Source organism: Lysinibacillus parviboronicapiens (assembly GCF_003049575.1).
GTDB lineage: Bacteria > Bacillota > Bacilli > Bacillales_A > Planococcaceae > Lysinibacillus > Lysinibacillus parviboronicapiens.
In genome coordinates this window covers 1-57671 of sequence record NZ_PYWI01000009.1, presented here as the reverse complement: position 1 = coordinate 57671, position 57671 = coordinate 1, and the positions used below count along the sequence as shown (strand labels likewise).

General features: G+C 37.2%; 55 protein-coding genes, 3 pseudogenes, 1 riboswitch and 1 other annotated feature (1 of these 60 running past the window's edge). Of the genes and pseudogenes, 40 read left to right on the top strand and 18 right to left on the bottom strand.

What is annotated here, in order from left to right; translation table 11 throughout:
- Positions 1-478, top strand: partial view of a dihydrofolate reductase family protein gene (locus C9J35_RS09805; RefSeq protein WP_107924366.1) — the 3' portion only. 50 nt of this gene lie to the left of the window's left edge; 478 of the gene's 528 nt are visible here — the last part of the coding sequence; its start codon lies off the left edge, out of view; the stop codon is at positions 476-478.
- Positions 479-521: 43 nt separating this feature from the next.
- Here C9J35_RS09805 and C9J35_RS09800 read toward each other — a convergent pair whose 3' ends face one another.
- Both C9J35_RS09800 and ku read right to left on the bottom strand, forming a co-directional pair.
- Positions 522-1550 (bottom strand): serine hydrolase domain-containing protein, encoded by a 1029-nt coding sequence (locus tag C9J35_RS09800; protein WP_235616258.1) that lies wholly within the window; start codon positions 1548-1550, stop codon positions 522-524.
- Positions 1551-2025: 475 nt separating this feature from the next.
- A complete protein-coding gene (ku, locus tag C9J35_RS09795; RefSeq protein ID WP_107924365.1) occupies positions 2026-2844 on the bottom strand; it encodes a non-homologous end joining protein Ku in 819 nt (272 codons plus the stop codon).
- 105 nt (positions 2845-2949) lie between these two features.
- Here ku and C9J35_RS09790 point away from each other — a divergent pair, with 105 nt between their 5' ends.
- Complete coding sequence (locus tag C9J35_RS09790) at positions 2950-4776, top strand: DNA ligase D (protein ID WP_107924364.1); 1827 nt, start codon at positions 2950-2952, stop codon at positions 4774-4776.
- Between the two features lie 238 nt (positions 4777-5014).
- Here C9J35_RS09790 and C9J35_RS09785 read toward each other — a convergent pair whose 3' ends face one another.
- Complete coding sequence (locus C9J35_RS09785) at positions 5015-5977, bottom strand: MBL fold metallo-hydrolase (protein ID WP_107924363.1); 963 nt, start codon at positions 5975-5977, stop codon at positions 5015-5017.
- Between the two features lie 235 nt (positions 5978-6212).
- Between C9J35_RS09785 and C9J35_RS09780 the strand changes: the two genes are divergently transcribed.
- On the top strand, positions 6213-7613 hold the full coding sequence (locus C9J35_RS09780; RefSeq protein WP_235616257.1) for a methyl-accepting chemotaxis protein: 1401 nt from the start codon (positions 6213-6215) through the stop codon (positions 7611-7613).
- 237 nt (positions 7614-7850) lie between these two features.
- Here the strand turns inward: C9J35_RS09780 and C9J35_RS09775 are convergent, their stop codons facing one another.
- On the bottom strand, positions 7851-8222 hold the full coding sequence (locus C9J35_RS09775; protein WP_153062954.1) for an LmrA/YxaF family transcription factor: 372 nt from the start codon (positions 8220-8222) through the stop codon (positions 7851-7853).
- Between the two features lie 578 nt (positions 8223-8800).
- Between C9J35_RS09775 and acnA the strand changes: the two genes are divergently transcribed.
- Together acnA and C9J35_RS23555 are read left to right on the top strand one after the other, a co-directional pair.
- A complete protein-coding gene (acnA, locus tag C9J35_RS09770) occupies positions 8801-11506 on the top strand; it encodes an aconitate hydratase AcnA (RefSeq protein ID WP_107924361.1) in 2706 nt (901 codons plus the stop codon).
- A 245-nt stretch (positions 11507-11751) separates the two neighbouring features.
- Complete coding sequence (locus C9J35_RS23555; protein ID WP_054768120.1) at positions 11752-11985, top strand: hypothetical protein; 234 nt, start codon at positions 11752-11754, stop codon at positions 11983-11985.
- 147 nt (positions 11986-12132) lie between these two features.
- On the opposite strand, the gene C9J35_RS09760 is transcribed toward C9J35_RS23555, so the two are convergent.
- Complete coding sequence (locus tag C9J35_RS09760) at positions 12133-13308, bottom strand: MFS transporter (protein WP_107924360.1); 1176 nt, start codon at positions 13306-13308, stop codon at positions 12133-12135.
- A gap of 207 nt (positions 13309-13515) precedes the next feature.
- On the opposite strand from C9J35_RS09760, the gene C9J35_RS09755 reads away from it, so the two are divergent.
- Positions 13516-14364, top strand: a complete 849-nt coding sequence (locus tag C9J35_RS09755; RefSeq protein WP_107924359.1) for a LysR family transcriptional regulator — start codon at positions 13516-13518, stop codon at positions 14362-14364.
- A gap of 52 nt (positions 14365-14416) precedes the next feature.
- On the opposite strand, the gene C9J35_RS09750 is transcribed toward C9J35_RS09755, so the two are convergent.
- Positions 14417-15001: a DJ-1/PfpI family protein gene (locus C9J35_RS09750; RefSeq protein ID WP_107924358.1), complete on the bottom strand. Its 585-nt coding sequence runs from the start codon at positions 14999-15001 to the stop codon at positions 14417-14419.
- 140 nt (positions 15002-15141) lie between these two features.
- On the opposite strand from C9J35_RS09750, the gene C9J35_RS09745 reads away from it, so the two are divergent.
- The 3 genes from C9J35_RS09745 (at position 15142) to ileS (ending at position 19605) form a co-directional block, all read left to right on the top strand.
- Positions 15142-15585 carry an Lrp/AsnC family transcriptional regulator gene (locus C9J35_RS09745; protein ID WP_054768119.1) on the top strand — a complete coding sequence of 148 codons (444 nt, stop codon included), beginning with the start codon at positions 15142-15144 and terminating at the stop codon, positions 15583-15585.
- A 73-nt stretch (positions 15586-15658) separates the two neighbouring features.
- A complete protein-coding gene (locus C9J35_RS09740) occupies positions 15659-16096 on the top strand; it encodes a sigma factor (RefSeq protein WP_107924432.1) in 438 nt (145 codons plus the stop codon).
- Positions 16097-16216: 120 nt separating this feature from the next.
- Positions 16217-16456: a binding site (T-box leader), on the top strand.
- Positions 16457-16509: 53 nt separating this feature from the next.
- Positions 16510-19605: an isoleucine--tRNA ligase gene (ileS, locus tag C9J35_RS09730; RefSeq protein ID WP_107924356.1), complete on the top strand. Its 3096-nt coding sequence runs from the start codon at positions 16510-16512 to the stop codon at positions 19603-19605.
- A gap of 185 nt (positions 19606-19790) precedes the next feature.
- On the opposite strand, the pseudogene C9J35_RS09725 reads toward ileS, so the two are convergent.
- Positions 19791-20105 (bottom strand): annotated as a pseudogene (locus C9J35_RS09725) (LysE/ArgO family amino acid transporter); the annotation flags it as partial.
- Positions 20106-20122: 17 nt separating this feature from the next.
- On the opposite strand from C9J35_RS09725, the pseudogene C9J35_RS24850 reads away from it, so the two are divergent.
- From C9J35_RS24850 to C9J35_RS09690, 8 genes and pseudogenes are all read left to right on the top strand, one after another.
- Positions 20123-20416: pseudogene (locus C9J35_RS24850) on the top strand (phage tail protein); the annotation flags it as partial.
- A 78-nt stretch (positions 20417-20494) separates the two neighbouring features.
- Positions 20495-20743, top strand: a complete 249-nt coding sequence (locus C9J35_RS24120; RefSeq protein ID WP_235616255.1) for a hypothetical protein — start codon at positions 20495-20497, stop codon at positions 20741-20743.
- A complete protein-coding gene (locus tag C9J35_RS09715) occupies positions 20743-21489 on the top strand; it encodes a hypothetical protein (protein ID WP_107924354.1) in 747 nt (248 codons plus the stop codon). Before C9J35_RS24120 ends, C9J35_RS09715 begins: the two co-directional genes overlap by 1 nt.
- A gap of 4 nt (positions 21490-21493) precedes the next feature.
- Positions 21494-21766 (top strand): hypothetical protein, encoded by a 273-nt coding sequence (locus C9J35_RS09710; RefSeq protein WP_054768115.1) that lies wholly within the window; start codon positions 21494-21496, stop codon positions 21764-21766.
- Positions 21767-21778: 12 nt separating this feature from the next.
- Positions 21779-21967, top strand: a complete 189-nt coding sequence (locus tag C9J35_RS09705; protein WP_054768114.1) for a hypothetical protein — start codon at positions 21779-21781, stop codon at positions 21965-21967.
- A gap of 59 nt (positions 21968-22026) precedes the next feature.
- Positions 22027-22314, top strand: coding sequence for a hypothetical protein (locus tag C9J35_RS09700; protein ID WP_107924353.1), 288 nt, complete (start codon positions 22027-22029; stop codon positions 22312-22314).
- The gene (locus C9J35_RS09695; protein WP_054768113.1) at positions 22304-22564 is read left to right on the top strand and encodes a phage holin; all 261 of its coding nucleotides are present in this window, start codon (positions 22304-22306) and stop codon (positions 22562-22564) included. The genes C9J35_RS09700 and C9J35_RS09695 overlap by 11 nt, the downstream gene beginning before the upstream one ends.
- Positions 22561-23223, top strand: a complete 663-nt coding sequence (locus C9J35_RS09690; protein ID WP_054768112.1) for a M15 family metallopeptidase — start codon at positions 22561-22563, stop codon at positions 23221-23223. Before C9J35_RS09695 ends, C9J35_RS09690 begins: the two co-directional genes overlap by 4 nt.
- Positions 23224-23355: 132 nt before the next feature.
- Here C9J35_RS09690 and C9J35_RS09685 read toward each other — a convergent pair whose 3' ends face one another.
- Positions 23356-23559, bottom strand: coding sequence for a hypothetical protein (locus C9J35_RS09685; protein WP_107924352.1), 204 nt, complete (start codon positions 23557-23559; stop codon positions 23356-23358).
- A 297-nt stretch (positions 23560-23856) separates the two neighbouring features.
- Between C9J35_RS09685 and C9J35_RS09680 the strand changes: the two genes are divergently transcribed.
- Positions 23857-24426 carry a hypothetical protein gene (locus tag C9J35_RS09680; protein WP_107924351.1) on the top strand — a complete coding sequence of 190 codons (570 nt, stop codon included), beginning with the start codon at positions 23857-23859 and terminating at the stop codon, positions 24424-24426.
- 307 nt (positions 24427-24733) lie between these two features.
- Here C9J35_RS09680 and C9J35_RS09675 read toward each other — a convergent pair whose 3' ends face one another.
- From C9J35_RS09675 to C9J35_RS09665, 4 genes are all read right to left on the bottom strand, one after another.
- Positions 24734-25930, bottom strand: a complete 1197-nt coding sequence (locus tag C9J35_RS09675) for a Ger(x)C family spore germination protein (protein ID WP_235616254.1) — start codon at positions 25928-25930, stop codon at positions 24734-24736.
- Between the two features lie 116 nt (positions 25931-26046).
- Positions 26047-26604 (bottom strand): DUF5067 domain-containing protein, encoded by a 558-nt coding sequence (locus C9J35_RS09670; RefSeq protein WP_107924350.1) that lies wholly within the window; start codon positions 26602-26604, stop codon positions 26047-26049.
- 76 nt (positions 26605-26680) lie between these two features.
- Positions 26681-26812, bottom strand: a complete 132-nt coding sequence (locus tag C9J35_RS24525) for a hypothetical protein (RefSeq protein WP_268807921.1) — start codon at positions 26810-26812, stop codon at positions 26681-26683.
- A gap of 19 nt (positions 26813-26831) precedes the next feature.
- Complete coding sequence (locus C9J35_RS09665; protein WP_054768110.1) at positions 26832-27041, bottom strand: helix-turn-helix domain-containing protein; 210 nt, start codon at positions 27039-27041, stop codon at positions 26832-26834.
- Between the two features lie 147 nt (positions 27042-27188).
- Here C9J35_RS09665 and C9J35_RS09660 point away from each other — a divergent pair, with 147 nt between their 5' ends.
- Positions 27189-27503 carry a hypothetical protein gene (locus C9J35_RS09660; protein WP_054768109.1) on the top strand — a complete coding sequence of 105 codons (315 nt, stop codon included), beginning with the start codon at positions 27189-27191 and terminating at the stop codon, positions 27501-27503.
- 87 nt (positions 27504-27590) lie between these two features.
- Positions 27591-28379, top strand: a complete 789-nt coding sequence (locus tag C9J35_RS09655; RefSeq protein ID WP_235616253.1) for a helix-turn-helix domain-containing protein — start codon at positions 27591-27593, stop codon at positions 28377-28379.
- 339 nt (positions 28380-28718) lie between these two features.
- On the opposite strand, the gene C9J35_RS09650 is transcribed toward C9J35_RS09655, so the two are convergent.
- Positions 28719-29894: a hypothetical protein gene (locus C9J35_RS09650; RefSeq protein ID WP_107924349.1), complete on the bottom strand. Its 1176-nt coding sequence runs from the start codon at positions 29892-29894 to the stop codon at positions 28719-28721.
- Positions 29895-30335: 441 nt separating this feature from the next.
- Here C9J35_RS09650 and C9J35_RS09645 point away from each other — a divergent pair, with 441 nt between their 5' ends.
- Both C9J35_RS09645 and C9J35_RS24845 read left to right on the top strand, forming a co-directional pair.
- The gene (locus tag C9J35_RS09645) at positions 30336-31784 is read left to right on the top strand and encodes an aminotransferase-like domain-containing protein (RefSeq protein ID WP_107924348.1); all 1449 of its coding nucleotides are present in this window, start codon (positions 30336-30338) and stop codon (positions 31782-31784) included.
- Positions 31785-32257: 473 nt separating this feature from the next.
- Positions 32258-33428 (top strand): annotated as a pseudogene (locus tag C9J35_RS24845) (oxalate decarboxylase family bicupin).
- A 48-nt stretch (positions 33429-33476) separates the two neighbouring features.
- Here C9J35_RS24845 and C9J35_RS09635 read toward each other — a convergent pair.
- Positions 33477-34628, bottom strand: coding sequence for an MFS transporter (locus C9J35_RS09635; RefSeq protein WP_107924347.1), 1152 nt, complete (start codon positions 34626-34628; stop codon positions 33477-33479).
- A 96-nt stretch (positions 34629-34724) separates the two neighbouring features.
- Between C9J35_RS09635 and yeiL the strand changes: the two genes are divergently transcribed.
- Together yeiL and C9J35_RS09625 are read left to right on the top strand one after the other, a co-directional pair.
- On the top strand, positions 34725-35390 hold the full coding sequence (gene yeiL / locus C9J35_RS09630) for a transcriptional regulator YeiL (RefSeq protein ID WP_107924346.1): 666 nt from the start codon (positions 34725-34727) through the stop codon (positions 35388-35390).
- A 153-nt stretch (positions 35391-35543) separates the two neighbouring features.
- Complete coding sequence (locus C9J35_RS09625; RefSeq protein ID WP_153062953.1) at positions 35544-35822, top strand: hypothetical protein; 279 nt, start codon at positions 35544-35546, stop codon at positions 35820-35822.
- A gap of 196 nt (positions 35823-36018) precedes the next feature.
- Here C9J35_RS09625 and C9J35_RS09620 read toward each other — a convergent pair whose 3' ends face one another.
- Positions 36019-36339, bottom strand: a complete 321-nt coding sequence (locus C9J35_RS09620; protein WP_107924345.1) for a hypothetical protein — start codon at positions 36337-36339, stop codon at positions 36019-36021.
- A gap of 281 nt (positions 36340-36620) precedes the next feature.
- Between C9J35_RS09620 and C9J35_RS09615 the strand changes: the two genes are divergently transcribed.
- The 3 genes from C9J35_RS09615 to C9J35_RS09605 all read left to right on the top strand — a co-directional run bounded on the left by C9J35_RS09615 (position 36621) and on the right by C9J35_RS09605 (position 41846).
- Positions 36621-37601: a diaminopimelate dehydrogenase gene (locus tag C9J35_RS09615; protein WP_107924344.1), complete on the top strand. Its 981-nt coding sequence runs from the start codon at positions 36621-36623 to the stop codon at positions 37599-37601.
- 233 nt (positions 37602-37834) lie between these two features.
- Positions 37835-38392 carry a methyl-accepting chemotaxis protein gene (locus C9J35_RS09610; RefSeq protein ID WP_107924343.1) on the top strand — a complete coding sequence of 186 codons (558 nt, stop codon included), beginning with the start codon at positions 37835-37837 and terminating at the stop codon, positions 38390-38392.
- A 265-nt stretch (positions 38393-38657) separates the two neighbouring features.
- Positions 38658-41846 (top strand): winged helix-turn-helix domain-containing protein, encoded by a 3189-nt coding sequence (locus C9J35_RS09605; RefSeq protein WP_107924342.1) that lies wholly within the window; start codon positions 38658-38660, stop codon positions 41844-41846.
- Positions 41847-41913: 67 nt separating this feature from the next.
- On the opposite strand, the gene C9J35_RS09600 is transcribed toward C9J35_RS09605, so the two are convergent.
- Entirely contained in the window at positions 41914-42909 is a 996-nt protein-coding gene (locus C9J35_RS09600) for a DUF4179 domain-containing protein (RefSeq protein WP_167395944.1), read from the bottom strand.
- Complete coding sequence (locus C9J35_RS09595) at positions 42906-43457, bottom strand: sigma-70 family RNA polymerase sigma factor (RefSeq protein WP_107924340.1); 552 nt, start codon at positions 43455-43457, stop codon at positions 42906-42908. Before C9J35_RS09595 ends, C9J35_RS09600 begins: the two co-directional genes overlap by 4 nt.
- A 353-nt stretch (positions 43458-43810) precedes the next feature.
- Here C9J35_RS09595 and C9J35_RS09585 point away from each other — a divergent pair, with 353 nt between their 5' ends.
- The 12 genes from C9J35_RS09585 to panF all read left to right on the top strand — a co-directional run bounded on the left by C9J35_RS09585 (position 43811) and on the right by panF (position 55362).
- The gene (locus tag C9J35_RS09585; protein WP_107924338.1) at positions 43811-45049 is read left to right on the top strand and encodes a substrate-binding domain-containing protein; all 1239 of its coding nucleotides are present in this window, start codon (positions 43811-43813) and stop codon (positions 45047-45049) included.
- 101 nt (positions 45050-45150) lie between these two features.
- The gene (locus C9J35_RS09580; protein ID WP_107924337.1) at positions 45151-45927 is read left to right on the top strand and encodes an ABC transporter ATP-binding protein; all 777 of its coding nucleotides are present in this window, start codon (positions 45151-45153) and stop codon (positions 45925-45927) included.
- Positions 45902-46609 (top strand): ABC transporter ATP-binding protein, encoded by a 708-nt coding sequence (locus tag C9J35_RS09575; RefSeq protein ID WP_054768096.1) that lies wholly within the window; start codon positions 45902-45904, stop codon positions 46607-46609. The genes C9J35_RS09580 and C9J35_RS09575 overlap by 26 nt, the downstream gene beginning before the upstream one ends.
- A 13-nt stretch (positions 46610-46622) precedes the next feature.
- Entirely contained in the window at positions 46623-47495 is an 873-nt protein-coding gene (locus C9J35_RS09570) for a branched-chain amino acid ABC transporter permease (RefSeq protein ID WP_107924336.1), read from the top strand.
- Positions 47492-48505, top strand: coding sequence for a branched-chain amino acid ABC transporter permease (locus tag C9J35_RS09565; protein ID WP_167395943.1), 1014 nt, complete (start codon positions 47492-47494; stop codon positions 48503-48505). The genes C9J35_RS09570 and C9J35_RS09565 overlap by 4 nt, the downstream gene beginning before the upstream one ends.
- The gene (locus C9J35_RS09560; protein WP_107924334.1) at positions 48502-49506 is read left to right on the top strand and encodes a 3-oxoacyl-ACP synthase; all 1005 of its coding nucleotides are present in this window, start codon (positions 48502-48504) and stop codon (positions 49504-49506) included. The genes C9J35_RS09565 and C9J35_RS09560 overlap by 4 nt, the downstream gene beginning before the upstream one ends.
- Before the next feature lie 12 nt (positions 49507-49518).
- Positions 49519-50430 carry an intracellular short-chain-length polyhydroxyalkanoate depolymerase gene (gene phaZ / locus C9J35_RS09555; RefSeq protein ID WP_107924333.1) on the top strand — a complete coding sequence of 304 codons (912 nt, stop codon included), beginning with the start codon at positions 49519-49521 and terminating at the stop codon, positions 50428-50430.
- The gene (fabG, locus tag C9J35_RS09550; protein ID WP_107924332.1) at positions 50414-51145 is read left to right on the top strand and encodes a 3-oxoacyl-ACP reductase FabG; all 732 of its coding nucleotides are present in this window, start codon (positions 50414-50416) and stop codon (positions 51143-51145) included. Before phaZ ends, fabG begins: the two co-directional genes overlap by 17 nt.
- Positions 51146-51163: 18 nt before the next feature.
- A complete protein-coding gene (locus C9J35_RS09545; protein WP_107924331.1) occupies positions 51164-52630 on the top strand; it encodes a class I adenylate-forming enzyme family protein in 1467 nt (488 codons plus the stop codon).
- Between the two features lie 169 nt (positions 52631-52799).
- Positions 52800-53315 (top strand): DinB family protein, encoded by a 516-nt coding sequence (locus C9J35_RS09540; RefSeq protein WP_107924330.1) that lies wholly within the window; start codon positions 52800-52802, stop codon positions 53313-53315.
- A 338-nt stretch (positions 53316-53653) separates the two neighbouring features.
- Positions 53654-53917: a YhdT family protein gene (locus C9J35_RS09535; RefSeq protein ID WP_054768095.1), complete on the top strand. Its 264-nt coding sequence runs from the start codon at positions 53654-53656 to the stop codon at positions 53915-53917.
- Positions 53917-55362, top strand: a complete 1446-nt coding sequence (gene panF / locus C9J35_RS09530) for a sodium/pantothenate symporter (protein WP_107924329.1) — start codon at positions 53917-53919, stop codon at positions 55360-55362. The genes C9J35_RS09535 and panF overlap by 1 nt, the downstream gene beginning before the upstream one ends.
- Before the next feature lie 138 nt (positions 55363-55500).
- Here the strand turns inward: panF and C9J35_RS09525 are convergent, their stop codons facing one another.
- Positions 55501-55875, bottom strand: a complete 375-nt coding sequence (locus tag C9J35_RS09525; RefSeq protein ID WP_107924328.1) for a nucleotide excision repair endonuclease — start codon at positions 55873-55875, stop codon at positions 55501-55503.
- A gap of 463 nt (positions 55876-56338) precedes the next feature.
- Positions 56339-56448, top strand: a riboswitch (SAM riboswitch).
- A 103-nt stretch (positions 56449-56551) separates the two neighbouring features.
- Here C9J35_RS09525 and metA point away from each other — a divergent pair.
- Positions 56552-57490, top strand: coding sequence for a homoserine O-acetyltransferase MetA (gene metA / locus C9J35_RS09520; RefSeq protein ID WP_107924327.1), 939 nt, complete (start codon positions 56552-56554; stop codon positions 57488-57490).
- Positions 57491-57671: the final 181 nt, after the last annotated feature.

Sequence of the window (57671 nt, the reverse complement as noted above, 5' to 3'; positions counted from 1 at the left end):
CGCAAAAGAAGATGATAACTTACAATGGTTATACGATGTAGAGGGGGAAGGGGACAATGGCTATACAGAGATGTATCAATCCATCGATACAATCATTATGGGCAAAAGAACGTATGATTACGTAATGGAACATACAGAGTCTTTTCCATATCCGGATAAAAAATGCTATGTATTCACTACCTCACAAGATGGGACAGATGACTATGTAGAATTCGTTAAGGAAGATGTTGTAGCGTTTACTAAAAAGTTAAAGAAACAACAAGGTTCTAAAATTTGGATGGTTGGTGGAGCAGGTATTCTCGATGCTTTCATGAAGGAAAACCTAATTGATGAATATATTATCACGGTCACACCCCATATTCTAGGTTCAGGTATTCCGTTATTTAAAGAAAAAAATCCGCAAATAGAGTTAAAATTAATAAATACACAACGATTTGGTCAGATGGTACAGCTGCATTATAAAGTGAAAACAGTTTAATTTTATGAGCGTGTTTTGATGTCAAAACACGCTTTTTAACTTTTTAGAGGAGGAGGGATTTATATATTTCGCCAATTAACCCTTCCATTTGGTGTACGCCTAAATCTGTATTGGTCATGATAACTAAGCCTTTTTCTCTATAAGGATAAGCAACAATCATACATTGAAATCCAACACCCCAACCAAGAGAAGACATCTCGATCTCTTGTTGTGCGCCTTCAATAAATACGCCTAAGCCCGTCCACTCCTTACACCCTTGTGGATGTATCAGTTCTTTTATGTGGCTTACAGAGATGCCCAAGTTACTTGTACCTTTTAAAGCATGCATTAATTCAAGAACTAGCTTCGCTAAATCAGCTGTGGTAGTCCATAAACCACAGGCTGCTAGGTATGGATAGATGGGGTATTTGCCGAGCACTAACTCACCATTTTTATGATGACCACAGGCAACATTTTTTGTCATGTCATGAATGTTTGTGGCAAATAGGCTGTTTTTCATATGTAACGGTGTAAAAATAAATTCATCCACCACGAGGTGAAATGGCTTTCCAGTTACGTCCTCTATCAATTGCTGGATGACGCAGAATCCAGCATCTGAATAGTGAAATTCACTCTCTGGCTCATAGCTCACCTCAATGGGGATAGAACAGTAGGGGGTTTGTCCATTTAAAATTTCGACCATTGTAGGTTGCTCTTGTAGTAATTGCAATGCCGAAAAGCTATCACGAGGATCTTTTATTCCCGCCTGATGGCATAGTAAATTGCGTAATGTCACTTTTTTTATATTTGTGTAATGATTATCAGGTACTTTCCACGATAGTAACTGATTGTTAACATCCTCATCTAAATGTAAATAATTTTGTTCTACTAATCGCATCGCTAACAGGGCTGTTAGAAATTTACTTATGGAACAGGCATTAAAAAGAGTATGGGCATCCACTCTTTTATCAGAGCCGGATTCAAAGTATCCAAAGTGCCTAGATTCACTGATTTGACCATCTTCAATTAACGAAAAGCTTAATCCGGTAACATGATAATGTTGCATGCGTTGCTTGATGTCTATGTTTGTCATCTTTACATCCCCCCAATTTCTGTCTTAATTATAACAAAATATACAAATATACGTTCTGTTTTTTGTAATTTATGTCATCGGGGTGCATAACAATATAACTTGAATTAATTTCAGAAATCGTTTTTCTATAAAGAAACACGAGCATTTTTGGAAGGAGTGTAAGGTGGTGACTTCAGCGGGAAAAGCAAGCGAAACGAGAGCGTAACGAAGGAAGCGACTCGGTGCGTGCTTGTTGGAAAGCGTTCGCCTGTAGCGGAATTAACCTATGAACAATTACTTTATTTTCTTTTCATGATATTCGCCTTTATTGATATGAAAATGAATTAAGAAATTGATTCACATAACATTTTTTTAAAATTAACACAAAAAAATTCGCTTCTTCTACGTGGTCAGTTGGCTAGCCTCACAGAAGTATCGCGAATTTTTTATTTGTTATTATTTATTTGTAGCTTCTATGGTGATGTTGAAAAGACCGTTAAGCATTTTTCTTTGTTTTTGTAGCTCTTTTTCTTGTGCTCGGTTTTTTTGTTTTATCTAACGACGCTTGGAGCGCGGACATTAAGTCGGTAACATTATCGGGTAATGGCCGTTTATCGCTAGCTGATATTGTATTCGTTGCTTTCTTTTCTTCAATTAATTCCATTAGAGCTGTACGATATTCATCCGTATATTTTTCTGGATCAAATATGGTTGTTAATTGTTCTACTAGCATGAGAGCGGTATCCAGCTCTTTTTGAACAACGGTTTGTTCGCTTGGAATATTGGGGACATCACTGACACTTCTTACTTCGTCAGGGAAATGGATGATTTCCATTACGAGAGCGTCTTGATAGACACGTACGATAGCCAACTGCTCTTTTGAACGAATTGTAATTTTAGCAACGCCTATTTTTCCAGATTCCTCTAATGTTTTACGTAAAAGAGTATACGCCTTACCACCAGTTGTATCAGGAGATAAAAAATAAGTACGTTCAAAATAAATAGGGTCTATTTCCTGCAATTTCACGAAATCAATAATCTCAACAGCCTTATCTTCATTTTCCTTGCGTAAGTTTTCTAATTCCTCGTCGTCTAGTACGACAAACTTATTTTTTGCATATTCGTATGCCTTCACAATATCTTCTTCTTTCACTTCCTGACTACAGCCCTCACATACTTTTTTATAGCTTATCGGTGTATGACATTCTTTATGGAGCTGGCGTAATTTTATGTCTTTATTTTCAGTGGCAGCATGGAGTTTAACAGGAATATTGACAAGTCCAAATGATACACTGCCTTTCCAGACTGTATGCATAGCGTCACCTCGTTTTTTATTACTATGTTATATTTTCATTATTTTTATGTATCTAAAAAAGAAATAGTCAAAAACTGAAAGAAAAGAATGAAAGAAGTTGTTAACATGAAACCCATGCTATTGACGGAGACAATAGAGACGCCTATTGGAGAAGAGTGGCTTTACGAAACGAAATATGACGGTTTTCGCTGCGTTTTAGAGTGGGAACATGAAGAGCCCATTCTGAAAAGTAGGAACGATAATGAACTAAATCATTTATTTCCTGAGATTATTGAATTTTGTATGCGTATATATGATCAAATAAAACCTTTATTACCTTTAGTGCTAGATGGAGAATTAGTATATTTAACAAACCATTTTAAAAGTGATTTTTCACTTGTGCAAAAAAGAGGAAGAATGCAAAATAGGGAAGTTATCTCTGATCATGTCAAACGTTTTCCATTTCATTATGTGGTATTTGATTTATTGAAACTGCAAGGGGAGATACAAACAAGTCGCTATTTAAAAACACGTAAACAACAATTAACGAAACTTTTTACTACCTTAAAGCTACCAACCAATATCAACTATCAAGATGAGCGGCTCATCCAAGCCATTGAGAATTTTGAGGATAGTGAAACGCTTTGGCACTCGATCACCGCATACAATGGCGAAGGGATAATAGCCAAAAAAAAGACAAGCAAATGGCTTTCTAACATACGGTCCAAGGATTGGTTAAAAATTAAAAATTGGCGATATGTCACTGTTATTGTCCACAAATATGATAAAGGAAATGGCTATTTTCATGGTAGTATTTATCAACAGGTGAATTTGAAAGAGATTGTTATTTTTAGACACGGTATGACGGATGAAGAGCGGAAAATTTTAGTTACTTTCTTTCAAAAAAACGGTACGAAGGTGCATGAGACATGGGAATTGGAGCCGTCTATCTGTGTTGACATAGCATGTATTGATTTTGATGGTAGTAAATTAAGAGAGCCAAGATTTCATGCGTTTAGATTAGAGATTGATCCACAGGCATGTAACTGGCTGCAAATGCAACGTCAACTTATACCGATTCCAGAAAACGTTCAGATAACCCATTCAGATAAACCTGTTTGGCCAGAAATGGGCATTACTAAAGATGGTTATTTACACTATTTACAAATGATATCTTCCTATTTATTGCCGTTCCTTCATGACCGTCCGCTCACTTTAATCCGTTATCCCCATGGGGCACCAGGGGAGAGTTTTTATCAAAAAAGTAGTCCTGATAAGCTCCCTGATTATGTGACAAACGCAAGAATAGCCGACATTAATTTTATGGTGTGCAATAATATCGAGACGCTCTTGTGGTTAGGCAATCAGCTTGCACTCGAATTTCATATTCCTTTTCAAACAATTCATACAGAGAAACCAACTGAGATCGTTTTCGACTTAGACCCTCCTTCTGTCAATGAATTTTCACTAGCTATCCAGGCTGCACGCCAGTTAAAGGAAATATTTGATTATTTTAAACTCCAATCCTTTGTTAAAACTTCAGGAGGCAAAGGCCTGCAATTGTATATTCCGTTACCAGAGAATGCTTTTTCGTATGAGGAAGTAAGAATTTTCACTGAATTTGTCTGTGTTTTTTTATGCCAGCAACGACCTGAGTTGTATACAATTGAGCGTCTGAAGAAAAATAGGCAAAAAAAATTGTACTTAGATTATGTGCAACATGCTGAGGGCAAGACAATCATATCGCCATATTCCACTCGAGGGAATAACATGGGGTTAGTTGCAACGCCGTTATTTTGGGACGAAGTAAATCAGCAGCTACGCCCAGAAAAATTTACTATTCCTACCGTTTTAGCGCGTATAAAAGATAGCGGAAATCCATTTAGAAATTTTCGTGAGATAGGGGAGAAACAGGATTTTCTCTCTGTGCTTCATCATCTAAGAAATTCATAATATGAACGTCCAAAAAATTTCCCGAAAAGTTCAGTGGTGGACATAGTTTTGCCAAACGGCGTGAAGGTCGCTAAAAGAACAAAAAGCTGCGAGACAAGAAGTTTAACGAAGGAGGCCACTAGTTAGTTCTTCCGCAAAGCCATCCCCAAAAAAACGTCCGCCATAGCGGAAATCATGAGTTTATCTAAAATCTGAGCTGTCTCAAATTTCTATTGAGACAGCTCTTTTAGTGTCGAATTTATCCTTTTAGTGCAGCGTCTTTTTTACCTAGGTAATCGAGAATACCCATGGCAGATACAACTGTATCAAAAGGAATTGTTTGATAAACAGGGTGATTTTCTGTAATATCATGTTCTTGTAAATATTGATGTAACATCGCTTGTAAACGACTATCTAAAAACTTTACTTGTTCTTCAATAAGGTTGAATGCCGCTAAAGCTTCTTCTCCCGCAGCTAAAAACAGTGGTGTCCAGAAGCGTACTTGACGATAAGCTTCAAGTGGATTTTTGTACGCTCCATAATGACCAAAATATAATTCCGTGACGTTTAGTTTCTCATATAATTGGATAGATTTTTCCATTGTTTCAGGATCATATTGATTTGGCGAGGTCGAAGGAATGATTAAATCTATTGCTTCACCCTCCATTTCTGGGTATCTGACACCTGTTGTATCACCAACAAATAAACCATTGGTTGCAGAATAATGCATCGAAACATGATGCTTTGCATGACCCTCTGTATGATAAAACGTTAGTTGATGCTTGCCTAATGACAGAATATCCTCATGTCCAATTTCCATAATACGGTCTGACGCGATAGGTAGAATAGGGTCAAAAAGGCGGTCAAATTCCGAGCCATAAACAGCCTTTGCACTCGCAATCAATCGACTCGGATCCATCATGTGCGATACGCCTCGAGGGTGTACGACTAACGTAGCATTTGGACAGCTTTGTAAAAATAACCCGGCGCCCCCTGCATGATCCAAATGAATATGCGTAACAATGACATAGTGAATATCTTCTAACGCAATATTTAATTCCTTCAATCCATCCATAATGTATGGAACAGATGGACTTGCAGATGTTTCGATTAACGTAATCTTTTCATCGATTAGCAAATAGGAACTCGTGCGTTCCTCTCGATTTAAATCATGTGTATCAATGCAATAAAAATTTGGTGCAATTTTTTGTAGTCCACCCATCTAACTATCTCCCTTCGTTTTTGCGCTTTAGTATAAAAAATTCTCTAAAATACATTTTTTAGCTACAAAAAGTAACTACTATACTATATAATAATAGAAATATAAACTGAATGTCTATTCATTTTTTAGGGGGATAATAAATGGAGAATAAGATACGCTACGATACAATACAAGGAAAGTTCACCGCGTCAATTTGGCTATCATTTCGATATTGGCTATTCTTATTTGTGGGCCAATGATACTTTCAAAAGGTATTACTGACTTATTTATTGGACTTATGGTAATTGCGCTAGCTGTATGCAATTACTATTTACCGATTAAAACCTATGTCAAGGGCTTTATTTTTGGCATGATACCTTCAAGTGTTGTTTTTACACTATTTTTACTTGATAGCTTTTCATTGAACAAGCACTATATTTTACTTTGTACCATAGCAATTATTGCGTTGTATTTTAAAAAAGAATTAATTGTATTTTTTGGTGTCCTTACAAACTTTAGTTTTGTTATTTTGTATATCCTTAATTCTGCATCACTATTAGGGCCATTCGATGATATCATCGTATTTATTACGCTCCTAGCTATTATGAACGGGGTGATTATCGCCTTTTACTTAATTGCCAAGTGGGGCAATGAACTGATCGAACATGCTGCTGTACAACAAAATGAAGTAAGGAGCTCCTTGAATCAGCTACAGACAACTTTTAATGAAATCGAGAAGAGTAGTCATACACTGGATGAGCATGTCACGCAATTTCAACATACGATGCATCGAATTTCGGGTTCAAGTAAGGAGATTCTTTTAGCTACCGAAGATATATCTGCAAGTATTCAGCAGGAGGCATCAAGTTTGCAAATGATCCATGGGACGATGAAAGAATCCGTGCATTTTGTCAATGAAACATTCTCGATTTCTAAGGAAACCGTATCAAAATCGAGTGATTTACAGCAGGAGGTTGTGGAAGGCTGGGAAAAAATGCAGCAAGCCATGGGTCAAATAAGTGTAATGAGTCAGGCTATGAATTCCACTGCGGAAACGGTGAATGAGCTACAAAGCAGCTTGCAAACTGTCGATACGCTATTGAAGGGTATACAGCATATTGCTGAACAAACTAATTTATTGGCTCTAAATGCGGCGATTGAAGCGGCGAGAGCTGGTGAACATGGCAAAGGATTTGCCATTGTTGCGGACGAGGTGCGGAAATTGGCTGAGGAAAGTGCTACAATTACAGTGAATATTACGCATGTAACACGTACATTGTTTGAAAAATCAACAGAAGCACATCAACGTTCTGAAGATGGGGAAAGAGCATTACAACAAGGTGAAACTCTGTTACAAGATATTAGTAGTTTCTTCACTACATTAAAAAACTCCTTTACACTTACGAATATGGATTTAACAAGAGGCATGAATGAACTAAGCAGTGCTATAAAGCAGTTTGAACATATAGAAGAACAGATTGAAAAGTTGAATCAGATAACTGAGCAAAATGCATCCTCAACTGGAGCGATTTTACATTCTGTAGAGGATGAAAATAAGATGCTTGAAAGGATGACTACGACGACTGACCATATTCAAGAATTAAGTGTGATTTTAAAGTCACTTGTAACGAATAACACATTAAACGCTAGTAAATAGTAGCGAAATGCAGGAGGATTATTAAAATTCCTCCTGCATTTTTGTCTTAGAAATATTTCTTTTGCATAAATATTCCATGGTTGATTCCTAAGGTGGCAATAGTCAAAAATACAGCATGCCGATGACCAGCACAACTAAATCTTAGCCAATCTAATTTTTGTTATCAACATTCCGCAAGGAGACAGACGATTTCTTGAAATAATTTTTTGCTTTAAGTTCATTTCGTTGTCACCTTATTTAAACCGTCTTTAATATACTGGGTAATAGTGTGCCGATTGTTTTTAAAGGCTGCGAAGATTTTTGCGTTAAACAAAGCATCATCGCACCTTCAATCGAAGCTGTCATCAACAAGGCGATGGCGGAAGCTGATTCCTGCGAAAAGCCTTCATTTTCAAGTTTCAAACAATAAATTTGTTGAATATTTTCATATAATGCACTACAAGCTTCGCGAACTGGTTCACTCACTGTGGCCATCTCACGGACAATACTGCTAAATGTATAGCCGGTAATGGTTCCTTCTGATTCTAAGTTGTGAATTAGCTTATTAATCACCGCTTGTGTTGCTTCTTTAGTGGATAGATGCCCACTAAAAATAAATGCGATATCCATCGTGATTTTTTCGGTTAAGACATGTAAACAAGTAATTAATAGTTCCTCCTTACATACCAACCAGTCTGTTTTGGGTGTAGCAAATTAATTCTCCATTATGTTAGTGTTTTTATTCACTTTTTAAAAATTTATTAAGAAAAAACTCTAAAAGATGTAAGAAGATTTTTTCCCGCCTTGTGTTCAATACACGTAACTTTCTTAATGAAGTTTTTTAAACTGCCTTCAACCACGATGCTGAATATATGCTACTATTATATAGCATAAACTTTGAGCGGCTTGTTTTTAGCATTTACCTTCAATAATTAAAGGAAGAAGACCACACTTTTATAAAACAACCATCTTACTCACCTTAAAAATAAATACACAGGTGTAGATGGGTTGTTTTTTGCACATCCTTTGTTTTATGGGCTTCTTAAAATTAAAGCATATTGGATTTGAATGTAGGGTGATAAGAATTTCTTATTGAAAAAGATAATATTAATGTAATTTACTTATGAATAAAAATGAGTTATCATGGGTATTGGAGAAAAGATGCTTTACATAGGCCTTTTCAAAAAGATATTTAGGGGGATCCGCAAATGGCACAAGGTAATTTACACAACAGCCGCGCATCATTCGAAGTTAATGGTAAAACTTATAACTATTTTGACTTAGCTGCGATTGAAAAAGCTGGCGTTGCAAAAGTTTCAAACCTTCCTTACTCAATCAAAGTATTATTAGAATCTGTTTTACGTCAATATGATGCATATGTTATCAAAGAAGAACACGTAAACGAATTAGCAAAATGGGGTAATGGCGCTGATCCAGAAGCAGAAGTACCATTCAAACCATCACGCGTTGTATTACAAGACTTTACTGGTGTACCAGTAGTAGTTGACCTTGCTTCACTTCGTTCAGCAATGAAAGAAATGGGCGGAGACGCTAGCAAAATCAACCCTGCTATTCCAGTTGACCTTGTAATTGACCACTCAGTACAAGTTGACAAATATGGTAACGCATCTGCATTACAAGCGAATATGGACCTAGAATTCGAACGTAACGCTGAGCGTTATAACTTCTTAAAATGGGCTCAAACTGCTTATGATAACTTCCGTGCTGTACCACCAGCAACTGGTATCGTTCACCAAGTAAACTTAGAGTACTTAGCTCCAGTTGTACACGTAAACGAAAATGCTGATGGCACATTCGAAACATTCCCAGACTCAGTAGTAGGTACTGACTCACATACAACAATGATCAACGGACTTGGCGTTCTTGGATGGGGCGTTGGTGGTATCGAAGCTGAAGCAGGTATGCTTGGCCAACCATCTTACTTCCCAATTCCTGAAGTTATCGGTGTTAAATTAGTAGGCGATCTTCCAAACGGAACAACTGCTACTGACTTAGCATTAAAAGTAACTCAAGTATTACGTCAACGTGGCGTAGTTGGTAAATTCGTTGAGTTCTTCGGACCTGGCGTATCTAAATTACCACTAGCTGACCGTGCTACAATCTCAAACATGGCGCCTGAATACGGTGCTACATGTGGTTTCTTCGCAATTGATGAAGAGTCACTTAACTACATGCGTTTAACTGGTCGTGAAGAAGAACACATCGCTGTTGTAGAAGCTTACTTAAAAGCTAACCACATGTTCTTTGATCCATCATTAGAGCCAGTTTACACAGACGTTTTAGAAGTAAACTTAGCTGAAATTGAACCAAACCTTTCTGGTCCTAAACGTCCACAAGACTTAATTCCACTTTCTGAAATGCGTTCTCGTTACAAAGAAGCAGTAGTGGCTCCACAAGGTACGCAAGGTTTCGGTTTAACAGAAGACGAGTTCGCAAAAACTTCTGTAGCTAAATTTGCTGAAGGTGATGTAGAAATTCCAACAGGTGCTGTAGCAATCGCTGCTATCACTTCTTGTACAAATACATCTAACCCATACGTGTTAATCGCTGCTGGTTTAGTTGCGAAAAAAGCTGTAGAAAAAGGTCTAACTGTACCTAAATGGGTAAAAACTTCTTTAGCACCAGGTTCAAAAGTAGTAACTGGTTACCTAGAAGATTCAGGTTTACAAACTTACCTTGACCAAATCGGCTTCAACACTGTAGGTTATGGTTGTACAACATGTATCGGTAACTCAGGTCCATTACTTCCTGAAATCGAAGACGCTATTAAAGACAATGACTTATTCGTAACTTCAGTACTTTCTGGTAACCGTAACTTCGAAGGCCGTGTACACCCACTTGTAAAAGCTAACTACTTAGCTTCACCACCACTTGTTGTTGCTTATGCACTTGCTGGTACTGTGGATATCGACCTACAAAAAGATTCATTCGGTAAAGACAAAGATGGCAATGAAGTATTCTTCGCTGATATTTGGCCTTCAACTGAAGAAGTTAACGCTGTATTAGGTACTGTCGTTAACCGTGAATTATTCCAAAAAGAATACGAAACTGTATTCACAGCAAACGAAGCTTGGAATGCAATTGAAACATCAACTGAGTCTCTTTACACATTTGATGACAAATCAACTTACATCCAAAACCCACCATTCTTCCAAGGTCTTGCGAAAGAGCCAGAAGCTATCAAAGGCTTAAATGACCTACGTATCATGGCGAAGTTTGGTGACTCAATTACAACTGACCATATTTCTCCAGCTGGTGCAATCGGTAAAGATACACCTGCAGGTAAATATTTAATCGAAAACGGTGTTGCAATCCGTGACTTCAACTCATATGGTTCTCGTCGTGGTAACCACGAAGTAATGATGCGTGGTACATTTGCAAACATCCGTATCCGTAACCAAGTAGCTCCTGGTACAGAAGGTGGTTTCACTACTTACTGGCCAACAGGTGAAGTAGAGTACATCTATGACGCATGTATGAAATACCAAGAGCAAGGTACTGGCTTAGTAGTACTTGCTGGTAACGACTACGGTATGGGTTCTTCTCGTGACTGGGCTGCGAAAGGTACATTCCTACTTGGCGTGAAAACTGTTATCGCACAATCTTACGAGCGTATCCACCGTTCTAACCTAGTAATGATGGGTGTTCTTCCTTTACAATACTTAAACGGTGAATCTGCTGATTCTCTAGGTTTAACTGGTAAAGAAGAAATTTCTGTAAACATTACTGATAATGTAAAACCTCGTGATATCTTAACAGTTACTGCTAAATCTGAAGACGGCACAGTTAAAACTTTCCAAGCTTTAGCTCGTTTCGACTCAGAAGTAGAAGTAGACTACTACCGTCACGGTGGTATCCTACAAATGGTTCTTCGCGCGAAAGCTGCTGAATAATCAATATTAAAGTAAAAAACCAATCTCTTAGGAGATCGGTTCAGACTGTAGACAAACTCAAAGAAATTTGAGTTTTGCCTACAGTCTTTTTTCTTTTGATATAGAAGTTTCTGTGTGAACCGTCGATTTCCACTTTAGCGATCGCTTTTCGCGGGCATGGCTTCAGTCTCCTCATCGCTTCGCTACTGCGGGGCCTTCCGCTCATACTATTTCCGCAGGAAGCTTTGCTCTGTAGCGAAAGGGGGATGCCAATCAACGAGTGTATATCCTATCCAATTCACTTCAATGCGCAAGTTGTCCGTTATTGGCTTCATGTACGACAAGTAAGAATCATCGGAAAATCATGGAGCGTCCTATTTAGGCACATCATGAGGAAGAAGCCAATCATTTACGACATGAAACAATTCTATGCATCATTGAAACGTGTATTTGCGGATGCTTACTTTTGCAAGCAAGAATTTGAAAAAGAAGCTAGCTAATTGGACATGGCAAAGTCCAAAATTGGCAGAACATAGTTACTCGTAGCGTACTACTGTCGTTAATAGGGCTATTGTTTCTAATAAAATTTCAAAAGGTATTAACATGTTGACCATTCCGAATACCTTTTGTTCGTCAATCTGAACCGATTACTGCGGACATTGATTTTTTTTACTGAACTCTGTTCCATTGAATTTGTTTCTCATGCTATAAAATTGCAAACATAGAGAGAATAGCATAGAAATAACGGCAAAATAAATCAATGTGATTGTGCCCAGCTGTAAAGATAATACAATCCCACCTAAGCTTGCACCTATGGCACTACCTAAATAATTAACAGAACTGTTTAATGCCACCGCTGAACGCCCATTACTTGGCTGATAAGATAGTAAAATATGTTGTTGTGGTGCTTGACATGCCCAGCCCATCGCTCCCCAAACAAAGAATGGCACATACTTTAAAGTGGATAAGTTAATCATGAGTGGTATACAAATAATTGATAGCGTTAACATAAGTAAAATAATCGTAACAAGCGCTTTTGGCTTTTTAATATAGTCGATTAAGTAACCAATCATTAAACTTCCAACCATGCCACCGCAACCCCATGCCCAAAGATAGGGTGTTAAATTATTAGAGATTGCAATTTCCTTTAGTAACGGAGATAGATATGTGTACAAGCCTAAGCTAGCCATACTAGCAAAAAATGTTATACTCACAGTAACGGTTACTCTTTTATCGAGGAACATCTTTAATCGTTCACTGAGTGCTGGAGGAGGAGAAGTTGGGAAATTTGGGAGAAATATATACATACAAATAACAGCCATTAAACCAATGAGAACTAAAAGCCAAATTGTTGATGTCCAATGATAGAACTTAGAAATATAAATACCTAAAGGAACGCCAAGCACTGTTCCCATACTCATTCCCCCTATTGTCAACCCTAGAGCTCTCCCTTTCTTTTCAGAAGAAACGAGCTTTGTAGATGCAGCCACCGCTAATGGTGAAAACAAACCAGCCCCAATGCCAGCAATTGCTCTCGATAACAGAAGAATTGAAAATGTCGGAGCTAAAGCTGTCATACTATTGGCTACGGTAAAGACTAGCATAGACCATATTAAGATTTTTTTAATAGGTTGACCAACAACCAAAGAAGAAAATATAGGTGCAGATATGGCGTAAAAAAACGTAAAAATGCTAACAGCTTGTCCTACTTGTGATAAATTTTTGTGATAGGTTTCACTAATGCCTGGGATGAGACCAGCAATAACATAAGCATCAAAGCCCAAAGTAAACATGCCAAATGATAATAATAAAACATTTTTCATACATAAACCTCCTAAACTTTCAGGTGCTAAATATTTGTCGATTAATACTTTGCTACCAATAATCCTTGCATTAGTAGATTAGCTATAACAATATGTTATAATCGAAACACCTTGCATGTTTAATAGGTTACCAAAAACTATTGAATATGGAACAATCATTATTTTATAAGGATATAACAAAACGTTATAGGGTATGGAGTGAATTTTATGCATGTAGAGTGGTTACGTAGTTTTATTGAAGCCGCTAATCAAAAAAGTTTTTCTAAAGCTGCTCAAGTCAACAATCTTTCACAACCAGCACTGAGCAAACATATACAAAATTTAGAGAATAATCTTGGGATTGAATTATTTCATAGGTCATCGATGGGGATTGAATTAACAGCAGCTGGTGAACGTTTCTATACGCGCATTACGCCAGTTATAGCTGAATTAGTTGCCATTCGTGAGGAATTACAGCAATTTAGTCAAAGCAACCCTATTGCGATAGGCAGCCTACCTAGCTTAGCAACTTACTATTTACCTCAAAAGATAAACCAAATGGATAACCCTATGACACTTATGATCCAAAATACATCCAGTGAGCTGTTGCAATCATTACAAAAGGGAAGGCTGGATGCAGTATTTGTGGATGCGAACTATATTGGAGAAGCTATGTGGAGTTACGATTTGTTTACGGAGGCCTACTATGTGGTGTTTCCTTTAAATCATCGATTCACCTCAAGACAAACCGTTGATTTTTCAGAACTGGCTGAGGAACCACTCATTGTTCACCAAGCCCCTTGTGATACAAGAAAGGATATCGTTGCACAAATACAAGCATTAGGTTATCAGCCGAACATAGTGAGTGAGGTGAATTTTGGCGATTTTATCTATGGCGCAGTTACTGCTGGAATGGGAATTACCATCGTACCAGAGTTAATGGCTAAGAATATCGGCCATCTCCAGCTATGTGCTGTACCAATTGAGAATTTTGGAAAAATGAGAACAATTTCATTGGTCGCGCGCAATAAGGAACTTGGCTCGAACTTACATGAATTACTCATAAAACATCATTAACATAACGAAGCTGTCTCAAACGATTACATTGAGGCAGCTTCATTTCAATCAATTATTTAAAACCCATTAAATCTTTTACTTTCAATGTATTTTCCTCGGATGTCAGCATTGTGAGTAACGTGAAAGCGACGTCAAAAGCTGTGCCAGGATTAGACGATGTAATGATATGCTCCGTTTGCACAGTACGCTCATTAACAATGATTGCTCCGTAGGATTGCAGTTGTGCTAATCGTTTACTTGTTGGGTGATTATAGGTGGTTGCTTGACGATTATGTAAAATCCCACTGTGTCCTAAAATAAGGGAAGCCACACAAATCGTAGCGATTGGTTTTTTCTGTTCATCGAAATGGTGGACAATTGCCTGAAATTCCTCACTAAAACCATCGTCATAAAATCCTGCTTCCTCAAAACCACCAGGAATCGCTAGTGCATCGAAATCTTCTAATGTAATTTCGTGAAGCAATTTCTCAGGGGCTACGTTAAAGTTCCATGTACATTGTAATTGATTATGCAATCCTACTGTCACAACCTCAGTTGTACCATCTCCCTCCCATTTATTCCAACCTAGTACATCGGTAAAAACACTGGCCTCCACAGCCTCAAAGCCATTTGCTAATAGCAATAATATTTTTGTCATGTGATTTTGCCTCCTTTATATAAATAATTGTAGTAAAGGAAGCTGTACAAAGACAGAAGTTGTATACTGTTATTTAGAGGATTTACTTTATTATCAAAGGGAATTTTCGAAATACAGTTTATAAAAAAAGGTGGATACATATGGACCGAATCGATACAGAAATATTAAAGCAATTGCAACAAAATGCGAAAATCTCAATGAAGGAGTTGGCCGCAAAGGTTCATTTATCATCTCCTGCCGTTATTGAACGCGTCAAAAAGCTAGAGGAGCAGGGGGCTATTGAGGGCTATAATGCTAAGGTTAATTTAAAAAAAATGAATCGTACTATACAAGCCATTATTTTATTTAAATCCATTGATTGTAAAAGTCTTTCTAATTTTTGTAATGCACATCCTGATGTCCTTGAATGTTATCGGGTAGCGGGTGAAATTAGTTATATAGTAAAAATTGCGACCTACTCTGTGGAAACTTTGGAGCGATTTATCGATGAAGCGATGCCTTATGGAACGCCTTCCACGAATATTGTGCTGTCTTCATCAGAAAAAACGGTTATTGCGCCTTTTTCTGATGAAAATTTTGAATAAATGACAGAAAAAGCAAACCTTCACATCGTGAGCATCGTTTATAGGGCAGATAGGGGGAGAGAAGTTGCTTGCAATGAATGAACTGGAAGAAGTAATGGCGCAACATACAGAAAGACTGATTCGACTTGCCTTTTATTACGTAAAGGATTTACAAGGAGCAGAAGATATCGTTCAAGATGTATTTATAAAATTCTACGACAATCAGCAAAACTATGAGGAACGAGGAGAGTTAAAGGCATATTTATCAAAGCTTGTGATTAACAAAAGTAAGGATTACTTACGTAGTTGGACTTACCGTAAAATACAAGTTCAACAAAAGATTTTTGCCAAAGAAGCTGTTATAAGAAGGGATATGCTTGTCCAAAATGGTGTATGGTTTCCACTTCATGGTGTAAAAGATAAAATTGCTGTCGGCAAACAGGTGAATATCACATATACTATGAAAGATGACACAATTTCACAAGGCTATGACTTTGCTGCAAATTTAGATGAAATTGAAATTATTGAGTAATTGATGCACGCTTGGATCGAAAAGGTTATTGTACAAATTGTAAATACCTTACAAAATTATTATTTTGAAATTGTTGACAATTACATGCTAGTTTGTTACGATGAACCACAATAAAAGCATACAAATTCGTTGATGAGAAAGAGTAGTGTTTCATTTTGTTCTACAGAGAGCCGACAGATTGGTGGAAGTCGGTGTGCAAATGTTTCATGAAAATCCTCTCTGAGAAGATTAGCTGAACTTTAGTAGGCTAATTCGGGTGTCTACCGTTAAAAAGAACACGTATGATTGTACGTTGCTGAGTGCTATTGAGCGTTTTTCAATAGAATTAGGGTGGTATTCGCGGTTAACCCCGTCCCTTACTTGGGACGGGGTTTTTTGTATGCCTTTTATACAAGAGTATAGGAGGGAATTACATGCAAGTCGAAGAAAAGAAAGAAACAACTGTAGAGAGAGAAGCAAGAATTCGTAAAATGTGGGAACAAGAAAGAACGTTTCAAGCGTCTGTAGATAATCGTTCAGACAGTAAACCCTTTGTGTTTTATGAAGGACCACCAACAGCAAATGGCTTACCACACGTAGGTCACGCATTTGGAAGAACCATAAAAGATGTCGTGGCTCGTTATAAAACGATGCAAGGTTATCTTGTTGAACGAAAAGCCGGATGGGATACACACGGTTTACCGGTAGAATTAGGTGTAGAAAAAAAGCTTGGGATTTCCGGTAAGCAAGAAATTGAGAACTATGGCATTGAACGATTTATTCAAGAATGTAAAGGGAGCGTCTTTACTTACGAAAAGAAATGGCGATCCTTTACAGAACAACTAGGGTATTGGATTAATATGGAGGATCCGTACTTAACGTTAAGTAACGATTATATTGAATCGGTCTGGCATATTTTGAGTCATGTGCACCAAAACAAGCTTTTATATAAAGGGCATCGTGTTTCCCCGTATTGTCCGAGTTGCCAAACATCGTTAAGTTCCCATGAAGTCGCCCAAGGCTATAAGGATGTTAAAGATTTATCTGTCACAGCGATGTTTAAGCGAAAAGATCGAGATGAGTATTTTCTTGGATGGACTACGACACCTTGGACACTACCAGCAAATGTCGCATTGGCATTACACCCTCATTTAAAATATGTGCGTGTAAAGAAACACGATAAAATTTATATACTCGCTAAATCGCTTGTTGAAAAAGTATTGCCTGAACCATTTGAGGTGTTAAGTGAGCATGATGGTCATGAATTTGAAGGAACTTCGTATATCTCACCCTTTTCCTATGTAGCAGTCGCAAAGGGGCATGTTGTTGTATTAGCAGATTACGTAACAGAGCAAAGTGGTACGGGGATTGTGCATATTGCACCAGCATACGGAGAAGAGGATTATAAAACTGTTCAACACAATGATTTGTCATTTGTCAACGTTGTAGATTTAAAAGGGTGTTATACACAAGAAGTACCAGAACTTTCAGGGAAATTTGTGAAAGACTGTGATGTCGCTATTATTAAAATGCTGGCAGAAAAAGGGTTATTGTTTGACAAAGAAAAATATGAGCATAGCTACCCACATTGTTGGCGTTGTGATTCACCATTGCTTTACTATGCAACTGATAGCTGGTTTATCAATATGTCGGCATTGAAAAATCAATTGCTAGCAAATAATGAGCAAGTAACCTGGTATCCAGAGCACATTAAACACGGTCGATTTGGCAATTTCCTAGAAAACTTAGTGGATTGGAATATTAGCCGCAATCGCTATTGGGGTACTCCGCTCAATGTATGGATTTGTCAGGATTGTGGTCATGAAGAAGCACCCAATAGTATAGCTGCGTTAAGTGTCTTAGCAAAGGGAACTCTTGATGACAAAATGGAATTGCATAAACCATATATTGATGACGTTGTCTGTACTTGCCCAAAATGCAAAGGTGATATGGAACGTACACCAGAGGTTATCGATGTCTGGTTTGATAGTGGTTCGATGCCATTTGCACAACATCATTACCCATTTAGTAATCAGCAAACACATAAAAATCAATTCCCAGCAGATGTGGTCATCGAAGGCATCGACCAAACACGAGGATTTTTCTATAGTTTATTAGCTGTCTCAACATTATTTACAGGAAAGGCACCTTATAAAAATGTACTGTCATTAGGGCATGTATTAGATGAGCATGGACAGAAAATGTCGAAAAGTAAAGGTAATGCTTTAGAACCAGTTGAACTCATCGAACAATACGGAGCAGATGCTTTAAGATGGTCATTTTTAGTTGATAGCTCTGCGTGGAATCCTAAGCGCTTTTCAAAGAAAATAGTCATGGACGCAAAATCAAAACTTGTGGATACACTCGATAATACATTTAAATTCTATCAGCTGTATGCCGAAATCGATGGTTTCCAATACGACTCAGCAAATACAGGTACACGCACAAAACTGGATGATTGGATATTGTCTCGCTTACACCACACAATTCAGCTTGTCACAACAAACATGGACGACTACCAATTTACGCAAGCGACACGTGAAATTGGTAAACTTGTCGAAGAACTAAGCAATTGGTATATCCGTCGTTCACGTGCACGATTTTGGGCAAACGGATTATCAGATGATAAACGAGGAGCGTATAGTACGCTGTACGAATTGCTAACGACTATTAGTCAACTATTAGCGCCATTTACACCCTTTATTGCAGAGGATTTATATAAGCGATTATGTGGTAAAAGTGTACATTTACAAAACTATCCGCCATGTAATACAGCACTGCTTAACCTTCAACTTGAAAAAGAAATGGAACATGTTTTAACAATCGTGGAACTCGGTAGAAGTCTACGTAATAGTCAAGCTATAAAAGTGAAGCAGCCATTGCGGGAAATTGTTGTTTCCGTGGCCAATGACTTGGATAGGTATGCGCAATATACAGCCATCATCAAAGATGAATTAAATATAAAACAATGTATTTGGACAAATGATTTTTCAGCGTATGAAACAATCCACTACAAACTAAATTTCAAAACGGCAGGTGTAGCCTTTGGGCAGCATGTCAATAAAGTAAAAGATTACGTCTTGAATCTAAACGCTGACGAGAAAAAGTCATTACAACGCGACGGTGCAGTAAAGCTGAACATAGAAGGGCTCGAAATCACATTATTACCAGTGCATGTAGTAAACGAATCGATGGTAAAAGAACACTATATTTTAGCAGAAGATACATCATGTCGTGTGCTTCTCAACACACACTTAACAGAGGATTTATTGCAAGAAGGGCAGATAAGGGAATTAATCCGCTCCATTCAAGATACTCGAAAAAAATGGGCATTACCTGTTGAACAATATATAGCCATTTCCATCTCAACAGAAGATGCTAAAACAGCTGAAATTATACAACAACACGAGACATTACTTAAAGCAAACGTATTACTTAATGACATAAAATTTGGCGAAAACAGGACAGGAGATAAATTTATTCAAACGGAAGTATTTAACGAAAAAGTTACAATTTATTTCATGCTGTAACGAGTGGAAGCACGAATGCTCAGGAAAGGCCTGCTTGCCCTCGGGTCAAGACCACTTGCGCTCGGGTCTCCTGAAGAAACGCTCAGGTCAAGACCTGAGCACTCGAGTCTCCGAAACAATGCGAGTATAGGCACGCAACTCTCAGCTTTTTGATAGAATAAATCCTTTATGTATCATCATTCAATTTACAGTAAATCACTCAATAAATAGATGGCAGTAGCCCAGATAAAAACCGCTGAGCATTTATTGAAGATATTCATATGGTTCCCAGAGCTGTCGAGTTTTTTTATGGATGCACCAGCAATTGTGAGGCCAAAAAACCACATCCAGGAAAGTATAATGCACGCAGCAGTGAACAGGATTTGCTCTGTGCCACTGTATTTTAATGCACTTGTTCCAATAACGCCGATTGTGTCCAAAATAGCGTGTGGGTTTAAAAGGGACACAGAGAGGGCAAATAATATTTGTTTTTTGACTGGCAGTGCTTCGCTGTCTTTAGTTTTTTGATTTTTCAAATATAGCTGTAGGTGATAGTAACGGCGCTTATTATAATCCTGTAGCTACTGCTACAAAGCTTGTTAATGAAGTTTGGCGAGGACCTATTAATTCGATTTCCATCGATGAAACAAATCCAAATTGGGTAATTGTAGAGGCTGTTATCCCTGCAACAGCAGGAGGATTTAGCGTCAGGGAAATAGGTGTTTTCGATTCAGCAGGCATCCTTTTAGCAATTGGAAAGGTTCCCGAAACATATAAGCCTGCAACTGCACAAGGAAGTTTAAAAGATTTATATTTACGTATGATTTTAGAGGTATCCAACGCTAGTGCTGTGACATTAAAAGTGGATCCTACAGTTATCTTTGCAAGTAAAAAATATGTAGATGACAAAGTGGCTTCTATATCACAGAATACTACACAAATTATCGATAAAATTGGTGACATTAACAATATTGAGGTCGAAGATGTAAAAAACATTGTAGAGGGAGTCAATAAAGTAAATAGCAAATTTAATACACATACGAAAGAGATGGCGAAACATAATCAATTCATTGAAGGAAATAAAAAGTATCAAGTAATTCTTGGTTGGAACACAACTTTAAATTGCCCAACTATGGATTATGTGGAGGTGGTTGAGTAATGCCTAAAAATTTACCAAGCTATGAAACGCAACAAGAAATTAAAACTGCTGTCAATGGTATTAAAACTACTACTGACTCAACGCAGATAAGTGTAAATCAAATTAAACAAAATGTAGAGAACGTAAGCACTCAAATCGCGAACAAAAATACAAGCAAAGTATTAAAATCAAAAACCTACACATCAAATGCCACGTTTACCGTACCTGCAGGTATAACCGAAGTGTACATCACAGGTGGCGGTGGTGGAGGTGGTAATGGGGATACTGTGGTTAGTAAAAATGGTAGTAGTGGAGGTGCCACATCGTTTGGTAGTTTGCTTACGTTAAGTGGTGGTGCCGGTGGTATTGGAGGAAATTTCGATCCAGGAACAGGTGTAGGCGGCGCCGCTGGAGGGCCAGGCGGTCAGAATGGAGAATCGGACGGCTATGTTAATGGCCAGTCGCGTAGCTGGTACGGTAAAGGTGGTGACAGCGGCCCTTATTTCGGAGGCATTACAGCGCCGTATCCTAAATATGTAGTAGCTGCAAGAAATGGAGGTTATTGCAGTGGCGGTGCTGGAGGGGCACAAGGACACGGTTTTTGGTATGCAGGCGGAGGAGGCGGTGGAGATTTTGTCTATGATAGACCTGTAAGTGTTACGCCTTTATCCAACATTTCTATTACTATCGGTACTGGCGGCGCCGCTGGAGGGCCACATTCTGGAACTGGCGGTAATGGCATATTAACAGTGAAATGGTGGGAGTGATTAAATGAGATTCGCACAAATATTATATGACAAAGCGCATTGGGTTTTTGAAGATGAGAATAAGCCTGATTTTGCACCGAATATTGTTTTGGTTGACATTACAGACAAGCACGAAGTAAAAGAAGGTTGGGATTACGATAAGAAAACAGGTGAATTTACAGAGCCTACTATTCCTGAACCGACACCAATCGAGCCGGAACCTACTGTTGAAGAAATGCAAGCACAAACGTTATTAAACACAGAATTATTGCTAACGATGAAAGAAATTGGTGTGTAGGGAGGAAAAAGCATGAATATGACTTATAGTGCTGCAAGGTTATTAATTACTAATCAAAAATGTGATTATGAGGAAATGACAACGAATTTAAGTTTGTTTTTAATGACGAAGAGAATAAACCAAGACGAGTATAAAAAGTTATGCACAATGATGGATGAACAACATAATAAAGTAACAGATGAAACGCAGGCAGAAGCCTAGCGTTATTTTTATGCCTTCCACACTGTGGAGGGCTTTTATTATGCGAAAGTAGGTGTTCTATGAGTATTGAAATGTCATTGCTTTTTGGTGCTATCGGTACTTTGTTAGGCGTGCTTGGTGCAATTATAACAATGAAAAAAGATAGCAAAAATCAAGGCGCTTCGGAAGCAAGTATTTTTTCAAAGGTGGATTATATAGCGCGAGGTGTAGATGACATAAAACTTGATTTAAAAGACCAGGCGCGAAAAATTGAATCACAAAATGAACGTTTGATTCGTGTGGAAGAATCCGCAAAATCAGCTCATAAACGATTAGACAAAGTGGAGGGAAATTCAAATGAAGATTAACTGGAAAGTACGACTACAACATAAACAATTTTGGGTGTCATTAATTGCATTTCTACTTGTGCTCGCTAATCAAACAGCGGGCATTTTTAATTTCGATATTACAATTTACAACGATCAAGTTACAGCCATTTCAGAGACGGTTCTAAGCATCTTAGGCTTACTTGGTATTATCATCGACCCAACAACTAAAGGGGCGTCAGACAGCACACTAGCAATGGATTATGACAAACCAAAGGATGATGTGAAATGACAAGCGTAACGACTACATGCCGAGACTTGGCCGAGCTTTTTCCAGCTGCACAAACAGCCTGTAGATTACTATTTCAAGAGTGCTACAAGGTAGGTATTAAGAACATCTTCATTACTGAAACATATCGCTCACAGGAACGCCAAAAGTACTTATACGCACAAGGAAGAACACGGCCAGGGCAAATTGTTACCTGGACATTAAATAGCAATCATAAATCACGTCTAGCATGGGATATTGCTGTAGGCCCTCCACAATCATTATATGATGTAACAACGCTTAATCGAGTGGGAGCTATAGCCAAGAAGATAGGCATCGAGTGGGGAGGTACTTGGACTAATGCTATTGACCGACCACATTTCGAGGTTAAATCATCTTGGAAGATGCCTAAAGGCTACAAGTTAGAAGGACAAATAAAAGTGCCTACTAATAGCAAAGGACAAGTACAACTAATTGTGGAAGACAAAAAGGAGGAAATTAAAGTGACAAATTGGAATCCGGGTTCACCAGCTATGAAAACGGAAGTAGAAAAGTTTATTGCTCAGGCTGTTAAGGATGAAATTATTCTTGAATCGCACTTGAAGGATTTACAGAATGGTACTATGATAACTGATCGTTTGATTGGTTTGTATATTACTATTCAGCAACGTAAAAACAAATAGTAACACCAAAGCCCAGGTACTCATTTAATGAACTGCACCCCAAATAGGGTCACTTTTTAAAGTGTCCACTATACGGGGTGCAGTTCATAATTGTGAGCCTGGGCTTTTTTTATTTAAATTTAAAAATTAATTTTACTTACACTCAAAAGAGTATTTGCTTGTGAGATTATTATGAATTTTAAAAATGACTTCTCCGTCGTTTTCATAACATTTAGTGCTTGCTGAGTCCAGCTCTTTAGTATTGAAATAACTATACATATTTATTAAAAAAGATACTCCCAGTAAAAAAATAAAAAATATCCCCAATGCCACATTAACATATTTGTTCTTAGTCATTCAAATATCCTCCTTTTATCTCTATATCTAACATACCGGTAAGGATTACCTCAAATACAAATAATCACAAAACCATTTTATTTCTCCTACATTCCTAATATAATGCTTTATTTCTACATTTTATATAAATAAGAGCAAACAAATCACCTCACCTTTATTATTTGATTATACATTTATTTGTAAATAATGTATAATGGAACCAAATTAGGATAAATACTATAGATTTTTGTATTAAGAAACATATATAGTGTTACTATTCTCAATTTTTAAAAATAGATATGGAGGAGATTTATTGTTATGAAAAGGCTGAATTTTTTAATCTGGGGTTTAATATTTACTTTATTGGCGTCTACTGTATCCCCTAATTTTGTTAGCGCTAAAGAATTGGAAAGTAAAGAAAGTGTTTTATCAGAATCAATATTGTATAATTTTGATACTAAAAAACTGGAATTAGATGAGGAAACTGCTAAAGAAAAATATGATTTTACAAATGAAGAATTAAATTATTATAGTGAAACTTTAGAATCATTAACTCCAAAAGAGGTTGAGGATACACTTTTAGATTTAGGAATAGATATGGAAAACTTTGATGGTGAAATAATTTATAAAGAAAATGAAAATGGGGAAATAACACCATATGCTGCGATGGCGATACTTGCTGGAATTGGACTTGTTACTATTATGGGATACTTCTTCTGGGATCGATACCTTACACATGTAGAGAAAATGAATTTTGCAAATCAATGTTATGCTAAAGATGGTTATCCAGTAATAGATTCAAGAGATGATGCTGGCTTGAGTGGAATTACTGATGTAATGGAAGCACGTAAAATCGGTGGATTTAACTTTGCTTGTAAAAAACCATAATACTGATCAAAAAATAGATTGAAAGATAAACCAGACACGATTGGATTATAGTTTATCATCCTGTCTGGTTTTAAATTTTATATTTGAGGTTTTTAATAAAACGAAGAAGTGGAAAAGAGCAACAACTTGTTGTTACTGCCTATTAAATAAGGTCTATCTAATAATGGCCCATTGCCCTTCAAACCAAGCCTTAAAAAACACAGGTGGAGAGACTATTAATAAGCAAACAAACGAATAAATGACGAAGACGGGGTACAGTTCAATTTGAGTACCTGGTCTTTTTCCTTCATAACCGTAATTATTTAAATTACTCCTTTAATTTCAAGTTTGTCATAGTACCTACGCCAGTAGTGTTTACATTGACGTCAACTTTTATCTCTAATTCGGGAAATATCGTTGACCAATCATCTTTAATTTTTTTCCATGTTTTGTAATCTTCACGGTGAAGCACTTCCCCGAATCCTATAATATCGGCCTGATAATTCTTTTGAATTGTCATAAGTGTTTTTTCAATTCCAGTCTTTATCAACTCTGCAGTTTTTTTATTAATATACTCAATAGATTTGTTTTCAGTTAAATCTATAGCGCATTCAACTTCTCCCACATTTTGATCTATATCAATACGAACATTAATTTGGGGCGTATTGTTTTTAAATTTTCCCTTAATCTTAGTTGTTGATTTTTTAATTTCTATTGTTAACTTACCTTCTTCAGGACAAGAAATAACTTCAACTGTACTTTTGATATTGTCATTCAAAAAATTGAAGCTTCTACTTTCTTCTTCTGTTAAAAATCCTATTAATTTATCTTGTTTGAATATAGCTAAGCCCGCATACTTCAATATCGTAGAAGTTTTAATGCTTTCTACATTAGCTTTATCTATGCCTAATTGTGTATCCCCTTGTATTTCAATCATAGAGAGCACGGCACTTTTTTCTTTATTGCCAAGGATATTCACTAAGTCTTCTATATTGACTGATAATGTAGATCCCCAAGCCTTCTCTGAGCCATCTAATGAATTTATAATTTTATTGGCAGGTACTTTTTCTATAGGTGTTAAAACATTTAAGACCTCTTTTGCAGAGGACTGATAAGATACGATTACATCAAAATCATTTCTAACTTCAGGATCTCTTGCTAATAAATCTACTGTTTGATCGATACCCTCTGTAGCTAAATCCTCTCCGATGACAACAACTTGAAGGTGTGCAAAATAAGCTTTTCTAGGTGTAATTGTTGTCAGTTTCCTAATTGCTTCAAATACAGATTTCCCCTTAGCATGGTATGTTACAACCGGTGATCGCCCACTAGAGGGTTTATTTGAAGATATTTCACCAGGAGCAACTACTTGCACAGAAACTTCGTATTCATCATCTACTTTATCCACACCAGCCGCCATTACAATAGCAAGTTCATTTAATTCTTTTTTGCTCCAGCAGCTACTTAACAATAAGCTGATTAATAGTAGTAATAAAATTGTTAAAGATTTTTTAATCTCTGTCACCTCCAACTTACTCTCGGGAATGTTATATCATTTCAATTACAAGGATAAGCAAATTAAAGAAGCACTAATCAAGTAACATATAAAAAAGCCACTCGGGTGAGTGACTAAATTTTCTTTTATTGTTTAATTTGATAATCTTGCTTACCTAATTCTTTACCGCCAATCCCTTGATTAGCTACTAATGTAACTGGTGTTTCTAAATCATCCAGCTCATACGCAATGGCGTGTTCTACAGTGCCACCTTTTTTAATTGTTTCTAATTGAGTATCTAAAAATCTATCATCTGGTAATGCTCCTACTTCTAATTCATTAACAGCGTTTGGATTGTTATCTTGAATTACTGTAAATACAGCAAACCACGCTGACCCTGGATCAATGTCTTTATCACTTAGGTTTGTAGTATTGAACCAAATAGCGAATACTGGTTTATCTCCATATTCATTACCTTTTTCGCCAACTGGAATAACTTTGGTTTCAGTAATGTTTATTTTTAAATCCTCTATCTTTACTTCATTATCTTTAAAATAAACATCCTTGCTTGTCTCTTCTTTTTCTACTTTGTCAGTAGATACAGGTGTTTCTTTTTCGCCTGGTTCTTCTTTTGCTTTTTCTTCTCCGCAACCAGCCAATCCTAAACTTAATATTAATGCTGCACTAAAAATTAATTTTTTCATAAATTTATTCCTCCCTCTATATTTCCATTCTAGGGAATTTGGAGTAAAAAGTACATACAAAAAACAGACAACCAAATTAGTTATCTGTTTCATCAATTGTCTTTGAATTTTTTGCGTTATTAATTACTTCCTCAAAGGCTGCTTTAATCTCCTCAATTGTATAGCCTGCTTCAAGTAATTCGTTTGTTGTTTGTTCTAACTGGTTCACTTAATTACTTCCTCATCTTTTAAATCTTCGTACCATCTTCCATTATGAAATTAATCTCCAATTCAACACCCAAAGCATCTGCAATTTTAATTAAATCTGTTACTGAATACGATTCGTTTTTCATTTTACGAGACAGATTGGATTGAGTAGTTTCAATCTTTTCTGCTAATTGAGTTGCGTTTATATCAGACTCGACCAGTAACCTTTTTACCTTCTTTGTAATCTCCATGTATTCACCTCATTTAATATTATTATTAAACATATTATAGCATATTTTGAAAATAAATATGTATTAAAGTCATAAAACAGTTGTAATATACATTATAATCATTTAATATGTATTTAACAAATAATTTATCGAAATGAGGTATGTAAGATGAAAAATTTAGCTGGATTAGAAGTTAGTGATTTAATCTTTGAAACTATCGAGAAACGTGTTGAAGTTTCAAAGACGGAGCCTTATGTATTCATTATTCATGGAGTGAATGCAGTCGAGGGCAAGTTGAAAAGTGCATATTCGGCTTTGAAGAAGATTGAAAAATGGGCGGTATCAAAGGGAGCAGAAGTAAAGCTCTTAGAGGAAAAAGGATACTCGTTAAAAGTAGAAATTACAGATCCAGTAGCTGCACGAATTGAATCCCACTATCGTGCTTCGGATTTAAAATATCGTGCTTCAGATTTAAAAATTTAAAAACTGAACAGGCAGCATGTACAAGCTATGTGCTGCTCATTGAGTTTTTAATTACTCAAAGTAAAAAAAGAAAGTGAGGTGGAAACGATGGCATTTGAATATTTAGCAACATACACAACATTTGAAACAGTAGCAGATATGGATAAGAGTGTGGAGGACCACATAGCAGCACACTATTACGACTTAACAGAATCAGAACGTGCCATCGTTTTCAAGCTTGCTTCTCATAGCTTAGAGAATCCAGGGGCTTGTCATTTGAAGGCAGCCACAATTGCTACAGCATTGGAAATTAGTACAAAGACTGTTTATCGAAGCATTAAGAAATTAGAGTCATTGGGCATCATCGAAAAAGTACCTGGTACGAAATTAAACGGCATTAAAGGAGCAAGTATTTATCGCATTTTACCTTATGTCCCATCGAACGTGTCCCAACGAGAGACAGTCGATGAAGCTAGTAATGACGTGGTTTGTCGTACACAATCTGAAAACCAACCATCTAATTCTTTTAATCTTTTAAGTTCTAAACAAGCAAATAATATTATGAGTCTGGGTAATGAATTGGCTTTGCAAGCTGAAAAGAAAAAAGAATACATGAATGAGTATCAGGTGACACTATTTGATTTCATGAATAGCTTGCCACTAGCGGATAACTTAAAAGATGAATTATATAAATGTGTACTAGCTTCACAAGTAAATTCTATGGATGAATTTATAAAAGCTAAGAACGTTCTATTCAAAATTGCTATGGATATTAAAGAAGGTGTAGTGACAGTTGCGAGTACATTAAGAGCCGTATTTGTAGGGGCTTATAGCAAGGCTGTTGAGCGTTCAAGCATGAAGCTTAGTAAAATCATCATATATAGAAGAAACAACTAATAGAGAGCGTCCAACATCGTTTTATAACTGGCTTAAAGAACGTGATAGTCGAGCGGAAATATGTAATAGACCTAATTTAGATAACTGGCTGGAATGGTAAAGGGGAATAACCGCTATGAATGGAGTCTGGGTTTTCTTGTCGGTGTTGTAGTTCACCGAGCGTATTCATAGCGGTTATACAATGAGTGTTTACAGATTCATTAAAATTTAAACTAACATTTTATATTTTATAAGGAGATGGAGAAATGACTCATTTTGAATAATGGGAGAGGTAAGGAAAGGGGTTATACCCAAAAATCGTTTTTAATGACTTTTAGGATAACCCCGAATTTTTACTGGTTAATGTTGTGGAAGATAGTCTTGGCCGTTTATCGTTATTTTAGAACCTGAAATAAGAATTTCTTTATTTGCTGTTCTATATGGGGCTAAAATATTGTAAAAAGCTTCCCATATTTCTTCGCCTTTTTCTTGTTCTCCTTTTTTATCAAGTGCTTGGTATTCTTCATAAAGTTGTTTTAATTTCTTGCTATCTGCTTCACTAACTTTGTATTCAAAGTCAGCCATGTACTCTTCAAATGTTTGAGGCTTTTCGAACTGATTAAGGATTCCATAGAATTCTTCGTGTAACTTATCATACAACTCATCATTTTTATCTTTTAATGCTTTTTGTAAATCCCCTTGAAGAGCTTTTAGTTTGACTAAAGTTTCAGCGGGGATATCTAAAAATTCCATGGCTTTCTTATAGCTATCCATAAATTTTTCCAATGTTTCTAGTGCATTTAGCTCATCTACATATGGCTCAAGGATTTTATAAAACTCTTCATATTTATCGTTAGCCTTTTCTTCATCCCCACTTTTTTCAAGCTTTACCCATTCTTCATAAATAGCTTTAAGCTGTTTTTTATCGTTTTCTTTAATAACTATATTACTCTCATTAAATCCGTAGTCTTCTATATATTCATCAAATGGTTTAGGTAGCCAATTAGCTAATACATATGGCTTTTCAATTTTAAACATTTCGGCATAAATCTTATCCATTTCCTCAAATTTCTTTTCTATCTCTTCAACTGAATAATCATTGTCTTCATTTATTTCCTTTTCTAGCTTCTTCATTTCATTAAACATTTTTTCTAATCTTATTAAATCTTCTTTTGTTACCTCTTTAGGTAGGTCTTTTTTATAAGCTTCAAATGTATTGAAGTCAATATAATCTTCTACAACGTTACCTTCTACAGAGATTTCCTGTCCTTCTACTAAGCTCATTTTTTCTATTTGTTCAGTAGAAAAATTACTGAAACTGATGAAATAATTTTTACTATCTTGCCCTTTAAGGTACATTCCACTGTTGAAGATATTTTTAATGGTCCCTTTAATTTGTTGTTGTTGTTCCTTTTGAACGGATGCTTCAATTGTTTTTTCTGCTGATGCAGCTCCTGCTTGAAGTGGCGTTAGAACAGCCATTCCTATAGTAAGTGCAGAAGCAATCATCCAAGTTTTTTTGATCGGTTTTTTCATATTTATTTCTCCTTTTATTTTTAAAAATAGTTATTACTAATAATTGGACGAATTACCAGATAAAAAAGTTCGCTGTTTAAAAGAGTAAAATGAAGAATTGATGAAAAGATCACTCCATGATGGGATTTTTGTTGTATATTCATTTATCTGTGGAGGACAAGGAATATAAAAGTTTTCAACAAAATGTAAATAAGCCTGTTGATAAAAAGAAGAAGCCTCTTAAAGGTCCACGGATAGTTGGGTATATTGTGCGGAAATAAAAAAGACCACTATTTAAAACAAGTGGTCTACTACACAAAACACTACACAAATACAGTTGGGAAATACGATTTAAGTGTTGATATATAAGCATTTTTCATAAAATCTAAAAAGTTGTGTTATAACTAAAAGAAAACGACCAATTGGTTGGTTTTTTACCCAACCAATCTGAGAGGTGAGGAAATGAGCTGGCGACCCACAAGACAGGGAGCGTTAACATTACAGCAACAAATTGTGACATGGATTACAGAACGTATTGAGAGGGGCGATTGGGTTGCTGGCACAAAGCTACCGACACAGCGGCAGCTAGCCATGCAGTTTGCCGTCAATCGAAGTACTGTTCAGCAAGCATTAGAGGAGTTAAAGGCAGCTGGAATACTGGAAGCACAGGTGGGCGCAGGTATTTATGTCTCGTATAATTCTTGGCATGCATTGATTACACAAACCCAACCAAGTTGGCAAACTTATATTGATACAAGTCTTCATAAGCCAAATTATCATACCATTCAATTAATCAATGAATACGAACAGCGTGATGATATCATACGTTTAGGCACTGGGGAGTTAGCACCAAGTTTATTGCCAACTGCTGAAATTGAAGCATCCTTAACGGAACTTTCCTTACAGCCTAAAACTTTGGGTTATTCATCTCCCCAAGGCAACTACAGACTTCGAGAAGCGATTTGTGACTATGTGGAAAAAAGAGGAATACATGCACAACCAGAAAATGTTTGTATTGTTTCAGGTGCTCTTCAAGCATTGCAGCTCATTGCAGTTGGCCTGCTTGAACAGGGTTCAATCGTTTTTCAGGAAAAAACATCTTATTTAAATTCCGTCCATCCGTTTCAATCTGTTGGTATGCAAATGATAACAATCCATCGTGATGAACAGCTTGCGCAAACATTGGCGCAGAAGAAGAGAAAACGACAAGCTGTTTTTTATGTAGTGCCTACGTTAAATAATCCAACGGGTGGTGTTTGGACGACACAAGAAAAAAAACAGCTTTATGAAGCATGTAAACAGTCTCGTATTCCCATTATTGAAGATGACGTGTATCATGAATTACTCTTCAATGAGGGAACGCCCCCTATAAAATCAATGGATGATAGTGGGCAAGTACTATACATTGGCAGTGTATCGAAAACACTAAGCCCTGGACTACGTATTGGCTGGTTAATAGGACCAACAACCGTCATTGAGCGTTTAGCGGATATCAAAATGCAGACAGATTATGGTTCAAGTGCAATCTCGCAAGAAATTGTACGGCACTGGCTACAATCTGGAAAATATGAAAAGCATATTATAAACTTACGCCAACAATTACAACAAAGAGCTGATTTAGTAGAGGCTATTTTGACTGAAAAATTCTGTGATATGGCTGAATGGGCTAAGCCAAAAGGAGGCTTTTATATTTGGCTAAAGTTTCATGCACCTATTGTTGATAAAGAGTTATTTACTAGGCTATTGCATCGACTAATCCTCATAAATCCTGGTTATATCTACGATGCACAAGATAGCCATCATATTCGCTTATCGTATGCCTATGCAACCAATGAAGCATTAAAGGCTGGCTTACAAATATTACATGAATACGTAGTTGAAGCGCATAAAAAATACAATGAAGAAAAATGATTTGAGGAATAACCTTGATAGCAACTTGTTGTGAGCATATTTGCTAGAGCTTCGCTCCATAGAAAATTAATAAAGACAAGAATATCCCATGTTTATAATTAGCTGTTTGACACATTGGCGTGATCAATATGTCAAACAGCTTTTTCTGTGAAATTTATAAACTTAAATTAATTGCTGTGGGACTAGAACAGGTGAAACTTCAAAAAAACGGAAACCCAAATGCATATATGCCTTTCAAACTCGACTATATTGCTCTTCTATGGATTAGTCGCGTTTAATGTCTAATGGCACTTTTCATGATACAGGCGAAATATGTGGGTGCAATAGCTGACAGGCGTCTACACTTTGTAGAAAGAATAATTCAAGTATGGACTCCATACAGTGTAAAATGAGTATGCTTAAATGCCCAACGACTGTGTTAGCTCTAAAAACAGATTGTTCATTTTATTAAAAGAGGTGACTAATTGGAGAAAATGCCACAAGGCTATTATATTCCACAGCCCTTTCGAGATGATGGAGCTGGGGGAATAGATAAAGGACCAAGAGATATTATGAGGGATATGCAAAATCCTGATATGCTAGTGCCTCCTAAAACAGATGCAGGACTTATTCCTAATCTTAGATTTTCATTTTCCGATACCAATATGACATTAAATAAGGGGGGATGGTCACGAGAAATTACTGTTCGTGAACTTCCTATCGCCACTACATTGGCAGGAGTCAATATGAGTTTGACACCTGGTGGAGTACGAGAACTTCATTGGCATCAACAAGCAGAGTGGTCTTATATGCTAGTTGGTCACGCCCGAATAACAGCAGTAGATCAAAATGGCCACAACTTTATTGCTGATGTAGGACTCGGTGACTTATGGTATTTTCCACCGGGAATTCCTCACTCCATTCAAGGTCTCGAGGATGGCTGTGAATTTCTACTCGTATTTGACGATGGAAATTTCTCGGATCTCAATACGTTTTCTCTATCTGATTGGTTTGCCCATACACCTAAAGATGTGCTCTCATCAAATTTCGGCGTGCCTATTCACGCATTTAATCATATTCCCACTGAACAGGTTTATATTTATCAAGACAAAGTCCCAGGACCCATTGAAACGCAAAAAGTTCAATCACCGTATGGCAGTCCCTCAAACCTTCAAACATCAACTGCTTGCACAACCTCCTATGAAAACACCTGGAGGTAGTGTAAGAATTGTTGATTCCTCAAACTTTCCTATCTCACAAAATATAGCTGCCGCTCTTGTTGAGGTTGAACCTGGGGCAATGCGAGAAATGCATTGGCACCCGAACAATGATGAATGGCAATATTATTTAAACGGAAAAGGGCGAATGACAGTATTTGCAGCAAACGGTAATGCTAGAACATTTGATTATCGTGCAGGTGATGTAGGGTATGTGCCATTCGCAAATGGTCATTATATCGAGAACACAGGGACAGAAACATTGTGGTTCCTCGAAATATTTAAAAGTAATAAATTTCAAGATGTCTCATTAAACCAATGGATGGCTTTAACCCCAACTGAGCTTGTTCAGAGCAATTTATGTGTTGGCGCAGAATTGTTACATGCTTTAAGAAAAGAAAAGTGGCCAGTTGTCAAATATCCTGGTTTCTCTTATTATCCTAGGTAAACATAGAAAAGCGGGTGAAGGAAGACAAATTGTCTTTCCCACCTGCTTTTAAAATTTATAAGTATTTCTAGTAAGCAACAAGATACCGATTGCTGGAACTGTACAAATCAGCATGGCTGCAAAAGATAGTCCCGGTGAAATTTCGTATAAATAGCCACCTAAAAACGTCAGGATCGCGGTACTTAACCCCATCGCTAATGCAGAATAGAGTCCCTGTGCATTCGGAATTTGTTCCTTTGGTAAGTTTTTCGTTAAATAGCGGATAAAAGCAAAGTGTGCAAGCGCGAAAGATAACGCATGTAATGTTTGAGAGCCAATAAACACCCAGACATTTGGGAATAAATAAATAACTAACCAGCGTAAGGAAGATCCACTTGCCGCTAACAGTAATAACGAGGAAGAACGCCATTTCGTAAATAGTGTATCCGCCTTCATGAAATATAAGATTTCACAAATCACGGCAATATTAATAATCATCCCCATATAAAATGGGTCAACCTGTAAATCCTCTAAATAGATATAGCCATAGCTGTAATACGAAGCATGTGCGCCTTGTAGCAATATCACGATCAATAAAACAATTGGAAAACCTTTAATCTGCCATAATGTTTTCATCGACAGGGATTTAGCTCGCTGCTCTTTTGTAGGCACAACAAGTAATTCCTTCGGTGTCGCAAATTGTTGCATCAACAGCATACCTATTAAACCGATAATCATGCTCCAAAAGATTACGTTTTTACCAAAGACACCGGTTAGCATACTGATAATTAGTACCGCTATAACGAAACCGAATGAACCATAGGAGCGGCTTTTACCATAGTGAACATTGCCATGCTGGACGAGCGTTGCCGCACTACTTTCAACGGCAGGTAAAAGAGCAGGATAAAATACACTAAATAAAATTGTCACAATAAGGAGCATGCTGAAACTTGTACTCGGTATGTAAAGTAATGTTGTCATCAAAGCACCAACTGCCAAAATCGTAATAAGGCGTTTATTGTGTACATATTTTGCTAACGTTGGAAAGAAAAAAAGATTAGAAGTGGCCCTTGCTAATAGACCACAGCCCATCACAACACTTGCCTGAGAGACCGTTAGATGTTTAGCATCCACAAGCCAACCTGTCCAATAAGGTAAGAAAATCCCCCATGTAATGAAAAAAGTAAAGAAATTTTGAGAAAGCCATCGTTGATTGTTCATTAAATTATGTACCTCCATTAACTATGTTGAATGATAGCACGATAGTCGTTACAATAATGTGAGATATCTCATATTTTAAATAGGAGAGAATAAAAAATGCAAATACTGACAGGTGAAGCACGGCAATATTATATAAAAAAATATCCGATTGATGATTTTTTCTCCTTTGACATCTATCCATATTTAGAAGTCTGCCAATTTGACAAAGGAGAATGGATTTTTCAAGAAGGTTCATACCCAGATACGATGTATTACATGATAGAGGGGAAAACGAAGCTCTATATGACGCATAAGAACGGCAAGGTTTCGCTTATTGAATATTTGGAAGCACCACGGTTTATGGGAGAAATTGAATTACTCAATGAGGCTAGATATACCAAGGGGATTCAAACGGTGACAACAACAATTTGTCTGTCAATTGCCACACAGGCATGCAAAGAAAAGCTACTCGCAGATGCACTTTTTTTACGCAGATTATGTGTATTTTTAGGGGAAAAGGCAACTACAATGACATCAAAATATACGCAAAATCAGGCATACCCATTGGAAAATCGTCTAGCAGCCTTTATCCAATTATCATCTGATCAGGGCATCTATAAAGAAAAGCATACGGAAATCTGTGAATATTTAGGGGTTTCTTATCGCCATTTATTATATGTCCTAGCCCAATTTTGCGAAGAAAAGATACTGGAAAAGCAAAAGCATGGCTACCACATTATCGATGAGCGACGCCTTAACCAATTGGCGCAGGAGATTCAGTAATGCACCAATTATTTTGTGCCACAGATGAACAAGAGGAGAAATAAAAATTTTGTAGATGCGCTCAGTTGTGAATCGGCAGTAGTTAATAAGATTGGCATTTTGTTTATCTTCCTCAGTCTGTCACTTTTAGCGGCTTGTGCAGGAGAAACTTTTATGTTTACTGGAGAAAGTGACAATTGGAGCGTACGCTATGAAGTGGAGAAAACTAATAGTTGCCAACCAACTGCTGGTGCTATTCAATATATTGGAAAGGAAACTATTCCGAAAAGAATTGAGTATTCCTATGATAAGGCATCCGGGGATGAGCCATTAAATGAATACGGGGTAGCCACGTTAGCGAAGGGATGTACTGATGCTAGAGAGGATTCGGAGATTGCAGTCATACTAAAATGGGATAATCAAACGGAAACAATACCTTTAACAGTAAAGTGAGCTGTATCTTTTGAAAAATAAAAGAATCCTTGCTTATTTTTATCTATGGGTTTCTTTTATTGTTCAATTAGAGGTTGCTCTCTTTCTTTATGTTTATAGTACATATTGATGCCTGTCCCTATGTGATAGCATAATATGCTTCATTAATAATGAGAGGTGAAAGAACTAAGCGCGTACTCACAAATAAGCACAGACTTCAAATAAAGAAGTCAGGACTAGGCTTGTTGTATTCACTTTTTTTAATAATCCAGCGTGCAATTTCCTTGCCACTATGATAAAAGTTCACTTCATTGACCTTGTGTTTTTTACTGGAGATATCTAGGATTTGTTGATTAACGTCAAAAGGTAATATCCCTATACATAGCTGTTTGTCGGGTGAAAATCTTTGATGCTTTGCCTCATCCGCTATACCATTACTGTTGATATTATGAGCTTGAGCAGATTTCTGTGCATTATGGAATGCCAATAGTTCCCCTTGTGCCAACACTGTACTTGGTGAGTGACCATTACTTTTCATTCAACATGCCCCCTTGTCGTTATTGCTATTGTACAAGACCCGATGATGAAAAAGTCTTGATTTACAAGGCTTTTACGAAAACTTAATGGTTCGTTCTACAAGATTTGTTTATGTAACCGTATTCATGCCTTTATAGTATGGAAATCATACAAAACTTATATAGTTTATGAGTAAAAACACGTACTCAAACTATTGTGAATTTTTCTAACACGAAGTATTATTGTAATTAGATTTAACGTGAAAGTTATCACAAAGTCACGTTAACGTGAGGAGGAATTTTAATGAGTGCAATTCGAGTAGGTATTGTAGGTTATGGAAATTTAGGACGCGGTGTGGAATACGCAATTTCGCAAAATCCCGATATGGAATTAGTAGCTGTCTTCACACGACGGGATCCTTCAACAGTAAGCGTTGCAAGTAACGCAAGCGTATATTTAGTTGATGACGCTGAAAAATTCCAACATGACATTGATGTAATGATTTTATGTGGAGGCTCTGCAACAGACTTACCTGAGCAAGGACCACACTTTGCACAATGGTTTAATACAATTGACAGCTTTGATACTCATGCGAAAATTCCAGAGTTTTTCGAAGCGGTTGACGCTGTAGCACAAAAATCTGGTAAAATATCAGTAATTTCAGTGGGCTGGGATCCAGGTTTGTTCTCATTAAACCGTATCCTAGGTGAGGCTGTATTACCTGTAGGTACAACTTACACATTCTGGGGTGATGGCTTAAGCCAAGGTCACTCAGATGCAGTCCGTCGTATTGCAGGTGTAAAAAATGCAGTTCAATATACGTTACCAATTAAAGATGCGGTGGAACGTGTTCGTAATGGTGAAAACCCAGAGTTAACAACACGTGAAAAACATGCGCGTGAATGCTGGGTTGTTCTAGAAGAAGGTGCAGATGCCGCAAAAGTGGAGCAAGAAATTGTGACAATGCCAAACTACTTCGACGAATATAACACAACAGTAAACTTTATTTCAGAAGATGAATTTAAAGAAAATCATACAGGTATGCCACACGGTGGTTTCGTTATTCGCAGTGGAGACAGCGGCGCAGATGACAAACAAATTCTTGAATTCTCATTAAAACTTGACAGTAATCCGAACTTCACGTCAAGTGTGCTCGTTGCCTATGCACGTGCTGCACATCGTTTAAGCCAAGCAGGCGACAAAGGTGCGAAAACAGTATTTGATATTCCTTTCGGTCTGTTATCAGCAAAATCTGCTGCGGAATTACGTAAAGATCTTCTATAATATATGGTCAAAATCCCGATTATCAATAAATGATAATCGGGATTTTTTTATGCTTAAACATTTTTTAGTGGAGACACTGCTTATTGTTATTTTTATATAGGTATTTAGGTGACCAGGTTGCAACGAGTAAAAGGATAGTTTAAAACAAGCATCTGCTGGAGAAAAATCTGTCCAAGAAGTAGCTTCTCAGATGACAGTAATAACAGTATCTATCGAATCCATTAATGATCTAGTTGTACAATTTAGCCAACCAATCACAACAAATAACCCAATCCCTACGTGAAATCGAAGATATCTCGGAGCAAACAAAGCTTCTTGCATTAGATGCATCAATTGAAGCAGCTCGTGCAGGTGAACACGGCAAAGGTTTTTTTGTTGTAGTAGCAGGTAAAATTCGAAAACTTGCTTCAAATTCTCAGACTTCAACGATAGATATCCAAAGGGTATTACAAAATATCGATTTTCAAGTGCATGAAATGGCAGAAAAAATGGAGTCTGGTTTGAATGAAATTCATAAAGGAAATGCCACAATAATAATCAACGCAGATTTATTTCATGTTATTTTAAATACTATGAAGAAAGTAGAAGACGAAATGGCTCTTATTTCTAATGCCTCCCAAGCGGTCGCAAGTTATGCAAGTCATGCTAGTGAGACAAATACCATCTTTAAAAGTATATTAGAGTCCAATCATGTATCCTTAGAGCGTATTTCAGTTATTGCAAATGTTGCAAAAGATCAGGATGCATCAACGGAATCTTTGAATCAAATAATGAATGAACTGCACCGATAGCTGATGAATTAAATTTACTCATGCAGAAGATTAATAGCTACAAAGTGACTTCATAAAAATAATAATCCGTGGTCATTGCATGGGGACCTTAAAACTCTTAGAAGGAGATGTATCCTTTAATATTGCGGTAGGTGAAATTCTGACAAATCACATATAATATATGGTAAACTGTCAATAATTTAACTATATGATGTTTAAATAGATGTAACTAGGAACAACGTTCAGTAACCTACTAATCGCAGTATAATGGGGAGGTTATCATTTAATGACAACAGATATTATTATTCAGTCGAAATGTATTGCACCAAAGCCATCAAATCATTGTATTAGTCGAGCTTTGCTAATGAAAAAACTAAGAAAAAGTTTGGATCTGACATGTACATTCATCCATAGTGGTGCAGGCTATGGGAAAACAACTATTCTCACGCAATTTCTCCACTCGGAAATCACTAAGTTTTCTTGGTATAGCGTTTCAGAAGAGGACGATAATATCCTGCCATTTCTAAGATATTTGTTTCATAGTATTCAACGCGTCTTTCCCCACTTTGGAAGACAATTTGCTACCTGGGATCAACTTTCACGCTTTCCAAAAATAGAAGAATTAAATCGTTGGTATAAACTTTTCGTCAATTGTTTATGTGAGATAGAAGAGCGTTTTCTAATTGTCATTGATGATTACCATTTAGTGGACCATGAATTTCCTATTAACTATGTAATGGAAAAAATAATTGAATTTTCACCTCCCAACATCCATTTCATTATTGCTTCTAGAGCATTACCGAATTGGGATATCATGCGAAAAATGAAGTTGCAAATGAAATCTCTCATTATTACTGAAACAGACTTAGCCTTTTCTGCTGAAGAAATCACTGTTTTTTTTGAAGAATATGTGGATATTCACTTAACAGAGGAAGAAATTTTAAAAGTAATCGAAATTACAGAAGGTTGGGCGATTAGTCTTTCATTATTGGCTGAGCAATGGAATAGTGAGGTGCTTGATCACTGGCTAAACATTCATACAAATGATCTGTTTTCCTATTTATCAGAAGAAGTTTTTTTAAAAATGACTAAATTTGAGCAAGAAGCATTACTGTATTTTGCAATCTTCCCAACTTTCTCAGAGGACTTAATCGCTCAATTTTACAACACAGAAGTTGTACAAGTATTAGAACAATTAGTGCATAAGCATTTATTTATCCAACCAATAGCTAGTAATGGATTATATCGTTTCCACTCTTTATTTAGCCGATTTTTAGAAATGAAATGGCAACAAAACACTACACAATATACGATTTTACATAAAAAAGCGGCTTTGTATTATGTAAATAACAACAACGTTCAGGCAATTCTACACCATGCATTTAAAACAAATGATCAAGATTTTTGTGGGGAGCTATTGCAAAATTATGCTGATAGTGTAGTAAAAGCAGGTCAATTTGAGTGGCTATTAGAAAAAATTAATCGTTTTTCAGCCAATGAAAAAATGAAATTTTATAAATTATATTATTTTGAAGGGGAGTGTCATCGCTATCGTGCTTATTATGAAAAGGCAAAACAAGCCTATGAAATGTGTACCAGCATGGCCAAGTCTGTCAATGATGACCTCTTTATGATAAAAGCCCAGGCCGGATTAGCTCATATTTATCTTGATACGATCCAACCAGCGTTAGCTGAACCTTATTTAAAACAAGCGTTAGCGTTAGTGAATGACAACTTACTCAGTTCACAAGAACGCTTCGAACTACAACGTCAGTATGCTGAAAACCTAGTGAATTTAGGGAAAGCCAAAGAAGCAAAACGATTCATTGAAGAGGTTGCTTTAAATGAAACAGTTTTACAACGGGCAAATGTCGATGTACGTATATTGTTGAGAACAGGCCAATTATTTGATGCCAAAAATTTGCTGACGAAACGATTGGAAATACCACCACAACTTGTTTCGACACATAGGGAAAGTGAACTGTTGGCATCCTTTGTTTATGCGCTATTAGGACTTGGAAAAGATGCATGGTACGCTGCACAGCAGGGGATTCGAAGGGGAGTACGTGAGAAGTCCGTTTTTGTAGAAGCGGTTGGCTATATTCGCAAGGCACATGCTTTGTTATTAGTAGATTTTCCAGACTATGAAGGCGCATGCCACGCATATGACAAAGCTATTTCGCTAATGAATATGATGAATATTTCTCGTGTCAAGGCAGAGCCTTATATGGGACTTGCTATTGTTAAACATGCTGGGGGAGACATTGTATCCGCTAAAAAGTATTTGACACTAGGCATACAGGAAACAGAGCAAGTACATGATGCTTGGATGACTGCCCTTATATTACTTGTTGAAGTGAAAGTGATACTTTCTAACAATGAATTTGATAAGGCAAAGCATCTATTAAGAAAGGCACAACGATTATTTCAGGTCTGTGGCGATCAAAATGGCGAGATGCATATTTTATTCTATCAATCTGTGATTGCTTTTAAAGAGAATAATGCTCAAAATTTTATCTCTTATTTTAATCAATTTGCAAGTCAATGTATTGCCCATGGATATGAATACTTTTTTCAACGGACCACAATTTTAGGTCCTTCCAATTTAATTATTTTTTACGAGCTTTTGCAATATAGCCATAACTGTAAGAGTGAAAACATGGCTATTCAAACGATGCGTAACTATTTTCGAGTGGAGGGCACATTGGTTTATCCAGCAGATGACATACAGGTAAATCTTTTCGGAAGTATAAATTTAACAAGAAATCATCTGAAAATTGAGGATAAAGAATGGCAACGCGAAAAGTCAAAGGAGCTTTTCGTGTATTTATATTGTCATCGTCATCGCTATATTCCAAAGGAAGAAATTGCGCAAACTTTGTGGCCTGAGCGTTTAGTCGATACACTTGATCGTGATTTTAAGGTTGTTTTAAATACCTTATTAAAGGTGCTGGAACCGCAACGACATGCACGTCAGGAGAGCTTCTTTATCCATCGGAAAAATAATATGTATCAATTGCAGCATACTCGCTTTCTGCAAATCGATGTAGAACGTTTTCTTTTTTATTTTGCGTTAGGAATGGAAGAATTTGATCCACAATATTCGAATGAATGGTTGCAACTTGCTGAGGCGAGTTATACAGATGCACTATATGTGGAAAAAAAGCAAGTAGATTGGCTAACACACGATCGAGAGAAATTGCAAACTTTATATATTGAAGTACTCGAAAGATTAGCACAAAATGCCACGCGGCAACAAAACTTTAAGCAGTCAATCCACTATGCAGAAAAAATGATTCGAGAAGATGCATTATGGGAAGAAGGCTATCGGCTTTTAATGTATAATCATTATCAATTACAAAACCGCTCGCTTGCATTAAAATGGTATGAAAAATGTGTACAACAATTACAAAAAGAGCTGAACACCACACCAATGGAATCGACAATGGCCGTTTATGATTTAATTATGGGTTAGCCTTAATTAAAGGTACAACACCCCAAGCACCATAGTGCTTGAGGTGTTGTTTTCACTTTTGGGATTTCTATTTATTCAAGTCAATTTCGACTGTTTCTAGTAGTTTTTTTTCGATTTTCTCCCATTTTACGTCCGTTGTATGAATCGTTGGTGTAATGAAAATTGACGTGGCACTAAAATTGAAATCGTTTATTACCACAGTTCCTGTAGAATATTTATCTGTTACTTTCATAGTTGTAGTTGGAGCATCCTCATAGTGGTTTCCGAGGTTGTCTGTAATGTCTAAGGTTACGATTTCAGTGGCAAAATCAAGGTCACCGCTAAAGTAAATCACGGTTGCATATTTTGTAAAGGAAAGGTAATCAATGACTAATTGATATGGTTTTGACGATATTGTTTGATTTACAGTTAATTCATTTCCTTGAATTTTATTTAGTTCAAAAGAGAAATTCCAATCTCCAGAAGCAAGCGTTTTTCGATTAATATCTAGGAAACTGCCAGGCTCCCAAGTTAATTCAATAGAAGAAGGAGACGGCGCAGTGTTATTCAACGTTATTGTTAAAAAGCCAATATAGGTATCCTCATTTACTTTTTTAAATTTGAATCCACCATCACTTTCATCTTCATGTCCTGCTATTTTAGGAAGATTCTCCATGAAAAGTAGATTGTCCAATGGTTGCTTCGATTCTAACGAAAAACTAAGAGAAACCAAATTCCCATCATATAGGGCATCTTCTACTTTCATAGTAATACCATTACTTACTGATGTTGTTGCAACAATACTCGAGTTGTCAGCAAAACGTGTAAGTTGTTCATCTTTTGAAAAGTAAGAAAGGAAATGTTCAACAATTGGTAATTTTGATGCTACTGTCGATAGACTCAAAATTCCGACTGAGCTAACGCCAATTGCAAACAGTGCAGCTATAACCCATTTAGGTAGCCTAAATGCCTTTATTGGCTTTTGTAAAATGTGACTAATCACAACTTGCTTTTCTTCCTTGGTAACCTCAATAGACGTAATTTCTTCTATGTCAATTTGCAAGAAATCTTTTTCATTTTTCAAGTCAAACTCTCCCTTAATTTTGGATTTTTAGCAAGCTTTTTCTTTCCTCTATACAAACGATTCTCTACTGCAGATTTTGAAATATGTAAAATCTCGGCTATTTCACCATTTGTGTAATCTAAATAATATTTCATTAAGAATAATTCTCTATCTGATTGTGTGAGTTGCATGATTTCAAGAAGAAGTAATTCCTTTTCATAGGATTTTTCTAGTTGTTTTTCGATATTATTTGTAGCTATAAGGGGAGGTACATTTTCAATAGGCAGTGTAGCATGAGATTTTTGCAATTTACGATAAATATCAATCGCTTTGTATTTAGCTATCATCCCAATCCATCTCTTAAAATCTGCTTCTTCTCCTATAAAATAGTTACTTTTTTGCCAAACTAATAGAAATACATCATTCACACATTCTTCGACCAGCATGTAATCGGAGGGCTTTTCTAAAACTTTTAATGTAATTGCCTTCACATAACCTAGATAGTGCTCTACTACATATTGAAGTGCACTTTCATCTTGCCGTTGTAGGCGCTCAATAAAGTCATTCATTTTGTCACTTCCTTTGACTGTTATATATACTATAACGAATTCTTATTGGAACACTCGCGCAAAAAAGGAAGGTTTTTCTTTTTATTGCGATGAAGCCCTTTAAGACTTTTATTTTTTGGTTGATATTTCCTTTTTATTTGGCCGCTGACGATATACAGTTTGCTACACCTTACGCCCAGAAGACCCATTTTGTTGCTGTCGTTGGCTTCGCTACACTTTCGCAACATAAAAATGAGTTGCCCAAATTTCGGGCAACTCATTTTTTGTAACTAATTTGTAACTGTACTTTTATATAGTTAGGGCATAGCTACGAAAGCGCTTTCTATTTAGCTCATTATGAAAGGGGTTTTGGGATGAAGAAGCAGTGGTTATTTGTGCTTTTATTGATGGTGTCAATGATAATAGTAGCTTGTAATGAAGGGGGAACGAAGGAGGATTCAGCAGATAGCAAGGCATCAGAAAACGATACAGCAGGGACTACGGAGGAAGGAGGCACGATTAAAATCGGTGTACTTGCTTCGTTAACAGGTGCACTTGAGTCGTATGGGAAACAAACACAGCGTGGCTTTGACTTGGGCATAGAATACGCTACGGATGGCACGATGGAGGTAAATGGTAAGAAGATCGAGATTGTTTATGAAGATACCGAAACAAAACCTGAGGTCGCTGTACAAAAGGCTACCAAACTTTTAGAAGATGATAAGGTAGATTTCTTGGTGGGGTCTTCAAGCTCTGGTGATACGTTAGCGGTACTGCCACTAGCGGAAGAATACGAGAAAATTATGGTTGTAGAGCCTGCAGTAGCTGATAGTATTACAGGTTCAGAATTTAATGAGTATATTTTCCGAACGGGGCGCAATTCCTCGCAGGATGCCTATGCAGCAGCGGCTGCAATTGCTGGTAAAGGTGTGAAAATTGCCACGTTTGCGCCTGATTATTCGTTTGGTTGGGACGGTGTAACGGCATTTAAAACTGCTGCTGAAGAGCTAGGTGCAGAAATTGTCTTAGAGGAATATGCGGATCCAGCTGCCACTGATTTTACATCGAACCTACAAAAAGTAATTGATGCAAAGCCTGATTATTTATTTGTTGTATGGGCAGGGGCAAACTCTCCGTGGAACCAAATTGCCGATTTGAAGATTCAAGACAAGGGCATTAAAATTTCTACTGGTGCACCAGATATTATTGCACTGCAATTTATGAATCCATTAATTGGCATGGAAGGATTCTCTGTTTATTATCATACGTTACCGCAAAATGATGTGAATAAATGGTTAGTAGACGAACATCAAAAACGCTTCAATGAAGTGCCCGATTTATTTACACCAGGTGGTATGTCAGCTGCGATTTCAATCGTAGAAGCCTTAAAAAAATCAGCAGGTGATGCTGATGCTAAAAAACTAATTACGATAATGGAGGGCATGTCATTTGAAACACCAAAAGGCACAATGACATTCCGAGAAGAAGATCATCAAGCCCTCCAATCCATGTATTCCATCCGTTTAGAAAAACAAGAGGGTGTAGATTATCCAGTGCCAGTGCTTATTCGTGAGCTCAGCCCTGAAGAAACAGCGCCACCGATAATGAATTAGTTTAATATGAGACAGATTGTCCAAGCAATTCTGTCTCTCTTCATCTATTTTCATGCAAGAGTGGGTGAAGAGAGCTAGAAGTAACTGAAAGGAGATTTAAAATGGAGCCTATTTTAAGAACAGAAAACCTAACGATACGGTTCGGCGGGCATACAGCGGTCGATCATGTAAATTTTAATATGCCAGAAAAACATTTGAAATCGATAATTGGGCCAAATGGTGCGGGCAAGACCACCTTTTTTAATTTAATCAGTGGGGAGTTGAAGCCGACTGCTGGAGATGTGTATTTTAAAGGACAATCACTTTGTCAAAAATCAGCAATTGCCAGAACGCGCATGGGTCTGGGACGGTCGTTTCAAATTACCAACGTTTTTCCGAATTTGACGGTATTAGAAAATGTCCGTTTAGCTGTGCAATCAAAAGAAAAAATACGCTATCAATTGTTTCGCCATTATAAAAGTTACCAAGCTATTACCGAAAAAGCAGAGGAACTTTTAACGCTCGTTTTACTCAACAACAAAAGAGATGCTCTCACAACAATGTTGTCTCATGGTGAAAAAAGAAAGCTAGAAATTGCCATGTTACTCGCATTAGATACTGAAATTCTCCTACTGGATGAACCTACAGCAGGCATGTCTTTGGAAGAAGTCCCTGCCATTTTAGAGGTTATTCGAACAATAAAAAATAATGGCGATAAAACCATTTTACTCATCGAACACAAGATGGATATGATTTTAGATTTGTCTGACTCCATTATGGTGTTATTTAATGGCCAGCTCCTTGCTGATGGAACACCCGATGAAATCATGCAAAATGAAACCGTACAAAATGCTTATTTAGGAGGTCTATATGATGAACACCTTACTGAAGTTAAATGACGTCCATACGCATATCGGTCAGTATCATATTTTACAGGGGGTAAATTTTGAAGCAATCGAGGGGCAGGTTAGTGTACTTCTCGGTCGAAATGGCGCTGGTAAAACGACTACCCTAAAAACGATTATGGGCTTAACGCCTGCCTCTAAAGGAGAGGTCGAATTCCGAGCGCAATCTATAAGGAAGAATCCTACTTACAAAGTGGCCAAACTAGGCATTGGCTATGTACCAGAAAATCAAGGGATTTTTGCAGATTTAACTGTTGAAGAAAATATGAAAGTTGCGATGCGTAAAGAGGATACGTCTGCACTAGAACGACAAAATTATGTGCTTGAACTTTTTCCGGATTTAAAGAAATTTTGGAAAAAGGCTGGAGGCCATCTTTCTGGTGGTCAGAAGCAAATGTTGTCAATGGCAAGGGCCTTTATAAATGATAGTAAATTGATTTTAATTGATGAGCCATCAAAGGGATTAGCCCCAATTGTTGTAGAGAAAGTGATGGAAGCCATCGTTGAGATGAAGAAACAAACATCCATTGTTCTTGTAGAGCAAAACTTCATCATGGCTAGCCGTATAGGGGATACGTATACGTTAATTGACGATGGCAGAACGGTGCATACGGGCAAAATGGAAGATCTTGTCCATAATGAAGAACTAAAACGTAAATATCTAGGAATTGGATAAGGGAGGTGTTTCCTTGGAATTAATGGTGAATTTGATGATTAACGGTTTGGCGACAGGCATGTTAATCTTTTTACTTGCAGCTGGACTTACGTTGATTTTTGGCTTGATGGATGTATTGAACTTTGCGCATGGCGGGCTATTTGTGTGGGGCGCCTATGCAGGGATATTTACGTATATGTACACGGAAAGTTTTTTAATTGGCATTTTGGGGGCCATTGGTACAGGTGCTCTTCTAGGGCTTATCACAGAGAAGTTAATCATTACACCAGTCTATGGCAATCATATTCAACAAATTTTAATTACCTTAGGGTTAATGCTCGTTCTACAAGAAATGATTAAGGTCGTTTTTGGACCAAATGGTGTGCCAGTGAAAACACCAAGCTATTTAGCGGGAAGCTGGGAAATTGGCGACGTTATTATTATTAAATATCGATTATTTATCATTGTAGTAGGTTTCGTGATTTTCGGCATTTTTCAGTATATGTTAAAACGTACTAAGATTGGGCTGATTGTTCGAGCGGGTGTACAAGATAAAGACATGGCACAGGCACTTGGGATTCATATAAAGCAGGTATTTTTATATGTCTTCATGGTTGGAGCGGCACTTGCAGCACTGAGTGGCATGTTAATGGCGCCTTATTCAGGGGTCATTTATGCGGAAATGGGCATGGAATATGCTATTTTAGGCTTTATTGTTGTAGTGATTGGGGGCATGGGGAGTTTCTCAGGTTCTCTACTTGCAGCCATTTTAGTTGGTCTGGCTGGTAGCTTTATGGCCTATTATGTGCCTGTTTTATCACTTGCAGTCAACATGATATTGATGGCAATCGTGTTAATTTTCCGTCCACAAGGATTATTTACGATGAGAAAGGAGAGATCGACATGAAAATAACGTTGCAACAGATAAGTTTTTTTCTGATTCTAGCTAGCCTTGTCATTCTCCCTTTCGTCAATGATTCACGGACACTCATTATTTTATTAACGCAAATCTTTATCTTTGGTATTTTAGCAATGAGCTACGATATTTTACTAGGTTATACAGGTATCGTGTCCTTTGGTCATGCGATGTTTTTTGGAATCGGCGCTTATACGACGGCTGTCATGTTGAAACAGATGGATGCAACACTAACAATGTTCTTGTTGTCCATCGTGACAGGGATGTTTTTTGCAGGGATGATAAGTTTCCTCGTAGGTTTACTGACACTACGTTTAAAAAGTCACTTTTTTGCCATGCTGACATTAGCTTTTTCGGGCTTATTTTTAGTCGTTGCAGAAAAATGGCGCTCGGTTACGTATGGCAATGATGGTTTTACTTTTAGAGCCCCGGACATTTTTAAAGAACGTATCACGTTTTATTTCTTTGTTTTAGCGTGTTTAGCGGTCATTTTTATAGCGCTTTATCGCTTTGTAAACTCGCCAACAGGACGGATTCTAATTGCTGTTCGTGAGAATGAACAACGAACAAAATCATTAGGTTTCAACACTTTGCACTATAAGGTGATTGCTTCTGTGGTTGCAGGGATCGTGGCAAGCTTAGCCGGATCTTTATATTCCCTATCACTGCGCTTCGTCAATACCAGTGTGCTGACGATGGATATTACCCTTGATGCATTATTAATGACGATTATTGGGGGCGTGGGCACATTAGTAGGACCATTACTTGGAGCGGGCGTCATTGAATATGCTCAACATGCACTATCAGGTTTGGCACGTGACTACCCAATATTTGAACGTTGGATTATTTTCTTTGGGATACTTTATATTTTAGCGGTACTCTTTTTCCCGAAAGGTATCATCGGTTCTTTGCGCATGTTGTTCTGGAAATGGCGTTCAAGACGAAAAGGGAATAAAAAGTCACCCGCAGCCCTTCCACATAAAAAGGAGCGATTTGAATGACTGTAGGTATTGTTAGCACGGGGATTTATATTCCCCAAACGAAAATGACATCAACTGAAATTGCGGCACTTTCCAGTATCCCCGAAGAAATTATTCGGCAAAAAATGGGCATTCACGAAAAGCCCATTCCTGGAGAACATGATCATACTGTTCAAATGGGCATATGGGCAGCACAACAAGCATTACAAAAGGCCAACATTGAAGCAAAATCCATTGATGTTGTGATGTATTTGGGGGAGGAGCATAAGGAATATCCTCTATGGACGGCTTCTATAAAAATGCAAGAGGAACTTGGCGCAGTAAATGCTTGGGCATTCGATGTTCAGTTAAGATGTGGCACGACCATTATGGCACTTAAACTAGCTAAGAGTTTAATGGAATCCGATGACTCCATTCATACGGTTCTACTTGCAGGCGGCTACCGCAATGTCGATTTTATAGATTATACAAATCCAAGAACACGCTTTATGTATAATTTAGCCGCTGGTGGTGGGGCAATTATTTTACAAAAAAACTATGAAAAGAATCATTTATTAGAGGCGGATATTATGACAGATGGTTCTTTTTCAGAGGATGTAGTTGTGCCGGTAGGTGGCACTAAGAAGCCGCTGACACCTGAAGACTTAGAAAATAATCTCTATCAATTAGACGTTTTAGATCCCATCGGCATGAAGGAACGTCTTGAGCAAAAATCATTAAGCAATTTTTTGAAGGTAATTCGGTCATCTGTAGCGAAAAGTGAACTTAATGAAGAAAATATTAACTACTTAGCAATGCTTCATATGAAAAAGTCTGCCCATGATTATATTCTTTGTGCTCTCGGGTTACAGGAAGAACAATCTATCTACTTACAAAATTATGGTCATATAGGGCAGATCGATCAAATCCTATCACTACAACTTGCAGTAGAGGAAGGGCGTGTTCAAGAGGGAGATATTGTTACATTGGTCAGTGCGGGCATTGGTTATGTATGGGGAGCAATGACAATTCGTTGGGGATAGGGAGGAAGAGCAATGCTTCAAAAAGTTCAACTATCGAATGGGGAATCGATTTCATATCGAAAACGTGATGGGGGATCACAAGTTTTATTATTGATTCATGGCAATATGACTTCTTCTAAGCATTGGGATGTATTAATGGAATCTTTAGATGCTAAATACACGATTTATGCCATCGATTTACGAGGGTTTGGTGGTTCGTCTTATCGTCAGCCAATCACTTCTATCAAAGATTTTAGCGAAGATGTAAAGCACTTTGTTGATGCCATTCAGTTAAAACACTTCAGCATGATTGGCTGGTCAACAGGTGGAGCTGTATGTATGCAGTTTGTCGCAAATTATCCAGGCTATTGTCAGCGACTTATTTTACTGGCCTCGGCTTCCACGAGAGGGTATCCATTTTATAGCGATTTAGGTACAGGCAATCAAGCAGCTTTAAAGAGAGCTTCCACTTATCAAGAGGTACTAGTAGATTTGTCCAAAACGAAATTAGTCCAAGGCTTCTACGATACGAAAAATGTGGAAGGCTTGCAGTCTATTTGGAATGCACTGATTTACACGCATCAACAGCCTGAACCAGTCCAGTATGAGACTTATGTAGAGGATATGCTTAGTCAACAAAATCTTGCAGAGGTGTACCATGCATTAAACATTTTCAACATAAGTACAATTGATAATGAGATAGCAAAAGGGACACATGAAGTCCAGCATATCCAAATTCCTACACTCGTCTTAAGGGGAGATCGTGATTACGTGATTACAAAACAAATGAACGATGAAATCATGCAGGATTTAGGTCCATGTGCAGAGTTTAGAAGTTTAGAAAATTGTGGGCATTCGCCATTAATTGATGATTTACTGCAACTTACTTCGAAAATAGAAACTTTTTTAGAAATTGGAGGACAGAATTATGCGCTTAAGCAATAAGGTAGCCATTATTACAGGCGCTGCAAATGGGATTGGATACGCCGCTGCAAAACGTTTTATAGAAGAAGGGGCACACGTTTTTATAGCTGATTTTGATGAAAAAGTGGGTGCCCAAGCTGCAGACAAGCTTGGCAATCAGGCTTATTTTGTGCAAACGAATGTCGCTGATAGGGAAAGCGTTAAAAGTTTAGTCGCCACTGTCGTCGGGCAAGCTGGTCGCATTGATATTTTAGTCAATAATGCAGGCATTACACATGATGCTATGCTCATCAAGATGACAGAAGAGCAGTTTCAGCAGGTGCTTGATGTCAATTTGTCAGGTGTTTTTCATTGTACACAGGAAGTCATCCCCCATATGATTGCAGCCGGTCATGGAAAAATTATCAATACGTCTTCTGTTAGTGGGATTTACGGAAATGTTGGACAAACAAACTATGCTGCAACGAAGGCAGCTATTATCGGGATGACAAAAACTTGGGCAAAGGAGCTAGGGCGAAAAGGCATCAATGTTAACGCTGTGGCACCAGGCTTTACTGAAACCGAAATGGTTAAGAAAATGCCAGAAAAAATTCTTGAACAAATGCGCTCTATCGTACCGTTACAGCGTTTAGGAACGCCTCGGGACATCGCAAATGCCTATTTATTTTTAGCATCTGATGAAGCATCCTATGTACATGGTCACACGCTTCATGTGGATGGCGCGATTATGATGTGATAAAGGAGGGCGTTCAAAATGTTTGTGGAGCAAGCATGGATATTAAAACGTGCCTCTTTAAGTCCTACTCGATTAGCGTTAATTAACTTAGAAACGAATGAACAGTGGACATATCAACAATTAGCCAATGAAATTGCAACTTGGAGTCACTTTTTTGAACGCCAAAAATTGCAACAAGGAAGTCGAGTAGCAATCTTTGCACGGAATAATATATCTCTCTTTGCCATATTATTTGCTTGTGGGTTAAGGGGACTCATTTATGTACCGTTAAATTGGCGGATGAGTCTGGAAGAATTACACCATATAATGACCGATGCTGCACCATCTTTAGTTCTTTACGATCAGGACCTTACCTGTCCACTGAAATGGAAAAATATGCAACCCATTCAACAACCTATTGAACCTGCTACTTTTCCAAATGTTACGCAAATGGATACTAACGACCCTTGGCTTATGATTTACACAGGTGGCACAACAGGAAAAGCGAAAGGAGTTGTCTTGTCATTCAATTCAGTTAATTGGAATGCTATCAATACGATCATTAGCTGGGGATTAAATGAAGATGATTGCACATTAAATTATATGCCCATGTTTCATACAGGTGGTATAAACGCCTTATGTATTCCTTTGCTCATGGCGGGTGGTACAGTTGTTATTGGCGATAAATTCGAAGCAGAACACGCGCTAACTGCTATCAATCAATATCAAGCAACAATCTCTCTTTTTGTGCCGACTATGTATCAGGCGATGATTACAACGAAGTACTTTCAAGAAGCTAGTTTTCCAACAGTAAAAGTGTTTTTATCAGGAGGTGCACCATGTCCCCATCCAATCTACGATGCCTTTTTTAAGAAAGGGCTTTACTTCAAAGAAGGATACGGATTAACGGAAGCAGGGCCGAATAATTTTTATATTTCTCGCGAAGTAGCCTATAGAAAAAAGGGTGCCGTTGGTAAAAGTATGCAGTTCAATGATACGAAAATTGTGAATGCAATGGGAAAAAGTTGTGCAACAAACGAAGTGGGCGAGTTATATGTTAGAGGGCAGCATATGTTTAGGTTTTATTGGAATAATCAGCTTGAAACAGAGAAAACCATTCAAGATGGTTGGTTAAAGACTGGTGATTTAGCCATGATGGATGAAGATGGGGATTACTATATTGTCGGTAGAAGTAAAGAAATGATTATTAGTGGTGGTGAAAATGTCTACCCACAAGAAGTAGAACAATGTATATTACGACACCCATTCGTGAAAGAGGTTGCGGTTATCGGTACACCAGACGATTATTGGGGAGAAATCGTAACAGCGTTTATTGTGTGTACGCATCAAACAGCTATTATTTTAGAGGAAATAAGGGCACTATGTAGGGAATCTTTAGGGCGTTATAAGATGCCTAAAAAATTTGTTTTCCTCGATGAATTACCCAAAACAATTGTTGGGAAAATTGATAAAAAAGCATTACAATTCTACTTTGAACGTTCTTAAGTCATTGATAGGCCAATTAAAACTGCTTTACTTGGCATCAATAGTTCGTATATTTATACAATGAATGCTAGCAGAATAGGTAAGGAAAAAAAGGGATATTTCCTCATCGTAGAGAATATATACAGAATAGGAATTTAAGTTCGCACTTTGTGATGAAGGGAGAAATCTTGTGAATATATTAGTAAATGACCAACTAGACGAAACGAGAAATAACCTCTTAACGGAGATTACTTTATTAAGTGATTCACAATTTAATAGTAAGCCTGACATGAATATGTGGAGTATCGCACAAGTGTGCCATCATTTAGTTTTAGTAGAACAAGCATCTCTAAAGGCTATTGCGTGGGGCTTAAAAGATGGGGAGAATGCTAAAAAAGAACGTAAAAAAATAGAGTTATTAATGTTGAATAGAACGAAGAAGATTGATGCCCCAAAAATCGTTGAGCCAGACTCAGGTCCATTTGAAGTTCAGCAAATAATCGATGTGTTACATGAATCGAGGCATAAATTGCAGACTTTTCTTAGCACAATAGAAGACCCAGCCATTTTAACGGAAAAATCAGTGAAGCATCCGGCTTTAGGTGAACTATCTCTTGATCAATGGATTGAACAGATTTATTTGCATGAACAGCGACATATAGAACAAATAAAAGAGATAAAATTACTTGTAAATGCAACAAGTTAGCTGATGCTTATTGCTAAAGCACAGTAAGGTTTGTGCATATGTCAGACTGTCTATAAATACCCCGAGAGTTTCATCTCTCGGGGTATTTTGTCGTTTTTGAAGGTAGTTGAATTAAGCGATACAAGTTGATTGGAGAGGCAGGCGCGACACTCATGGAGGAACAGCACGTGCGGAAAATCTATTTTTGCGAAGACCCGACGCAAAAATTACTTGGAGCCGTGCCTGTGGAAAGTGAGCGTTAGGAACGGAAATAGCAGTTTCTAACTATTTATTATTCCACAAAGCTTCCCATAATACGTGTATATCAGTAAAATAGAGTAGGTTAGGGGGATATAATTTTGAAAGATCAACGATTTAAAATTGCGCATCGAGAGGCACTCATTGGCATTGCACTGGTCATTGTCAATTTTGCTATTTGGTACGGCTTTGCGTACGGTCTTGGTGCTGGAAATCCAACTAGTTATACATATGTTTTGGGATTCCCAGCGTGGTTTTTCTACAGCTGTATGGCAGGAACTATCTTTATGATTGTGCTTATCTGTGTTGTCATGAAACTCTTTTTCAAAGAGGTTTCATTTGATGATGAGGAGGTGGATGAATAATGCATTGGCAAGTCATTTTTCCACTTTTCATATTTTTAGTTATTATTTTTGGTATCGGGATATGGTCGAATAAGCATGTCCGCACATCAAATTCATTTTTGCAAGAGTATTTCCTCGGCGGTCGTGAAATGGGGGGCTTCATCCTCGCGATGACCATGATTGCCACGTACGGTAGTGCAAGTAGCTTTATTGGAGGACCAGGTGTGGCATACAATAAAGGTCTTGGCTGGGTACTATTGGCGATGGCGCAATTACCAGCGGGTTATTTTGTACTGATGATCTTAGGAAAGAAATTTGCCATTATCGCTAGACGTTATCAAGCCATTACCTTAATTGATTTTTTACGCGAACGCTATAAAAGCCATGTCATCGTTATTTTATCTGCCATTAGTATCATTGTCTTTTTATTTTCTGCGATGATGGCACAGTGGGTAGGCGGTGCGCGTTTAATCGAATCACTAACTGGTTTAAACTATACAGCAGCGCTTTTTATTTTTGCGGTTTCTGTTTTAGTTTATGTAATCATAGGTGGTTTCCGTGCGGTGGCTTTAACTGATACGGTACAAGGGTCAATAATGGTTATAGGGACAGTCATCTTACTTATTGGGACAATCGTCGCCGGTGGTGGAATAGATAATATTATGTCATCACTTATCGCTGAAAACCCTAAACTGGTGTCTCCATTTGGAGCAGAAGGAGAATTAACGCCATTATACGTTTCAACATTTTGGATTTTAATTGGTGTAGGAGTGGTTGGGCTCCCACAAATTGCTGTACGTGCCATGAGTTATAAAGATTCAAAAAGTATGCACTTAGCCATTATTATTGGCACTATTGCCATAGGGACGATAATGTTTGGTATGCATTTAATTGGTGTCTTAGCGCGACCAGTAATTCCGGGTATCGATATTGGTGATAAGGTGATGCCGCTACTGACTTTAAAAGTATTACCACCGTTTCTAGCCGGAATTGTGTTAGCAGCTCCAATGGCGGCAACGATGTCGACGGTCAATGCTTTGCTTATGCTAGTCAGCTCAACTGTTGTAAAGGATATTTATTTAAACTATGTCAAGCCAACAGCAAATGATACGGAAATTAAATGCGCTAGCTTTATTGTCACAACGGTTATTGGTTTAGCTGTAGTTATATTTGCATTAAATCCTCCAGATTTACTCGTATGGTTGAATTTATTTGCCTTCGGGGGATTGGAAGCAGTCTTTATATGGTCAGTGGTTCTTGGACTGTATTGGAAAAAGGCAAACAAGTACGGGGCTATTGCCTCGATGATTACTGGTATGACCTTGTATATTGTCATTGATCGTTTTTATCCGTCGGTGTTTGGCATGCATACCGTAACAATTCCAATTATCGCTTCATTCATTGTTTTTGTTGTTGTAAGTCTATGTACAGCACATAAATTTAAACATGAAAAACTATTTATTTAGTAGACAACGCCGTAAATGTTCAAACTACGACGTTGCTTATTTTATAAGGCAAAGGCAAATAAACTTATTAAAGGAAAAAATCTATACCTCTGTAATAGAGAAAGGGACTTACTCAACATTAGAGTAAGTCCCTGTTTTTTATTCAAAAAATACTTTATCTAGGTTATACTTTGCACGGAATGTGTTGATTGCATATGTTTCGTAAATTTCACGTTCCATAGGATCTTCAATTTCGTACACTTCAATTTTGAAAATTTCATCGCGGTATTTCTTCATAGGAGATACATTGTCTTCAAAGTGTTTTTTAATACGTTGACGAATTTTACGCGCTTTCCCTACATATAAAAGCTCATTTTTCTCATTGTAGAAAAAGAAAATGCCACCTTTTTCACGTGTAATTTTATGGAAGTCGATAAATCCATGGTAAGGCGTAATTGGCACATCACCTGGTTTTAACACTTGCTCGCGCTGACGAATTACTAAATCTGGTTTTGGTAGTTCAATTTTAATCAAAATATTCACGTTCCTCTCTGTTACATAAGGTATATCTTAACATAATTCATACGTGGTAGCTATTATCAATTTCACATATAGCGAAATGCTATAAGCAATGTTATTTAATTGAGTAAAGGTAGTATGAGCAGAATAGCAAAAAAATTAACGTAAGCGTGAAAATATTTAGCAGCAGTGTTATGACACGCGCTATTCATACTAATCGAATTGAAAGCCAGCATCGAAACATGTTGATGCAACATATCGGCAATATGTTCAGCATATATTTGTGCAAATATCTGCGTGAAATATACTAAAAAACTACTACCAAGGCTGTAAATTAAATCATCACATTGCGTGTAAGATTGCACTAATATATAAGTTATCAACGTTTTTAAATAAAATAAAGCATCCTATAAACGAAATATTCTATGTATTATTGAAATTCTTAATTGTTCATGTTACAATTCTTTTTAATTAAATAATCTTATCAAGAGAAGCTGAGGGATTTGGCCCTATGACGCTTCAGCAACCTCTAACTTAGTTAGAAAGGTGCTACTTCCAGCAAAGGATTCTTCCTTTGAGAGATAAGAGTGAACGTGATGAAATATCCTCCTCATTCTTGCTCTTATGGAATGAGGGGGATTTTTTGATTTATATAGACAGAGAACAAAATAAATGAAATGGGGAATGCAACATGCCAATTAATATTCCGAAGAACTTACCAGCAGGAGAACATTTACGTGAGGAAAAAATCTTCGTTATGGAAGAGGACCGCGCAAAAACACAACAAATTCGTCCGTTAAATATTTTAATTTTTAATTTGATGCCTGAAAAAGAAAAAACAGAGCTCCAATTACTGCGTTTATTAGGTAATACACCTTTGCAGGTAAATATAACATTTTTAAATACGGCAACCCACGAGTCAAGGAATGTCAGTAAATCACATTTACAGTTATTCTACTCAACCTTTAAAGAAATACGTCATCGTCGTTTTGATGGCATGATTATTACGGGTGCTCCTGTTGAAAAAATGGCATTTGAAGAGGTGAATTATTGGCAAGAAATTTCAGAAATAATGGATTGGTCGAAGAAAAACGTGACTTCTGTGATGCACATCTGTTGGGGTGCTCAGGCTGCACTCTACCACCATTATGACATCGGCAAATTTGAACTACCCGAAAAATGCTCAGGTGTATATTCGCATGTGATTACAGATTTAACAGTGGATTTAGTACGAGGATTTAGCGATTTATTTACGGCTCCACATTCACGGTATACTTCTGTATCGATTGATGAAGTACGCAATCACCCAGATTTACGCTTACTATCCTATTCTGAAGAAGCGGGCGTCTTTATCGTCCAATCAAAAGATAATAAAAATATTATGATTACAGGTCATCTGGAATATGATGCCACAACCCTTGCTGATGAATATAGTCGTGATGTAGCTAAAGGATTGAATATAGCGGTACCTGTTAATTACTTCCCGAATGATAATCCATCGCATGAACCAATGAATACATGGCGAGCACATACGCATTTATTATTCTCAAACTGGCTAAATTACTATGTTTACCAAGAAACACCGTATGAATGGGATTTTGCAGAAGATCATATCGAATTTCACATTTAATGTGAGTCATGTCAACTGAATCTTGAAAAAAGCCCAAGTGCTCATTTATAAAACTGATATGCTCCCTATTAGGTAGACAGATTAAAAAATAAAATCTGTTTATCTAAGGGGAGCATTTTTATGGGGCGAAGTAAACATTCACTCGAGTTAAAACTACATATCCTTCAATTGTACGAAGAAG

Coding starts and splice junctions, on each gene's coding strand:
- C9J35_RS09800 (WP_235616258.1), bottom strand. CDS start 1,550: ATGACAAACATAGACATCAAGCAACGCATGCAACATTATCATGTTACC.
- ku (WP_107924365.1), bottom strand. CDS start 2,844: ATGCATACAGTCTGGAAAGGCAGTGTATCATTTGGACTTGTCAATATT.
- C9J35_RS09790 (WP_107924364.1), top strand. CDS start 2,950: ATGAAACCCATGCTATTGACGGAGACAATAGAGACGCCTATTGGAGAA.
- C9J35_RS09785 (WP_107924363.1), bottom strand. CDS start 5,977: ATGGGTGGACTACAAAAAATTGCACCAAATTTTTATTGCATTGATACA.
- C9J35_RS09780 (WP_235616257.1), top strand. CDS start 6,213: ATGATACTTTCAAAAGGTATTACTGACTTATTTATTGGACTTATGGTA.
- C9J35_RS09775 (WP_153062954.1), bottom strand. CDS start 8,222: ATGGATATCGCATTTATTTTTAGTGGGCATCTATCCACTAAAGAAGCA.
- acnA (WP_107924361.1), top strand. CDS start 8,801: ATGGCACAAGGTAATTTACACAACAGCCGCGCATCATTCGAAGTTAAT.
- C9J35_RS23555 (WP_054768120.1), top strand. CDS start 11,752: ATGCCAATCAACGAGTGTATATCCTATCCAATTCACTTCAATGCGCAA.
- C9J35_RS09760 (WP_107924360.1), bottom strand. CDS start 13,308: ATGAAAAATGTTTTATTATTATCATTTGGCATGTTTACTTTGGGCTTT.
- C9J35_RS09755 (WP_107924359.1), top strand. CDS start 13,516: ATGCATGTAGAGTGGTTACGTAGTTTTATTGAAGCCGCTAATCAAAAA.
- C9J35_RS09750 (WP_107924358.1), bottom strand. CDS start 15,001: ATGACAAAAATATTATTGCTATTAGCAAATGGCTTTGAGGCTGTGGAG.
- C9J35_RS09745 (WP_054768119.1), top strand. CDS start 15,142: ATGGACCGAATCGATACAGAAATATTAAAGCAATTGCAACAAAATGCG.
- C9J35_RS09740 (WP_107924432.1), top strand. CDS start 15,659: ATGAATGAACTGGAAGAAGTAATGGCGCAACATACAGAAAGACTGATT.
- ileS (WP_107924356.1), top strand. CDS start 16,510: ATGCAAGTCGAAGAAAAGAAAGAAACAACTGTAGAGAGAGAAGCAAGA.
- C9J35_RS09715 (WP_107924354.1), top strand. CDS start 20,743: ATGCCTAAAAATTTACCAAGCTATGAAACGCAACAAGAAATTAAAACT.
- C9J35_RS09710 (WP_054768115.1), top strand. CDS start 21,494: ATGAGATTCGCACAAATATTATATGACAAAGCGCATTGGGTTTTTGAA.
- C9J35_RS09705 (WP_054768114.1), top strand. CDS start 21,779: ATGAATATGACTTATAGTGCTGCAAGGTTATTAATTACTAATCAAAAA.
- C9J35_RS09700 (WP_107924353.1), top strand. CDS start 22,027: ATGAGTATTGAAATGTCATTGCTTTTTGGTGCTATCGGTACTTTGTTA.
- C9J35_RS09695 (WP_054768113.1), top strand. CDS start 22,304: ATGAAGATTAACTGGAAAGTACGACTACAACATAAACAATTTTGGGTG.
- C9J35_RS09690 (WP_054768112.1), top strand. CDS start 22,561: ATGACAAGCGTAACGACTACATGCCGAGACTTGGCCGAGCTTTTTCCA.
- C9J35_RS09685 (WP_107924352.1), bottom strand. CDS start 23,559: ATGACTAAGAACAAATATGTTAATGTGGCATTGGGGATATTTTTTATT.
- C9J35_RS09680 (WP_107924351.1), top strand. CDS start 23,857: ATGAAAAGGCTGAATTTTTTAATCTGGGGTTTAATATTTACTTTATTG.
- C9J35_RS09670 (WP_107924350.1), bottom strand. CDS start 26,604: ATGAAAAAATTAATTTTTAGTGCAGCATTAATATTAAGTTTAGGATTG.
- C9J35_RS09665 (WP_054768110.1), bottom strand. CDS start 27,041: ATGGAGATTACAAAGAAGGTAAAAAGGTTACTGGTCGAGTCTGATATA.
- C9J35_RS09660 (WP_054768109.1), top strand. CDS start 27,189: ATGAAAAATTTAGCTGGATTAGAAGTTAGTGATTTAATCTTTGAAACT.
- C9J35_RS09655 (WP_235616253.1), top strand. CDS start 27,591: ATGGCATTTGAATATTTAGCAACATACACAACATTTGAAACAGTAGCA.
- C9J35_RS09650 (WP_107924349.1), bottom strand. CDS start 29,894: ATGAAAAAACCGATCAAAAAAACTTGGATGATTGCTTCTGCACTTACT.
- C9J35_RS09645 (WP_107924348.1), top strand. CDS start 30,336: ATGAGCTGGCGACCCACAAGACAGGGAGCGTTAACATTACAGCAACAA.
- C9J35_RS09635 (WP_107924347.1), bottom strand. CDS start 34,628: ATGAACAATCAACGATGGCTTTCTCAAAATTTCTTTACTTTTTTCATT.
- yeiL (WP_107924346.1), top strand. CDS start 34,725: ATGCAAATACTGACAGGTGAAGCACGGCAATATTATATAAAAAAATAT.
- C9J35_RS09625 (WP_153062953.1), top strand. CDS start 35,544: ATGTTTACTGGAGAAAGTGACAATTGGAGCGTACGCTATGAAGTGGAG.
- C9J35_RS09620 (WP_107924345.1), bottom strand. CDS start 36,339: ATGAAAAGTAATGGTCACTCACCAAGTACAGTGTTGGCACAAGGGGAA.
- C9J35_RS09615 (WP_107924344.1), top strand. CDS start 36,621: ATGAGTGCAATTCGAGTAGGTATTGTAGGTTATGGAAATTTAGGACGC.
- C9J35_RS09605 (WP_107924342.1), top strand. CDS start 38,658: ATGACAACAGATATTATTATTCAGTCGAAATGTATTGCACCAAAGCCA.
- C9J35_RS09595 (WP_107924340.1), bottom strand. CDS start 43,457: ATGAATGACTTTATTGAGCGCCTACAACGGCAAGATGAAAGTGCACTT.
- C9J35_RS09585 (WP_107924338.1), top strand. CDS start 43,811: ATGAAGAAGCAGTGGTTATTTGTGCTTTTATTGATGGTGTCAATGATA.
- C9J35_RS09580 (WP_107924337.1), top strand. CDS start 45,151: ATGGAGCCTATTTTAAGAACAGAAAACCTAACGATACGGTTCGGCGGG.
- C9J35_RS09575 (WP_054768096.1), top strand. CDS start 45,902: ATGAACACCTTACTGAAGTTAAATGACGTCCATACGCATATCGGTCAG.
- C9J35_RS09565 (WP_167395943.1), top strand. CDS start 47,492: ATGAAAATAACGTTGCAACAGATAAGTTTTTTTCTGATTCTAGCTAGC.
- C9J35_RS09560 (WP_107924334.1), top strand. CDS start 48,502: ATGACTGTAGGTATTGTTAGCACGGGGATTTATATTCCCCAAACGAAA.
- phaZ (WP_107924333.1), top strand. CDS start 49,519: ATGCTTCAAAAAGTTCAACTATCGAATGGGGAATCGATTTCATATCGA.
- fabG (WP_107924332.1), top strand. CDS start 50,414: ATGCGCTTAAGCAATAAGGTAGCCATTATTACAGGCGCTGCAAATGGG.
- C9J35_RS09545 (WP_107924331.1), top strand. CDS start 51,164: ATGTTTGTGGAGCAAGCATGGATATTAAAACGTGCCTCTTTAAGTCCT.
- panF (WP_107924329.1), top strand. CDS start 53,917: ATGCATTGGCAAGTCATTTTTCCACTTTTCATATTTTTAGTTATTATT.
- metA (WP_107924327.1), top strand. CDS start 56,552: ATGCCAATTAATATTCCGAAGAACTTACCAGCAGGAGAACATTTACGT.